Here is a 57,671-nt window from a genome sequence, read left to right as displayed (position 1 = left end):
CGCCGACGAGGTCCGTCGCGGCGTGTTCCCCGGCCCTGAGCACAGCTACTGAGCTTCGGCGCCTACGCTGGCGTCCATGCGTGACTTCTACCCGGAGATCGAGCCCTACGAGTCCGGTCACCTGGATGTCGGCGACGGCCAGCAGATCTACTGGGAGACCACGGGCAACCCGGAGGGAAAGCCCGTGGTCTTCGTGCACGGCGGTCCCGGCGGTGGGACCTCGCCGACCCAGCGACGCTTCTTCGATCCCGCGAAGTACCGGATCGTGCTGTTCGACCAGCGCGGTTGCGGACAGTCCCGCCCGCACATCGCCGACGGCGCGGATCTGAGCGTGAACACCACGCCCCACCTCATCGCCGACATGGAGAGGCTTCGTACCCATCTCGGCATCGACCGCTGGCAGGTCTTCGGCGGTTCCTGGGGGTCGACGCTGGGACTCGCCTACGCGCAGACGCATCCCGACCGGGTCACCGAACTCGTTCTGCGCGGCATCTTCCTGCTGCGCCGCAGCGAGATCGACTGGTACTACAACGGCGGCGCCGCGCACATCTTCCCCGACGTCTGGGAGACCTATCTCGAGCCGATCCCGGAGAACGAGCGCGACGGCGATCTGGTCGCCGCGTACCACCGTCTGCTGACCTCCGACGATGCCGCGGTCGCCCGGGCGGCGGCCCGCGCCTGGACCGGCTGGGAACAGGCCACCAGCTACCTCCTCCCCCGCTCCGAGGAGGAATCGGGCCAGAACCCCGATGACGCCCACCGCTTCGACCTCGCCTTCGCCTCGATCGAGAACCACTACTTCGTCAACCACGGCTTCCTCGACGACGGGCAGCTCCTCGACAACATCGACGTCATCGCGCACATCCCCGGCGTCATCGTCCAGGGTCGCTACGACGTCGTGTGCCCGATGCGCAGCGCCTGGGATCTCCACCGCGCCTGGCCGGCCGCCGACCTGCGCATCGTCGACGACGCGGGTCACGCGTCCTTCGAAGAAGGCATCCGCCATCACCTGCTGGAAGCGACCGACCGCTTCGCGGAATGATCGGCCGCCGCACCCGCGGCCACTAGACTCGACATCGTCGCAGGCGTCAGGAGGAACAGGTGGCCGCATCCGAGCAGGTCGAGGTGGAACTCAAGTTCGACGTGGACCCCGGCCATGTGGCCCCGGATCTACGGGCGCTACCCGGAGTGGTGTCGGCGACGGCACCCGAGACGTTCTCGCTCGATGCCACCTATTTCGACACCGAGAACCTCGACCTCGCCGGCAACAGGATCACCATGCGACGCCGCACCGGCGGCACCGATCAGGGCTGGCATCTCAAGCGCCCCACCGACATCCCCGGAACACGTCGCGAACTCCACGTGGGTTTCGACGAGGCGCCGGCCGACGGTGACGTCCCGGAGGCACTGGTGACCCCGGTCCTCGCACTGACCCGCTGCCGGCCCCTCACGCCCGTCGCGGTCATCTCGACAACGCGCACGGTGACGCGCCTGCTCGGCGTCGACGACGAGCCGCTCGCCGAACTCGCCGAGGATCTGGTGACCACCCAGTCCCTGCTGCCGGGCGGGCACTCCCAGCAGTGGGCCGAATGGGAGTTCGAACTCCTCTCCGGCGGCACCGGCAAGCTGCTGAAGGCCGCCGACAAGGTCCTGCGCGCCGGTGGCGGCCGCTCGTCGTCGAGCGCGTCGAAGCTGGCCCGCGCGATCGGTTCGACGCCGACCGTCCACAAACCCCGGTTGTCCAAGCGCCCCACTGCGCTCGAACTCGTGATCACCGACATCGCGATGCACCGAAACAGCCTGATCGCCTACGACCCGCTCGTCCGCGAGGACGCGGAGGACGCCGTCCACCAGATGCGGGTGTCGTGCCGTCGCCTGCGCAGCGTGTTGTCGGGATACCCTACGGTTCTCGACGCCGAACGCACCGCCCACATCGGTGCCGAACTCAAGCTGCTGGCCCGAATCCTCGGTGATGCACGGGATTCCGAGGTCCAGCTCGAACTCGACCAGTCCCTGCTGCGCGGCGAGAACGCCTCGCCCGAGCTGCTCGCCGCCCTTGCGGGTGCCGAGACCCGAACCCACGATCGCGCGATCCGGGCGGCGCACGCGGCGATGTCGTCGAAGCGCTACTTCACGCTCCTCGACTCCGTCGACGCCCTCCTCGCCTCTCCCCCGCCGGGACCCGACGCGGAACTCCCCGCAACCGACGTCGTCGACAAGGCGATCGCGAAGAGCCGCAAGCACATCCGCAAGGCCCAGGCCGAACTCGCCGGCCTCACCGAAGGCTCGGACGAGTGGCAGGAACAGCTGCACACGATCCGTAAACGCGCAAAGCGGTTGCGCTACAGCATCGATGCGACCGAGCCGCTGAACAAAAAGAAGTACCGCGCGATCGGCGCGGTCGCCAAGAAGATCCAGTCCGCCCTCGGCGACCACAACGACATCCGCATCAACCGCGCCCAGCTCGCCACGATCGTCGAGGACGGAAAGCTCAGCGCCGCCGACATGTTCATCGTCGGCCGTCTCGACGCGCGCCTCGAAGCCGCGTCCGACCGCGCCGTCGCCGAGTACCGCAAGGCCGCCAAGGACCTGTGACAACCGGCGACGTCGGGCGGGTATCGGGTGACCTCGATACGCGGCGTCCTCGCTTCGCTCGGTCGGCGCTACTCGGCCAGCAGTACGGACCCCACAGCTGGATGAACCGACCCCACCTGCTGCCGGTTGAGCCGGCCCCACCGGCAGGTTGAGCCGGTTCCAGCTGCCGGTTGAGCCGGTCACGAGCGCAGCGAGTAACCGTGTCGAAACCACCCGGTGACCCGGCCCCACTGCCGGTTGAGCCGGTCACGAGCGCAGCGAGTAACCGTGTCGAAACCACCCGGTGACCCGGCGTCGAAACGAAGTCGCAGCGCCCTACGCCGGCCGGAACCTGACCGTCCTCGTCACCTCGTCCGCGGTCACCAGCTCGACCTCGAGTCGGGTTCCCGGACGCAGATCACCTTCGCAACCCGCGACGACGGGCGGATCGGCGATGAAGATCTGGGCCGGCTTGCGCTCGGTGGCCGCCGACATCACCACCGCGTCGAAGCGTTCCCCGACGCGGCCGCCCAGGATGACCGCCTCGGCGAGGTCGATGGCCGCCCGGTCGGCCGTGGAGCCGAGGGTGTCGGCCGAGCGCAGGATCTTCGGGAGGGTCGGCAGGGCACGCGTCACCCAGTCGGGCACGTCGTCGCCGGTGGTGACGGCGAGGCACACCTCGGTGGCGAACCGGTCACCCAGCCGACGCAGGGGTGCGGTGACGTGGGCGTAGACGCCCGCGATCGCGCCGTGCCGCTTCTTGTCGTCCGGGATCGCGCGCGCCTCGTCGGTGCCGTCGAGTGCGAGATAGTTGGCGCCTCGCATGAGACCACTCGCGGCCGACTGGAGGGCCAAGGTGCTCGTCCGGTTGCCGGGCAGTCCGGCCAGGAACCAGCCCACCGCCAGCCCCTCGGGCCATTCGACGCCCAGCGCTCGGGCGGCAGCGCGCAGGTCCTCGACCGCGTCGGGGTCGGCCGGCGGCAACGTCCGCAACAATCCGACACCGGCCTCGGCCATGATCGAGCCGGCGCACATCCCGGCGAGCAGGGAGAGCTGCGAGTTCCACATGTCCGCCGGGGTGTGGGGCTGCAGGTCCAACCGCCATCCCGCGTCGGTACGTGACACCCGCTGGTCCGGCAGATCCAGTTCGACGGCGCCGCGGTCGAGCGCCACCTTCTGCCGGAGCTCGCCGAAAGCCGGCAACGCCGCGATCGACGGATGCAACCGTCCGGCCTCGGCATCCGCGCTGACACCGGCGTAGTCGAAGCGCGCCACGGATCGAATTCGCGATCGCCGAACCCGCACATCGATGACAGTGCCGTCCCCCGCCACCCGGATCGTCCACAGCACGCACGGCCGAACCTGTTCGGGCAGAAGCGATCCGATCCCCTCGGACAGTTCCCGCGGATGCAGTGGCACGGAGCCGTCCGGGAAGTACACGGTGGTCCCGCGGCGTCGGCTCTCCTGGTCGAGCGCGCCTTCGGGGATCACGAGTGCCGCGACGTCGGCGATGGCGTAGTCCACGACGAACCCGTCCCCGTCGGCGACGAGATGGACGGCCTGGTCGAGGTCCCGCGACGTCGGCGGGTCGATGGTGACGAACGGGACGCCGGTGTGGTCCTCGCGGGTGTCGGCGAACCGGTCGACGGCCTCCCGCGCCTCGGCGAGCGCATCGTCGCCGTATGACTCGTCCACCCCGAGTTGATCGCGGATTCCGGCGAAGTCGATGTCGGGGGCGAAGAGGAAGCGTGTCACGTGTCGAACCCTAGCGCGCGGATCCCCCGGTGAACCGAAACCGCGGGCCGAAGGCGAACGAGTCGGCGCGTAAGCCGGATCCTGTACCCGCGAGGTCTCTCGACCATCGCGGGCGGCGACCATCCATCTGGGCACACCGTCGCCGGGTACCTCGAGCGGCCCACCCGCGGGCTGGGGCGAGCAGCCCTCGTAACACCCGCGCACGCGCACCGTGAAGTGCGCGCTTCGGCCTTGCTCCGGGTGGGGTTTACCGAGCCGACGCGGTCACCCGCGCCGCTGGTGCGCTCTTACCGCACCGTTTCACCCTTACCGGCCTCGCGGCCGGCGGACTGTTCTCTGTGGCACTGTCCCGCGGGTCACCCCGGGTTGCCGTTAGCAACCACCCTGCTCTGTGGAGTCCGGACTTTCCTCGGTGCGCGGCGTGGCGGTCTTCCGCCCGTTCCGCTCACCGCGGCCGCCCGGCCGACTCGTTCGCGAACCCAGGATACGGCAGCCCCGGCACAGCTCTTCATCCGATGGCGCAGAGCGCCCCGTCAGTGCCAGTGCGCGGCGTCGTTGACGAGCCGGACCACGGAACCGCCGTCGGGGAAGAACTCCGCGATCGAGACCGACGCCAGGTCGAGGTGGAGCCGGAACAGCAACTCAGGTCCGACGCCCAGCGCCTCCCGCAGCATCAGCTTGATCGGGGTCACGTGCGAGACGAGCACGATCGTCTGTCCCGGATAACGCTGCAGCAGATCGTCTTTCGTTTCGGACACCCGCTCGGCGACCTGCGCGAAGCTCTCGCCACCCGGCGCGGGCACGGTGATGTCCGACAGCCACTTGCGGTGGATCTCGGGGTGCCGTTCGGCGGCCTCGACGAAGGTCAGGCCCTCCCATTCGCCGAAGTCGTTCTCGATGAGTCCGGGATGTTCGACGATATCGACCCCGGTCACCGCGGCGACCTCCTCCGCAGTGGCGCGGGCGCGGCGCAGCGGCGAGGTCACGATCGCCGAGATGTCCTTTTCACGCATGACCCGCTGGGCCGCCGCACGTGCCTGGCGCCGACCTTCCGGGGTCAGCTCGGGGTTGCCGCGCCCGGAGTACCGGCGTTCCACCGACAACGCGGTCTGGCCGTGCCGCAACAGGATGAATCTCGTCGGCGAACTCAGCTGCCCCTGCCAGGACGGCGATTTCCGGCCCGGCGTCGACACGCGCTCGGAACCCGCGCTCAAGGCGTCAGATCCCCGATTCGGCGGTGCGCACCAGGATCGCGCCGCATTCCTCACAGCGGATGACCTCGTCGGACAGTGCCGCGCTGATCGAGGCGATGGTGCCCCGGTCGAGTTCCATCCGGCAGGCGCCGCATCGACGTGCACGCAGGAGCCCCGCACCGATCCGACCGTTGGCACGCTGCTTGTCGTAGACGGCCAGCAGGTCGGAGTCGATCTCCGCGGCGAGCGAGTCCCGCTTCTCACGGACACGGGCCAGGTCCTCGTCGATGGTCGCGAGCGACTTGTCGCGGCGGGTCCGCGCGTCGGCGACCTTCTCCTCGAGGTGGGAGATCGTCGCAGCGGCGCGGCTGCGTTCGGCCTCGACGGCCTCCTGCTGCTCCATCAGCGTCAGCAGTTCGTCCTCGAGCACCGCGCGGCGGCGTCCGAGCCCGGCGAGTTCGTGCTGCAGTTCCGACAGCGCCTTGGGTGCCAACCCGCCGGCGGTCAGAAGCTTGGAGTCCTTGGCCTCACGGTTGGTCATCCCGGTCACCTCGGACTCGATGCGGCGATACTCGCGGCTCAGGTCCTCGGCGGAGATCTCCGCACGCACCAGATCGTCGCGGGCAGCATCGATTGCCTTGTCCTGCTCGGCGATCTCGGTGTCCTCGGGCAAGTTCTTGCGGCGATGCTCGAGTCGGTTGATCTCGGCATCGGAGTCCGCGAGATCGAGCAGCAGTCGCTGCACACCGGCGTCGACTTTCATTGCGGCCTCCTGTCTCTGAAGTCCCCCTACCGTACGCGGGTGGTCCCGGCGTTCCGGCGGCGGATGGGCTTTGGTCGGCGTTCCCCCGGGGTCAGCCGAAGCTGTGCAGCCCGAAGGGGTCGGTCGGTGTGTCGAACACCGTCACCGGCACGTGGAATTCCTTGCCGAGCAGTTCCGCGACCTGGGCGCACCACGGGAACTCGGTGGCCCAGTGGCCCGCGTCGACGAGGGCCGGCCCACCGTCGCGCAGACTCTCGTCGGCCGGATGGTGCCGCAGGTCGCCGGTCACGTAGACGTCGACGCCGAGCCCGCGGACACGACCGAGAAGTGAATCGCCCGCACCGCCGCACACCGCGACCGTGCGCACGAGCGCATCCGGATCGCCGGCCGCCCGGATGCCCGACGGGGCGCGCAGTGCCCGCGCGACTACCGCGGTGAAGTCGCGCAATGTCATCGGCTCGGTGAGCGAACCGACCCGACCCAGGCCCAGGTCGCTGCCGAGGTCGGCGAGCTCGAAGACGTCGAACGCCGGTTCCTCGTACGGGTGCGCGTTGCGCAGTGCCCGCAGCACGGATCCGCGGATGGATCGCGCGGCGACCATCTCCACCCGCGCCTCGTCGACGTGGGTTCTGGTGCCGATCTCGCCGATCGTCGGCGTCGCCTCCTCCTGCGCCTCGAACTGGCCCGTGCCCACGACCGTCCACGAGCAGTCGCGGTAGTCGCCGATCGCACCCGCGCCGGCGGCGAACATCGCCTCACTGACCTGTTCGACGTTGCCCTCGGGCACCATCACCACCCATTTGTCAAGGGGTGCAGCAGATCTGGGCTCGATGGGCACGGTGTCGACCACACCGAGCAGGTCGGCGAGTGCGTCGGACACGCCCGGCCGCGCCCGGTCGGCGTTGGTGTGGGCCGACAGCAACGCGATGCCGTGGCGGATCAGGCGGTGCACGATGCGGCCCTTGGGGGTGTCGGCGGCCACCGACGTGACCCCGCGCATCAGCAGCGGGTGATGCGCGATCACCAGGTCCGCCTTCTCGGCCACGGCCGCGTCGACCACGGCGTCCGTCACGTCGACGCACGCCAGCACCCGACGCACCGGTTCGGAGCGGTCGCCGCACACGAGCCCCACCGCATCCCAGGACTCGGCGAGCGCCGGCGGATACGCGCGTTCGACGACGTCGACCATGTCGCCGACGGTGATGCCCTCAGATGTCGACTCGGTTCCCATCCCTCATCTCCTCTCGTACCTGCTCGATCGCTGCGGTCAACGCACGGACCTGCTCGACCGGACGTACCGCGAGCCGCAGATGGTCGTCGCCGAGTCCGACGAAGTTGGCGCAACTGCGCACCGCGAACCCGTGATCGACGAGACGCCGTTTGACGTCCGTCGCCCGTGGCACCTCGACGAGGACGAACGGCGCGGCCGGTTCCGCCACGACGACGAGCCCGATCCGGGTCAGTTCGTCGACCATCTCGGCGCGTTCGGCCGCGACCCGGCGGGCCTGGTCCGAGCAGTAGCGATGCCCCTCGTCGCCGAGGCACGCGGTCAGCGCGGCCAGAGCCGGTGTGGACAGCGCCCACGGCCGACGTCCCGCACGCAGGCGCGCGACGACCTCCGGTGCGGCAAGCAGGTATCCGGCGCGTAACCCGGCCAGACCGAAAGTCTTTGTCACACTCCGGATCACGATGAGATCCGACCAGTCGGACGAGGCCAGCGACTGTGGTTCGAGGGTGCCGTCCACGCCGAGAGTGAGGTCGGCGAACGCCTCGTCGACGACGATGATGCGTCCCGGACGACGCAGCGCCCTGATCGCTTCCCGCGGGTGCAGCACCGACGTCGGGTTGGTGGGGTTACCCAGGATCACCAGGTCGGCGGTGTCGGGTACGTCCGCCCGGTCGAGCCGCCACGGCTCGTCGAGTGTCACCTGGGTGATGGGCACCGCGGCGGCACGCAGCGCGAGTTCCGGTTCGGTGAACGACGGCTGGATGAGGGCGGCATGGCGCACGCCCAGTCGCGGCAGCATCTCGAAGCCGTCGGCCGCGCCGGACAACAGCAACACCTCGTCGGGTGACCGCCCGTGGGCGGCGGCGATGGCGTCGACCGCGCGCCGCTCGTCGTCGTGGCCGGGGTACCGGGCCAGATCGCCGAGACCGCGCATGATGGCGTCGAGGACGAAAGGTGGTGGCGTGCCGCGGACATTGACCGCGAAGTCCACCAGCCCGGGCGCCGCGTCCTGATCGCCGTGCCGGTCCGGGTCGGACAGGTCGGATGTGGATGCCACGCCATACCCAGCTGTCATGCCTACTGACCTTACGTGCACGATGGACGCGTGTTGACGCCGCCAGATCCCCGCCATCCCGACACCGTGCTGCTCGTCGATCTCGACGGCACCATCACCGACAGCTTTGCGGGTATCGCCAACAGCTTCCGGCACGCCCTCGCCGCCGTCGGCGCGTCCGAGCCCGGTCCCGAGGTCGTCGCGGGCATCGTCGGGCCGCCGATGCTCGACACCCTCAACAGTCTGGGGCTCGCACCCGCGGTCGCCGACGAGGCGATGCGCGCCTACCGGGAGCGCTACACCGAGATCGGCTGGCGGGAGAACTCGGTGTACGACGGGATGGCCGACGTCCTGGCCGATCTCGCCGCGTCGGGGCGCACGATGGCGATCGCGACGTCGAAGAACCAGACCACCGCGCGCAAGATTCTCGAGCACTTCGGCCTGGCCGACCATTTCAAGTACATCGCCGGCGCCAGCGACGACGGTTCGCGCCGCCACAAGTCCGATGTCATCGCTCATGCGGTCACGGAGCTGGGACTTCCCGTGGATGCCGACACCGGTCACGTGACCGCACCGGTGGTGATGATCGGCGATCGCAGCCACGATGTGCACGGCGCAGCGGCGTTCGGCATCTCAGCGATCCTGGTCAGATGGGGTTATTCTCTGCACGGGGAGGAACAGGGCGCAGCCTGGACGGTTGATTCCACAGCCGAATTGCGCGACGTCCTGGGTATGTGACCGACGCCCTGGACCACCGAGCGCGTCGGCACGTCGAGCTGAGGTGGGCACCAGTGGCTGAAGAACTACACGTCTGTTTCGTGTGTACGGGCAACATCTGCCGGTCACCGATGGCGCAGAACATCTTCCGGACGGCTCTGGACGACGCCGGACTGGGCGGCAAGGTACGCGTCACCAGTTGCGGGACAACCGGTTTCCACGTCGGCGAACCGGCCGACAACCGCGCCCGCACCGAGTTGCTGGCCCACGGCTACTCCGACGCGCACGTGGCGGCGCTGCTCGGACCCGAACACTTCGACGCCGATCTCTTCCTGGCGATGGACGACGGCCACTTCCGGGAACTCGAACGCAAGCGGCTCGGTGACCGGACGCGACTGCTGCGATCGTTCGATCCGTCGGCACCCGCCGACGACCTCGCCCTCCTCGACCCCTATTACGGCGGCACCGAGGACTTCGTCGCCACCCGCGAGCAGATCGAGAGCGCCGTCCCCGGACTGATCGACTGGGTGCGCCTGCAGCTGGGCGTGGACTGACGCCACGCCCAGCGCGACCGGTCTCATCCGACCGGCGCCACCAGGTTGTGCACGAAGCGGATCTTCTCGAGCACCGGCGCCGGGAGCACGAACGGGTAGAGGTCCGGGTGACCCATCGACCGGTTGATCTGGTTGAGCGCCCACGTCAGCGGTAGCCACTCGCCGATGATCCGATCGAAGCCGACGTCGCCGGGCGGCACACTGTCCAGCGTCGTACCCGACGGTGCCATCGCGAATGCGGCGGCGGTGTCGAGGGTGTCGCGGATGTGCAGGTAGTGCGCGAAGGTCTCGGCGAAGTCCTCGGCCGGGTGCATCGTGGCGTAGGAGGAGACGAAGTTCTTCCGCCATCCTTCGGGCGCACCCTCCTTGTAGTGACGGTCCAGGGCGGCCTGATAGTCGTCGCCGGGGTTGCCGAACAGCTCCTCGAAGCCGGGCCGGCGGTCGTCGGTGATGAGCACGAGCTGGTAGTAGTGACCGATCTCATGCCGGAAGTGTCCGAGAACCGTGCGGTACGGCTCGTCCAGCTCGACGCGCATCTGTTCGCGGTGGACGTCGTCGCCCTCGGCGAGGTCGAGGGTGATGACCCCGTTGGCGTGACCGGTGATGACGTTCTGCCGAGCGCTGGACAGGAGGTCGAAGGCGAGTCCCGTGTCGGGATTCTCGTCACGGTCCTCGATCGGCAGTCCCAGTTCGGCGAGTTCGAGGACGAGCCGCCGTTTCGCGGTCTCGGCCTGGCCGAACGCGACGAGCGCGTCCGGATCGTCGTCACCCGGACGGGTGCGCGTCAGCCGGCAGGACTGGCACAGCTCCGGATTACCCGTCCACTTCACCAGCCAGTTGCACTGCGCCACCTTGATGTTCGCGCACCGTTCGATGAGGACACCGTCGACCTGGGCACGCCCCTTGTCGTCGAGCACTTGGATGGAGCGGGACTCGAGCCAGAACCCGAGCGCACTCTTGCAGTTCAGGCAGAGACTGTTTTCGAAGGAGAGACGCTGGCCGCAGTTCAAGCAGATGAAGTCTCGCATTTCGATCACGCTACCCGTGCTCGGTAACCTGGGAGCTGTGCACGTACTGCGAACAATCCTGCGTCCAGGGTGGATTGCCCTCGGAGTCGTGGTCGTGGCGTTCGCAGTGGCCTGCTTCACGCTCCTCGCTCCGTGGCAGCTCGGGAAGAACTCGGACACCGAACACCGCAACGACCTGATCCGTACCGCGACCTCGCTCGAGACCGTCCCGCTGGCCGAGGTGGCACCGTCGTCGACCCTCGACCCGTCGACCGAGTGGCGTCAGGTCGCGGTGACGGGCCGGTATCTCGAGGACCGGCAGGCACTGGTGCGGTTGCGCAACATCCAGGAACGTCCGGCGGTCCTGGTCCTCACCCCGTTCGCCGTGACCGGTTCGGATCGGGTGATCCTTATCAACCGCGGTTTCGTCCGCCCGGTGGAGGGCAGCGTTCCCGCCATCCCGTCGCCGCCCGTTGGTGAGCAAACCGTTCAGGGACGGATCCGCGCGGCAGAGAGTGTCAGCGCCGACCGCGGCTCACGTGCCGACAACGGCGTGCTGACCGTGCCGTCGATCAACCCCGGTCTGGTGGGGACCGCGACGTCGACGCCGATGGACGACTTCTATCTCCAGCTCTCCCCGGATCAGCCGGGCTCGCTGGGCGAGATCCCGCTCCCCCAGCTCGACACCGGCCCCTACCTCTCGTATGGGTTGCAGTGGCTCGCCTTCGGGATCATGGCGCCCCTCGGTGTCCTGTACTTCCTGATCGCCGAGATCCGTTCGCGCCGTCGGGCCGCCGCCGCCAACGCGGCTCCGGTGACGGAGGACACCGGCGCGGCCCCCGCCGCGGAGTCCGCGCCACGTCCGGAGCCGAGTACCGCCGCCTCGCGCGCCGAGCGACGCCGGCAGATGCGCGAGGAACTGCGCGCCGCGAGCGGCACCACGGTGGTCCACAGCGTCGGACGCATCGGCCACGGTCCGGTCGCCGAGGACACGGTCGGCGACGTCCGCGACGCGACCCCGGACCCCCGGAGTCAGGACGGCGACGTACGGGACAAGCTCAGCCGGCGCTACGGCGGCTGACCGCGACCCGGACCAGACAGCCCGCCACACACACGGCCAGCGTTGCACGCTGAACCCGACGTGACAGCTCGACAGCTGCTCGCAGATCGCCGGGTCGTGGCGCCGGCCCCTGTCCGAGAGTCGGCCGTTGTTCGACGCCGTGCGGGTACACCGTCCGGCCCCCGAGCTGCACCCCGAGGGCACCGGCGAAGGCCGCTTCGACGACCCCCGCGTTGGGACTCGGATGTGCACGGCTGTCCCGGCGCCAGGCTTCGGCAGCGCGTCGAGGCGCGCCGGAGACCAGGACGATCAGCGCACCCGCGAGGCGTGCGGGGAGGATGTTGACGACGTCGTCGAGTCGCGCGGCCGCCCAACCGAAGTCGCGATAGCGCTCGTTGCGGTACCCGACCATGGCGTCGAGAGTGTTGACCGCACGGTAGCCGAGGATTCCGGGAACGCCGGCGACCGCACCCCAGAACAGCGGTCCGACGGTCGCGTCGGAGGTGTTCTCGGCGATCGACTCCAGCGCCGCACGACAGATCCCGCTCTCGTCGAGTGACTCGGGGTCACGCCCGCAGAGGCTCGGGATGAGGGCTCGCGCGGCGTCGATGTCGTCCGATTCGAGGGCGTCGGCGACCGCATCACCCACCCGGCACAGCGAGGTCCCGCCCAGCGCGACCCAGGTCGACGCGGCGGTCAGCGCCACCACCGCCGGCGCCCGGCGCCCGGCCGATGCGACGACGCCCGCCCCCACGACGCCGCCGGCCGCCACCGCGACCAGGCCCGCGCCCGCCACACGCGAGTCGCGATACAGACGACGTTCGAGCACAGATGTCAGCCGACCGAAACCCGCGACCGGGTGTCCCCGAGACGGGTCACCCAGCGCTTCGTCGACCAGGAAGCCGACAACGAGTCCGGCTGCGGTCGACAACGAACGTCGTGCGGGTCGGTTTCGCTGCTCACGGGTCAGGGACACACAGGCGAGGGGCACCGCGCGATGGTAGCGGCCCCTCCCTCCTCCGTGATCCGGTCGTGCCAGACTCGACCCGTGGCCAGGTCATCTGCAGAACCGTCGCCGGGTCGGCACGTCATCGACACCGGTGTCGCCGAACTGGCACGTGACACCATCGCCGGCGGCTGGTTGCTGACCGTGAACGGGGCGCACAGCTCACACATCGATCCCGACGACCCGACCGTGCTCGACTTCGAGTACCTGCGCCAGATGGCCGCCGTGATCGCCGAACGCCACCCCACCTCGGATCGACTGCGCGTCCTGCACCTCGGCGGTGCCGCCTGCGCACTCGCCCGCTATCTCGACCACCTGTACCCCGATGCCCGGCAGGTGGCCGTCGAGGTCGACGGCGAACTCGCCCGCCTGGTGCGTGAGTGGTTCGACCTCCCCCGTGCCCCCCGGCTGCGGATCCGGGTCGGCGACGCGCGTGAGGTGGTGACCTCCCTGCAACCGGGCACGCGTGAGGTGATCGTGCGCGACGCTTTTGCCGGGGACCGCACGCCGGCCCATCTGACGACCCGCGAGTTCACCGCCGCCGTCCGCGATGTGCTCGTGCCGGGCGGGCTGTATCTCGCGAACTGCGGGGACAGCCGCGATCTGGCGGGCGCTCGCGCCGAGGCCGCAACCGTGGCGCCGGTCTTCGAGCACCTGCTGCTCATCGCCGACGCCGCGATGTTCAAGGGGCGCCGCACCGGAAACATCGTCATCGTCGGCAGCGACGCCCCGCTCGACGCGTCGGCGACACTGGTCCGCACCCTGCTCAGCGATCCGCTACCAGCACAGATCCTCTCGGGCGCCAAGGCGCGCGACTTCGCACGCGGTCCGGGACTGACGGACGCCGACGTCGCGTCGACCGGGGCGTGAGCGGTCGCCGGTCCCGCGTCCGGTCGATGTACGAACCCGCTCGACAGTCGTTAGGGTGGTTTCGACCGCCGGCTGAGGATCTGACGATCGAAGAACCGAGGATGACGTGACCGATCCATCGTCGAGAGCGGGCACCACGCTGGGCCCGTACCGCATCGACAGACTGCTGGGTCGCGGCGGCATGGGTGAGGTGTACGAGGCGTACGACACCGTCCGGGAACGTCGTGTCGCCCTGAAGCTGCTTCCGCCACATCTGGTCCACGACAACGACTTCCGCGAACGATTCGAACGCGAGTCGAAGACCGCGGCCAAACTGTCCGATCCGCACGTCATCCCGATCCACGACTGGGGCGAGAAGGACGGCGTCCTGTTCATCGACATGCGCCTCGTCGACGGTCAGGACCTGCGCAAGGTCCTCGACTCCGGTCCTCTGGCACCTACCCGGGCGGTCCACATCCTGGGTCAGGTCGCGGCGGCGCTCGACGCGGCGCATCGCGACGGTCTGGTCCATCGCGACATCAAACCCGACAACATCCTCGTCGACGCCGACGATTTCGCCTACCTCGTCGACTTCGGTATCGCGCAGGGCACCACCGACAGCCGGCTGACTCAGGTCGGGACCGCGCTGGGGACGCTGGCGTACATGGCGCCGGAACGGTTCGGCGACGACCCGGCGGGCCCGGCATCGGACAACTACTCCCTGGCCTGTGTGCTGTACGAATGCGTCACCGGCCAAACCCCGTTCCCGGCGAAGACCGACCAGGGACTGATGACCGCGCACATCACCAAGCCGCCACCGCAGACCGGCGGACCGCTCGACCCGGTGATCGCACGCGGCCTCGCCAAGGACCCCGCGCAACGCTACCCGTCCGCACGCGAACTCATCCGTGCGGCGTCGGACGCCATGTCGGGCGGCGCAGCCGCGTCGGCGGTTCGAGCGCAGACACCTCCGGCCGATCAGGCGCCGCCCACGGTCGTCCCGCAGCCGCTCCCGCCCCCGGGCATGACTCCGCCGACCTACGCGCCACGGCCACCGCAGCAGACGCCGGCGGCACAGCCGACCCCGGGCAGCCCGATGTCCGCCGACCCGACGATGGTCCGCGGCCCGAGTTCGGGTCCGACCGTATCCGGCCCGCCGCACGCCCCCGGTTCGGGCGGTGGATACGGTTCTCCCCCGGGACATTCCGGCCCGCAAGGGTTCTCGGAGCCCCAGCCGTACTCGGGACCTCAGTCGCATTCCGGCCCGCAGTCCTATTCCGGGCCACAGTCGTATCCCGGCCCTCAGTCATACTCAGGGCCACAGTCGTATTCTGGGCCCCAGTCGTATTCGGGGCCCCAGTCGTATTCGGGGCCCAACCAGTGGGGTATCCCCCCGACTCCGCCTCCACGCAAGTCGCACACCGGACGCAACCTGGCGGTCGCCATCGGCGTCGGTGTGGTGGTGATCGCTCTCGCGGTCACCGGCATCGTCGTCGCGCTGTCGGGCGGTGGCGAGGATCCGCCGGGCCCCGACACCTCGACCCAGGCCATGCCCGCGGGCACGGTCGCCTGTGACTATCCGACGCGGCCGGTGGTCGGCGGCATCACCCAGCCGCCGCCCGCGTCGACCCAGCCCAACACCGGCACCGTGGACGCGACGATCCCGATCGCCGCGCAGGGCACCATCAGCATGACCCTCAACCGGGCCGAGGCGCCGTGCAACGTCGGTGCCATGGTCTCGCTGATCAAGTCCGGCTTCTACGACGGCAGCAAGTGCCACCGTGCGTCGGCCAAATATCTGATCTGTGGGTCGTCGGGCGGCAAGGAGGGCACCAATCCCGGCTGGACCAGTCCTGATGAACTGCCCGAGGATCTGCCGTCGGCGGGCACGGATGACGACGGCGTCCCGCAGGTGACATATCCGCGCGGTACCGTCGGCATCCTCGATCTGCCCGACGACGAGGGCGCCACCGGGTCGACGACGTTCTTCATGCTCGCCGGCGACACCGATCTCCCGCTGACCTACTCGATCGTCGGCACCATGGACCCCGCCGGCCTTGCCGTATTGGACAGGATCGTCGCGGGCGGGTTCACGCCCGCCAAGCCCGGCGCGCAGTCAGGACCACCGAACCAGAATCTGCTCATCCAGAAGGCGACCGTCGGCGAGTAGCCGCGCTGCTCGCCGCTTGTGCGGCGGAGTCGGCAATAGGTATCGCCTGGCGAAACCTATTGCTGACTGAAACCCTCCTGAGCTCGCCACATCTCCGCTCCGGGTCAGATCACGTAGTTCATCCGGTTGAGGATCGCGTTGCCCAGTGCCTCATCGCCATCGATCTCCACCGCGCCCGGATCGGCGTCCCGCCGGCCACCGGCGCACCGGGCCAGGTTCGCCGCGTCGATCCGGAGCCGCACATCGGCGGAGGCGTCGCCGCCCTCGAACTCCTCGACCGCCGCCGCCCGGTCGCCGACGAAGATCCGGACCGTCCGAGCCGACAGGCCGGTGATGTCGAAGAGAACCTTGCTGCCCTTGGGCGCGTCGGCTCGCTTGCCGACGACGAACGGCAGTGACGCACCGATCTCGTCGAGCGCCCACGACGCGGGGACGGGGTCGGTGACGGCCGAACCGTCGGTGCCGTCGCGCAGGTCGATCTCGTGGACCCAGCAGTCGAAGATGCGGATTCGCATGAAGCGCCCGTAGGTGTCGGCTCCGGCCGGGGTCATCGAGGGAGCCTCGAACTGCTCCTGTGTCATCGCCTGCAGCGCCGCGGTACGAACCCCGACGATCTCCTCGAGCGCCGCGAGAACCTCGGCGCGCGACTTGGGGCGGTAGTGGTCGACCCACTTCTCGTTGAGTTCGCCGATCGGGTTGCGCACGTGGTCGAGCGCACTCACCGTGCGGGTGGCCTCGACGTCTCGGCCGTCGAGCATGCTCTCGGTGCCGATGATGTGCGCGACGATGTCGGCGTTGGTCCATCCGTGCAACACCGAAGCAGCCGACCACTGTTCATCGGTGAGTCCGCCGGCCACGTCGGCGATCGCGGCCCACTGGGCGATCAGACCCGCGGTGACCTCGTCGAGCGGCAGGATGGTCGTGGCCATGTCGTCCTCCTTGCGGTCGTGCGCCCGGCGGGAACACCGGACCGGCACAACCCTAGCCGGGCAGTCGCGCTCAGCGGCCACATTGACCACCGCGCCGAACCGTTCCGAAATCCACGCTCCGACAAACAAGGACAGAACCTGTCCGCATCCTGAGGCAGGATGTCTGCATGTTGGAAACCTCGGCCCGGTTACTCGCTCTGCTGTCGCTGCTGCAGACGCGGCGGGAATGGTCGGGGAAGGAACTCGCGGAACGCCTCGACATCACGACCCGCACCGTGCGTCGCGACATCGACAAGCTCCGCGAGCTCGGCTATCCGGTCGACGCGAATGTCGGTGCACGCGGCGGGTATCGCCTCGGCGCGGGTGCGGAGATGCCGCCCCTGCTCCTCGACGATCAGGAGGTGCTCGCCGTCGCCCTGGGGCTCGACGCGGTGACCACGGGAGCGGTCGCCGACATGGCCGAGGCGTCCGCCGGGGCACTCGCCAAACTGCGCCAGGTCATGCCCTCGCGCCTCCAGCACCGCCTCGACGCGCTGCGCATCGAGGCAGTTCCCAGGGAGGCGCCATCGAGCGCTGTCCCAGCCGATCGCCTCACCGAGATCGCGACGGCCTGTCATCGCCACGAGCGCCTGCGTTTCGACTACCGACGCAACGACGGCGAGGAGAGCCGACGCGAGGTCGAGCCATATCGTCTGGTGCGCAACGGGAATCGCTGGTACCTCGTGGGCTTCGACCTCGCTCGCGCCGACTGGCGTTCGTTCCGCGTCGATCGCATGGACCCGAAGATCCCCACCGGACCGCGATTCACACCGCGCGAGCCGCCCGAGGGCGGCGCGGCGGCCTTCGTCGCCCGCGGTCTCGGCGCACTCCAGCAACGGGCGACGGCCCGGGTACGCATCCACCTGCCGCTGGACGAGGTCGCACCGATGATCCACCAATCGTGGGGCACTCTGGAGTCGGGCGACGAACACACCTGCGAGGTGACCGTCTACAGCACTTCGCTGACGTCGATCGCGCGCTGGATGTACGCCTTCGGGGCCGACTTCACCGTCATCGAACCCGCCGAACTGCGCGTCGAACTCGGCGCCGTCGCGGACTATCACGACCAGGTCGCCGAACGCTATCGGCGCGCGATGACCGCCCGGCCCTAGCTGCGCTGACCTGCTCGTCCGCCCGGATCGCCGATTCTTCTCTACGGTCGAAGGCATGAGGCTACTCATCACGGGGGCGACCGGGTACGTGGGCTCCCGACTCGTATGCGCATTGCTCAGGCAGGGCCACGAGGTGGTGGTCACGTCCAGGGACACCCGCAAGCTCGACCGGTTCGGCTGGTCGTCGGACGTCACCAAGGTCGCCATGGACGTCGACGATCCGATCTCGGTGAAGAGGGCGATGTCCGACGCCGGCCACATCGACGCGATCTACTACCTGGTCCATGCCATCGGGACGGACGACTTCGCCAGCGGCGATCGGGACGCGGCACGCAACGTCGCCGAGGCGGCACGCGATGCCGACGTCGCCCGGATCATCTACCTGGGTGGCTTCGTGCCGGGGGGCGGCGACCTCTCGTCGCATCTGCAGAGCCGCGCCGACGTCGCCGAGGGGCTGGTCGTCGAAGGCGGCCCGGAACTCGTCTGGTTGCGTGCGGCGGTGATCATCGGCGCCGGGTCGACGTCGTTCGAGATCATCCGCTACATGGCCGACCGCCTCCCGGTGATCCCCGAGCCCGACTGGATCACCAACGAGATGGACCCGATCTCCATCCGCGACGCCATTCACTACCTCGTCGCGGCATGTGAATCATCGCTTCCGCCAGGCGAATACGATATATCCGGCCCCGACCACGCCCGCTATATCTCGATCCTGCACGAGTACATCTCCGCGGTCCGCTTCCCGCGGCTGCGGCTTCCGGTCTTCGGCGTCAGTACCCGCGTCGCGGGCCGGCTGGGTGGCATGTTCGTGCCGGTTCCGGCGTCGCTGACCGAGGAACTGGTGACGTCGCTCAACCATCCGATGACGGCGTCGGAGCATCGCATCCGCGAACTGGTGCCACCACCCGAGGGGGGTCTGACGCCGATGCGCGATGCCGTGCGGGCATCTGTGGAGTCCCCATATCCCCGTTCCGTCTGCGATCTGAACGACCTGCACCACCTGGCCGACACCGACCCGGCGTGGGCCGGCGGCGATTGGTTGCGTGTCAAACGCACTATCGGTGAGACGATCGGTGGCACGCTGCGGGTGTCGGCGAAGATCGCCGGAGCTTTTCTGTCGAGCCGTCCCTGAATGATTCGTGTCCGTAGACGACCGACCTAGGTGGTGATGAGTGCTGGTGACTGCACTGGCGCGCGACCTCTACAACTCGATAGCCACGGATCGGGATCCCGATCCGGGTTCCCACTACGTCCGACGCCGCTGGATCGTCGGCGTCTTCCTCGTCATCGGGGCCGTCATGCTCGGCGTCTCGATGCGCGTGGAGCCCGGCGACACCGCGTTCTACCCGCTGACGGCCGGAATGGCCGTGGTGTGGATCGCCGGGGCATTCACCTCCGGCAAACTGCGACTCGGTGCCTACAGCCCGACGGCGTCCCGGCCCCCTGATCGTCTCGGCGCCGTGGGACTGGGCGTCGTCGTCGGCCTCGCGGTCGGTGCCGCGTTCGTCGTCGGCGGTCTCATCGCCCGGATGATCCCCGGCGTCAGCGACCTGGCGAACCAGGTGCTCGCCTTCGCCGACTACGGCAGCCTCGCCGTCGTCACCGCGATCACCATGATCAACGGACTCGCCGAGGAGCTGTTCTTCCGCGGGGCGGTCTACTCGGCAGCCCGCCCCCACAACCCGGTGCTGGTGTCGACGGTCATCTACGTGCTCGTCACCATGGCGAGCGGCAATGTGATGCTCGGCTTCGCCGGTGCCGTCCTGGGCACCGTCTGCGCCATCCTCCGACGCAGCACCGCAGGTGTCCTCGCGCCCGCGATCACGCACGTCATCTGGGGCGCCGTCATGGTCCTCGCACTCCCGCCGGTCTTCGCCTGACGAGTCGACCCGCTGCGCGACCGGTGGACCTCGGCGTCGACGTGCAGACCTCGATCGACGTCTGCATGTCGAGGTGAGGTTCGCCGGTCGCGGCTCCGCAGTTTGGGCGTTCGGCGTCGACCCGCTAGATTCGTTCTCGCAAGTGCCGCCGCGGAGGCGGTGCACGCGCGTATAGCTCAGCGGTAGAGCTCTGGTCTTACACACCAGCGGTCAGGGGTTCGAATCCCTTTGCGCGCACCGAGATCTATAGCTCCAACCCGCGCTGAGCGCGGCTCGGAGCTATAGAACGGATCAGCCGATCGAGCCGAGAGCCTTGTCCCAGACGTCGTTCTCGCGCACCTCGCCCGGCCCGACCATGTCGGCGTAGACGATGACACCCTCGCGGTCGACGAGGAACGTGCCACGATTCGCGTAGCCGCGTTCCTCGTTGAACACGCCGTAGGCCTTCGCCACCTCACCGTGCGGCCAGAAGTCGGACAGCAGCGGGAACAAGAAGCCCTGCGCCGCCGACCACACCTTGTGCGTCGGCGAGGGTCCCACCGAGACCGTCACCGTGGTCACGTCGTCGTTCTCGAAACGCGGCTGCTGGTCGCGGATGTAGCCCAGCTCGCCCTGGCAGGTGCCGGTGAATGCGAGCGGGAAGAAGACCACGAGAACGTTGCGCTCGGCACGCAACGCGCTCAGGGACACGAGCTGGTTGTTCTGATCCCGCAGTTCGAAATCAGGTGCCCGATCACCGACGCTCAGCGGCGCGGTGGGCAGAGCATCGCTCATGCTTTCTTGCCCGAGCGTGCCTTGGGCTGGACGAGTCGGGCGGCCGACCAATCCCCCAGGCTGATCGCCGATGTCTGGGTGAGACCCGCAGTGGGGGCCGCCTCGGCGATCTCGCTCGGATCCACATATCCGGGTTTCCCGGTCTTGGGCGAGAACACCCACACGTATCCGTCTTCGGCCAGCGGTCCGATGGCGTCCATCAGCGCGTCGACGAGGTCTCCGTCGCCTTCACGCCACCAGAGGACCACGACGTCGACGACGTCGTCGGCATCCTCATCGACCATCTCGGCATCGATCGCGTCCTCGATGTCGGCCCGGAGCTCGTCGTCCGTGTCATCGTCCCAACCGACTTCCTGCACGACCAAGCCTGCCTTCAAGCCCAGTTTTTGGGCGTTGCTGCCCGTACCGTCTGTGGCGGCTACCACCGCGCGTGACCTCCTGAGGGTGATGGGACGTTGTTCTCGTCGCCGGTCTGTACGTCTCTTTTCGCCAACTCGCCTGTCAGCATAGGCAACAGCCTAGAGCCTCACATTGCAAGCCGACCGACGTCACTCGATTTCGGGCGTTTCTTTTCAGACGACGGTTGCACGATCGCACGAACCCCCGACACCGGGCGACGGCGCATCAGCGACCGGGACTCGTCGGAGCCGGGCCGGCGGGAACCGAGGTCCGGGGCGTGGCCGAGGAGGCCGCCGGGACGGGCGTGTATTCCCCGCAGACCTCGAGAAGGCGCGCCTTGTCGCGCGTCCACTGCCCCGACACCGGGTTGAGTTCGGTGCGCAGTTCCTTGCGGATCGCGTTCTCGAGACGCGTCGTCGCATCCAGGAACGTCCGCGCCGGCGACGCGATCTCCGGCGGTGAGGTGTCGGTGATCTTCGGCCGGATCTGGTCGGCACCCGCGATGAGGCCCGCCCGCGCCTTGTCGGCGAGGTCCCCGACCTCCGGATACGAATGCGTCGTGTTGAGCCGCTTGATGAAGGTGTTGTAGCCGCGCAGCATCACGACCATCGACGACATCGACTCCCGACAGAGTTCGACGCCCTCGGCACGTACCTGCGCAGCCGCCGAGGCCGACACCTCCGACCGGTAGACCGCCACCTCGCCGGGCGCCGGCACACCGGCACCTCCGACCGTGGACGTGCACGCCGACAGCATGATTCCCCCGAATGCCATGCCGATGGTCGCGCTCACCCGGACACCCCGATGTCCGCCGCGGCCGGGCCCGGCCTCCCCTGTGCCCAGCATCGCCATCCCCCTACTCATCGGTAACGCTGCAAGGACGCTACAGCACCTTCGCGATCGCGACAGCCTACACAGATCCAGCGGTGCCAAGCCCCCTCACATGGGGCACGATGAGGGGTGACACCGCACAACAAAAGGAGTTGCAGTGTCGTACGCCATGCAGTCGGACCACCACCCCGAGTCCGGCCTGTCAGAGGGAGTAGGCATCACCGTGACCGACCAGATGGACCAGGCGACGCAGGACACGATTCCCAGCGAGCACGCCGGCCAAGCCGACTCGAGCTCCAATGGACGTGCTGCCGGACGAAGCGGACACCGGGTCCGCGTCATCCGCGAAGGAGTCGCGTCCTATCTGCCCGACATCGACCCCGACGAGACCACCGAGTGGCTCGATTCGTTCGACGCCCTTCTCGACGCCGCGGGGCCCGGACGCGCCCGTTACCTGATGCTGCGGCTCCTCGAACGCGCCGGCGAGAAGCGGGTGTCGATCCCCGCGCTCACCTCCACCGACTACGTGAACACCATCCCCACCGAGGCAGAACCCTGGTTCCCCGGTGACGAGGAGGTCGAGCGCCGCTTCCGTCAGATGATCCGCTGGAACGCCGCGATCATGGTGCATCGCGCCCAGCGCCCGGGAGTCGGTGTGGGCGGCCACATCTCGACGTACGCGTCGTCGGCGTCGCTCTACGAGGTCGGCTTCAACCACTTCTTCCGCGGCAAGAACCACTCCGGCGGCGGCGACCACATCTTCATCCAGGGCCACGCCTCCCCCGGCATCTATGCACGCGCCTACCTCGAGGGCCGCATCGACGAGGCCCGCATGGACGGCTTCCGCCAGGAACACAGCCACGCGGGTGAGGGCGGCGGTCTGCCGTCGTATCCGCACCCGCGCCTGATGCCGGACTTCTGGGAGTTCCCGACCGTCTCGATGGGTCTCGGCCCGATGAACGCGATCTACCAGGCGCGCTTCAACCACTACCTGCACGACCGCGGCATCAAGGACACCTCCGACCAGCATGTGTGGGCGTTCCTCGGCGATGGCGAGATGGACGAGCCGGAATCGCGCGGCTTCGCCAGCTTCGCGGCCACCGAGGGTCTCGACAATCTGACCTTCGTCGTCAACTGCAATCTGCAGCGACTCGACGGCCCGGTGCGCGGCAACGGCAAGATCATCCAGGAGCTGGAGTCGTTCTTCCGCGGCGCCGGCTGGAACGTCATCAAGGTCATCTGGGGCCGCGAGTGGGATGCGTTGCTGCACGCCGACCGTGACGGCGCGCTGGTCAACCTGATGAACACCACGCCCGACGGCGACTACCAGACCTACAAGGCCAACGACGGCGCCTTCGTCCGCGAACACTTCTTCAACCGCGACCCGCGGACCAAGGAGCTCGTCAAGGACCTCTCCGACGCCGAGATCTGGAACCTCAAGCGCGGCGGCCACGACTACCGAAAGATCCACGCCGCCTACGCCTCGGCGATGACGCACAAGGGCCAGCCGACGGTCATCCTGGCCCACACGATCAAGGGCTACACGCTCGGCAAGCACTTCGAGGGACGCAATGCGACCCACCAGATGAAGAAGCTGACGCTCGACGACCTCAAGGCGTTCCGCGACAGCACGCGCATCCCGATCAGCGACGAGCAGCTCGAGAAGGATCCGTATCTGCCGCCGTACTACCATCCCGGCGAGGATTCTCCGGAGCTCCAGTACATGCTGGACCGCCGCAAGACCCTCGGCGGGTTCCTGCCGAGCCGTCGCACGAAGTCCAAGGTGCTCAAGGCCGACACCTCCTCGGCCCTCAAGGCCACCGCGAAGGGTTCGGGCAAGCAGCAGGTCGCGACCACCATGGCGCTGGTCCGTGTCTTCAAGGAACTGTTGCGCGACAAGGAAATCGGCAAGCGCATCGTGCCGATCATCCCCGACGAGGCCCGCACCTTCGGCATGGACTCGTGGTTCCCGACCCTGAAGATCTACAACCGTAACGGCCAGCTGTACACCTCGGTCGACGCCGAACTGATGCTCGCCTACAAGGAGAGCTCCGAGGGGCAGATCCTGCACGAAGGCATCAACGAGGCCGGTTCGACGGCCAGCTTCGCCGCGGTCGGCACGTCGTACGCCACCCACGACGAACCGATGATCCCGCTGTACATCTTCTATTCGATGTTCGGTTTCCAGCGCACCGGCGACAGCTTCTGGGCGGCCGGCGACCAGATGGCGCGCGGTTTCATCATCGGCGCCACCGCGGGCCGCACGACGCTCACCGGTGAGGGCCTGCAGCACGCCGACGGCCACTCGCCGTTGCTCGCCGCGACCAACCCGGCCGTGATCGCCTACGACCCCGCGTTCGCCTACGAACTCGGCCACATCGTGGACGACGGTCTCACGCGCATGTACGGCGAGGACCCGGAGAACGTCTTCTACTACATCACCGTCTACAACGAGCCGATCAGCCAGCCGGCGAAGCCGGAGGGCCTCGACGCCACGGGCATCGTCAAGGGCGGATATCTGTTCCAGAAGGCTCCCGAGAACAAGAAGTACCCGGCCAACATCCTGGTCTCCGGCGTCACGATGCCCGACGCGCTGCGTGCGTCCGAACTGCTCGCCGAGGAGTGGAACGTCGGCGCGAACGTCTACTCGGTGACATCGTGGAGTGAGCTGGCCCGCGACGGCATCCGCGCCGACCGGGAGGCACTGCGCGATCCCGGCACCGAGCCCGCGCCCGCCTACCTGACCGAACTGATGGCCGACGCGGCCGGACCGTTCGTCGGCGTCAGCGACTACATGCGCGGCGTCCAGGAGCAGGTCCGTGCGTACCTGCCCGGTACGTACCTGACGCTCGGCACCGACGGGTTCGGCTTCTCCGACACCCGCCCGGCCGCGCGGCGTTTCTTCAACGTCGACGCCGAGTCGATCGTGGTCGCGGTCCTCGTCGCGCTCGCCCGCGACGGCCACCTCGACATGTCGGTGGCCAAGCAGGCCGCGGACAAGTACAAGATCGACGACGTGGCCGCCGCTCCCGAGCAGACCAGCGATCCGGGCGTGGCCTGACCCGGAAACCGGGCCGCCGCCGTTCGAGGGGAACCGGCGATCCCGGCATGGCCTGAACAGGGACTAGATTGAGGTCGTGTCCGACGCGCGAGTGAATCAGCCCACAACACCGCCGGCTGACGTGTTCGGTGCGCGGGGTGCCCATGTGCCGGCCCCCGCCACCGTGCACGACGCGCTGCCCGACACGCTGCTCCGGCGGGTCAAGCAGTACAGCGGCCGCCTCGCCACCGAGGCGGTCCACTCGATGCAGGACCAGCTGCCCTATTTCGGCGACCTCGACGCCGCGCAGCGCGCGAGTGTGCAGCTGGTCGTGCAGACCGCGGTCGTGAACTTCGTCGAGTGGATCCAGGATCCCGAGGGCAACGTGAAGTTCACGGTCCAAGCGTTCCAGGTGGTACCGCAGGACCTCGCCCGCCGCATCACCCTGCTGCAGACCGTCGAGATGGTCCGCGTGGCGATGGAGTTCTTCGAGAAGTGGCTGCCGCTGCTCGCCCGGAACGACGCCCAGCTCCGTGCACTCACCGAGTCGGTCCTGCGCTACGGACGGGAGATCGGTTTCGCCGCAGCGGCGATCTACGCCTCGGCCGCCGAGTCGCGTGGCGCCTGGGACTCCCGACTCGAGGCCCTGGTCGTCGACGCGGTGGTTCGCGGCGACACCGGACCGCAGCTCCTCTCTCGGGCGGCCGCCCTGAATTGGGATTCGGACGCCCCGGCGACGGTGATCGTGGGCACTCCGCCGCCCGAACAGAACGTCTCGGTGCCACTGGCCATCCACAACACGGCACGGCAGTTCGACCGGTCGGCGCTGTCGGTGGTCCAGGGCTCGGTGCTGGTCGCGATCGTGAGCGGACCGGCACGGCCGACGGAGAAGTTCGTCTCGGCTCTCCTCACGCACTTCGCCGACGGCCCGGTGGTCATCGGGCCGACCATGCCGAACCTCGGCAGCGCCCACACCAGTGCCGCCGAGGCGATGGCCGCGATCGAGGCGGTGGTGGGCTGGCCGAGTGCACCGCGACCGGTCCACAGTCTCGAACTGTTACCCGAACGTGCACTCAAGGGTGACGAGTCAGCGGTGACCGCTCTGGTCGAATCGGTGGTCCGTCCGCTGTCGGCGGGAGGCTCCACTCTGACGACGACGCTCGAGGCCTATCTCGACTCCGGCGGATCGGTCGAATCCTGCGCGCGCGTTCTGTACATACATCCAAATACGGTCCGGTACCGGCTGAAGAAGATTGCGGAAATCACACGGCGCGACCCGACGAACCCCCGCGACGCGTATGTACTACGGATCGCGACGACCGTCGGTCGTTTGACACACTTACGGCACAAAACGGAGTCTTCTGCCCCATAGGCCACACGAGTAACATGTCCGATTCGCCATTTATGCTGATAGGAGCCTTAAGAACACGTTTCGGTAACGAATCTCAGCCTGATGACGAAGCAGGTGGCACTTCGGTGAAGTTTGTGGGAACCCTACAAAACCCTGCGACAAGGTTCATGCTTCTCTACACCCACATAGGGCGGGGAAAGGGTGTTCTCTGGTCACGTGCTTTCGTTGCTTGCTCCCGGCCAGGGTTCCCAGACACCCGGCATGCTCACGCCGTGGCTCGACCTGCCCGGTACCCGTGATCAGATCGCCACGTGGTCCAAGCTCACTCAACTGGACTTGGAACGACTCGGTACCACCGCCACCGCGGAAGAGATCACCGACACCGCGGTGACCCAGCCGCTGGTCGTGGTCGCCGCCCTGCTCGCCTTCGACGAGGCCCGCAAGAACGGCGAGCTGCCCGCGGACGCGGTCGTCGCCGGCCACTCGGTCGGCGAGCTCGCCGCCGCCGCCATCACCGGTGTGATCTCGGCCGACGAGGCCGTCACCCTCGCCGCGATCCGCGGTGCCGAGATGGCCAAGGCCTGCGCTCTCGTACCGACCACCATGGCCGCCGTTCTCGGTGGCGACGAAGCCGCCGTGCTCGCCCGCCTCGAGGAACTCGAACTCGTCCCGGCCAACCGCAACGCGGTCGGCCAGATCGTCGCGGCCGGAGCCGTCGACAAGATCGACGAGCTCATCGCGTCCCCGCCGGAGAAGGCCCGTATCCGCAAGCTCGCGGTCGCCGGCGCCTTCCACACCCACTTCATGGCTCCGGCGCAGGACGCCGTCGCCGCGGCGGCCGCGAAGATCACCCCGTCCGACCCGAATCGCACGTTGCTGTCGAACTCCGACGGGCAGCCTGTAACGAATGGCTCCGAAGCACTGACAAAACTGGTGGGCCAGGTGACCAGGCCGGTCCGCTGGGATCTCTGCTCGGCGTACCTGCGTGAGAACTCGGCCACCGCCGTCGTGGAACTGCCGCCGGCGGGCACGCTCGTGGGGATCGCCAAGCGCGAGCTGAAGGGCACCCCATCGCTGGCGCTCAAGGAGCCCGGCGACATCGCGAAGATCACTGAACTTGGATAGCGGTCGCGGTTAGTCCGCGACCCCCGGAAGATCGGCCCCGACGCCGATCTGTCCAAGCGCGCGGACTCTCTCGGGTCCGTCCTGCGCTCCGGAAACTCATCTACCCGATACACGGAAAGGGAACCACACAGTGGCTGCCACCCAGGAACAACTCATTGCCGGCATCGCCGAGATCATCGAGGAAGTCACCGGCATCGAGCCGTCCGAGGTGACCCTCGAGAAGTCGTTCGTCGACGACCTCGACATCGATTCGCTGTCCATGGTCGAGATCGCCGTCCAGACCGAGGACAAGTACGGCGTGAAGATCCCCGACGAGGACCTGGCCGGTCTGCGCACCGTCGGCGACGCCGTCTCGTACATCCAGAAGCTCGAGAGCGAGAACCCCGAGGCTGCGGCTGCCATCAAGGCTCAGGTCGAGGCAGACCAGAACTGATGAGCTCCCCCTCCCTCCGCGACTACTCGACGCTGGGTGGGAACTTCCCGAGCGTGGTCGTCACCTCCATGGTGGCGACCACCTCGCTCGGCGAAGATCTCGACTCGACGTGGAAAGCACTGCTGGCGGGTGAGTCGGGCATCCGCGTCCTGACCGACGACTTCATCACCAGGTACAACCTGCCGGTTCGTATCGGCGGTCGTCTGCTGAAGGATCCGACCGACGAGGTCACCCGAGTCGAGGCCCGCCGGATGGCCTATGTCGAGCGCATCGCCCACGTGCTGAGCAAGCGTCTCTGGACGCAGGCCGGCGAACCCGAGGTCGACCCCGACCGTCTCGCCGTGGTCGTCGGCACCGGTCAGGGTGGCGGCGACGCGATGGTCGACGCCGTCAAGGCCATGGAAAGCACGGGCAACTACCGCAAGGTGTCCCCGCTCGCCGTGTCGATGGCCATGCCCAACGGTCCGGCCGCCGTCGTCGGTCTGAACGTCGGCGCCCGCGCAGGCGTCATCACCCCGGTCTCGGCGTGCTCGTCGGGGGCCGAGGCGATCGCACACGCGTGGCGCCACATCGTCATGGGTGACGCCGACATGGTCGTCACCGGTGGCGTCGAGGGACGCATCGACGCGGTGCCGATCGCGGCATTCTCGATGATGCGTGCCATGAGCACCCGCAACGAGGACCCCGCAGCCGCCTCTCGTCCGTTCGACAAGGACCGCGACGGCTTCGTCTTCGGCGAAGGTGCCGCGATGCTCATCCTCGAACGCGAGGAGCACGCTCGGGCCCGCGGTGCGCACATCCACGCGCGTCTCCTCGGCTCCGGCATCACCTCCGACGGATTCCACCTGGTGGCCCCGGATCCCAGCGGTCAGGGCAATGCCCGCGCGATGACTCGCGCCCTGCAGACCGCCGGTCTCCAGAAGTCCGACATCACCCACATCAACGCGCATGCGACGTCGACCCCGATCGGCGACACCGCCGAGTCCGCGGGCATCATCGCCGCCATCGGTCAGCATGCCGCGGTGTACGCACCGAAGTCCGCTCTCGGACACTCGATCGGTGCCGTCGGTGCTCTCGAGTCGGTCCTCACCATCAAGAGCGTCGAGGAAGGCGTCATCCCGCCGACCCTCAACCTCGAGAACCAAGACCCGGAATGCGACATCGACGTCGTCCACGGTGAGCCGCGCTACGGACAGATCGACTACGCGATCAACAACTCGTTCGGTTTCGGTGGGCACAACGTGGCGCTCGCCTTCGGTCACTACTGAGTCCTCGGCCTCCTCGCCGATCTCGGCAGCGCCCGAGACGAACCACGCCCGACACCCCTGGAGGAGACTGCGATGACGACCTTGGCTCCCATGCCCGGCCGCGAAGAAGCCGCCGATCCCCGCGACCCCCTGTTGCGGCTGACGAACTTCTTCGACGAAGGCACCATGTCGTTGCTGCACCCTCGCGACAAGTCCGGTGTCCAGGCCGCGGTCGGCCTGGTCAACGGCGTTCGCACGGTCTCCTACTGCACCGATGGCACCGTCATGGGCGGTGCCATGGGTGTCGTCGGATGTGCTCACATCGTCAACGCCATCGACACCGCCATCTCCGAGCAGGCGCCGGTCATCGGTATCTGGCACTCGGGTGGCGCACGCCTCGCCGAGGGGGTCGAGGCGTTGCACGCGGTGGGTCAGGTCTTCGAGGCCATGGTCCGGGCCTCCGGGTACATCCCGCAGATCTCGGTGGTCGTCGGCTTCGCGGCCGGCGGCGCGGCGTACGGACCCGCCCTCACCGACATCGTGATCATGGCTCCGGCCGGTCGCGTCTTCGTCACCGGACCCGATGTCGTCCGCAGCGTCACCGGCGAGGACGTCGACATGGAGTCGCTCGGCGGTCCCACCACACACGGCAAGAAGTCCGGTGTCTGCCACATCGTGGCCGATTCCGAGCCCGACGCCCTGTGGCGCGCACGCCGTCTCGTCTCGACCTTCACCCAGCAGGGCCACTTCAACCGTGAGCTGGCCGCCGCCGGCGACACCGACCTCAAGGCCCTGCTGCCCGAATCCGCCCGTCGCGCCTATGACGTCCACCCGGTCGTCGAGAAGCTACTCGACACGGCGCTGGCCGCCGACGGCGAGACCGAGATCTCGAGTTTCGAAGAGTTGCAGGCGAAGTGGGCGCCGAACATCGTCGTCGGATTCGGTCGGCTGTCGGGCCGCAGCGTCGGCGTCATCGCCAACAACCCGCTGCGCATGGGTGGGTGTCTGAACTCGGAGAGCGCCGAGAAGGCCTCCCGGTTCGTCCGCCTCTGCGACGCCTTCGGTATCCCCCTCATCGTCCTCACCGATGTCCCCGGTTACCTGCCGGGTGTCGGCCAGGAATGGAACGGTGTCGTCCGCCGCGGCGCGAAGCTGCTCCACGCCTTCGCCGAGTGCTCGGTTCCCCGCGTCACGCTCGTGACCCGAAAGATCTACGGCGGCGCCTACATCGCGATGAACTCGCGTGCGCTCGGTGCCACCGCGGTGTTCGCCTGGCCCGGTTCCGAGGTCGCCGTCATGGGTGCCAAGGCCGCCGTGGGCATCCTGCACAAGAAGGCACTCGCCGCCGCACCCGACGATGAGCGTGACGCCCTCCACGATCGCCTGGCCGCCGAGCACGAGGCCATCGCCGGTGGCGTGGGACGGGCCCAGTCGATCGGCGTCGTGGACGAGATCATCGACCCGGCCCGCACGCGCAGCATCATCGCCGAGGCACTCGCGGCTGCACCCGCCCGACGCGGTCGGCACAAGAACATCCCGCTGTGACCGCCTGACGGACCCACACGTCGACAGACATACGAAGAACGCCACCGGTTCTCACCGGTGGCGTTTCTCGTGTGTCCCTGAGATCGCGGGATGTACTCACCGCGCTCCCTGGGAAGTTCACGCTCCCTGAGTAGCCCCAGAGCTTGCGGAGGGCGCTCCTCAGCCGACCCGCTGCTGCAGCCAGGTGACCTCGGCCCCGGCACCGCCCATGCGGTACTGCTCGAGGGCGTCGTCCCAGGCCGTGCCGAGGGCGGCTTCGAGTTCGCCGGCGAGTCCGGCACGGTCGGGCTGCGATTCGATCAGCGAGCGCAGTTGGTTCTCGCCGACGATGACGTCGCCGTTGGCGCTGGTCGATCCGCGCCAGAGCCCGAGACCCGGCACGTAGCTGTAGCGTTCGCCGTCGACACCCTCGCTCGGGTTCTCGGTGACCTCGAACCGCAGCGCCGACCACTCGCGCAGAGCGGTCACCAAACGTGCCGCTGTCCCGACCGGCCCCGCCCAGTCGACAGTCGCACGCTGCATACCCGGCTCGGCGTCCTGTGCCGACCATTTCAGGTTCGCGCGTGCATTCAGGGTCGACGACAGAGCCCACTCCACATGCGGGCACAGCGCCACCGGCGCCGAGTGGATGTAGACCACTCCCGTTGTCATGTCCGCAAACTGGTTCAGATTGCGCACCTTTTCACCTCCGTTGTCGACGAGGAACGTCTTCCCCAACACACCTCGCGACTCCGGATATCACACTCGTGGGATTTATTGTGCCTCAAGATGCACGTGTTGCGCTAGTTTCTCGTGCGAGAAAACTTCATTTCTGTGACGAAAGTTCACTGACGACTCGATCGTTGAACTCACTCCACAACGGCTTCGCCCACGGTCCGAACGACCGGTCGGTGAGGACGACGCAGGCGGCCTGCAGGTCGGGGTCGACCCAGAGAAAAGTCCCAGCCTGGCCGAAGTGCCCGAAAGTCCGCGGCGAGTTGCCCGCCCCGGTCCAGTGCGGAGACTTCTTCGACCGGATCTCGAAGCCCAGGCCCCAGTCGTTGGGACGATGCCTCCCGTATCCCGGCACGAACCCGTCGAGTCCCGGGAACTGCACCGATGTCGCATCGGCGAGCGTCTCGGGGGCGAGGATCTGCGGTGCGAGGAGCTCCTGCGCGAAACGGGCCAGATCTGCGGTGCTGGATCGTGCACCGTGGCCGGCCGGTCCGTGGAGCTCGGTCGATTCGAGTCCGAGAGGCGCGCTGACGGCGTCGGCGAGGTACTCCGGAAACGCGATGCCCGCCGCCTGTTCGACGGTCTCGGCCAGGATCTCGAACCCCGCACTCGAATAGATGCGCTTCTCCGCGACCCCCGCCTCGATGTCCCGCGAGTCGAAGGCGAGTCCCGATGCGTGGGCCAGGAGATGCGCGACAGTGGCACCGGGCGGACCGGCGGGGTCGTCGAGTTCGACGGCCCCCTCCTCGACGGCCACCAGAACCGCCTCCGCGACGAGGAGTTTGGTGACCGAGGCGAGCTCATAGTCGCGAGCGGGGTCGCCGAATTCCTCGGCGACCCCGTCACGGGTGATGATCGCCGCCGACACATTGTCGACGGGCCATTCCGTCAGAGATTCAAGGACCGACACATCGGGTCACGTTACCCGTGGACGCGTGCCGGCCGGTGGGCACAGGGCTCACCAATCCTCTTCGGTGTAGCGGATGACACCGCGAATGTTGCGGCCTTCCAGCATGTCCTGGTAGCCCTCGTTGATCTGGTCCAGGCGGTACTGGCGGGTGATCATGTCGGCGATGTTGAGCTTGCCGATCTTGTACATCGAGAGCAGCTGCGGGAGGTCGAGCTTGGGATTGGCGCCGCCGAAGATGGAGCCCTGCAGGTTCTTCTGCAGCAGCGTCAGCATGGCGAGGTTCAGGGTCACGTCGCTCTCGAGCATGTTGCCCATACCGGTCAGCACACAGGTGCCGCCCTTGCCGGTGATCCCCATCCACAGATCGACATCCTTGCCGTGGACCTCACCGACGGTGACGATCACCTTCTGGCACATACCGCCGTGGGTGGTCTCCGCGATGGCCATGGCGGCCTCTTCGACCGATGCGAATGCCGCGGTGGCCCCGAACTTCAACGCCTGCTCACGCTTCCACTCCACCGGATCGATGGCGAACACGTTGCGGGCACCCGAGATGACCGCCCCCTGCAGGGCTGCCGTACCGACGCCGCCGACGCCCACGATGGCCACGTCCTCGCCGGGGCGGACGTCACCGCTGCGGGTCGACGAGCCGTAGCCGGTGGGGACGCCGCAGCCGCACAGAGCGGCGACCTCGAACGGGATGTCCTTGTCGATCTTCACCGCCGACGCCTCGTGCACCACCATATAGGGCGCGAAGGTGCCAAGCAAGGTCATCGGGTAGACGTTCTCGCCGGCTGCCGTCTGGATGCGGAAGGTGTTGTCCGACACGGCTTCGCCCTGCAGCAGCATGGCGCCGAAGTCGCACAGGTTGGCCATGCCCGACTGGCACGACGGACACTTGCCACACGACGGGATGAACGACAGCACGACGTGGTCGCCGACCTCGAAATCGGTGACACCCTCGCCGACCTCGGCGACGACGCCGGCACCCTCGTGCCCACCCAGGATCGGGAAACCCGCCATGGGGATGCCACCGGTCACCAGATGGTGATCGGAGTGGCACATGCCTGCTGCTTCCATCTTGATCTTGATCTCGTGCGCCTTGGGGTCACCGATCTCGATCTCCTCGATCGCCCACGGCTTGTTGTTCTCGCGCAGCAGCGCACCTTTGGTCTTCACTGATCTCCTCCGTTCGACCCGGCAACGTCTCGCCCCGGGAGGTCTACCCGCGTCGTTGCCGACGCTTGTGACTGTAGTCACTCAACCACAAAATTGGAACGTGTCCTAGTCCGTGTTCCATCGACTCCCTACGCCGTTCGACGGACCGTCGAGACGCTGGAAACACGGCGACCTGGGCGCTTGGGAACACGCGCCCAGGTCGGAGTGTGTGCGCCGATCAGCGCGGGCCCGGACGGGCCGAAGAAACGATCGAAGCGGTCAGTTCGCCAGACCGGCGTCCTTGGACCCGTAGGTCTGACGCAGGGTCGGCTTGACGACCTTGCCACCGGCGTTGCGCGGCAGTTCCTCGACGATGACCAGGTCCTTGGGGTGCTTGAAGCGGGCCAGGTTCTCGTTCAGGTACGGCTCGAGGTCGGCGAGGGTCAGATCCTCGACGCCTGCGGCGGGGACGACGACCGCGACCGGCACCTCGCCCCACTTCTCGTGCGCGCGACCGATGATCGCCGCCTCGCTGATGCTCGGGTGACCGAACAGCACGTTTTCGACCTCGGCGCAGTAGATGTTCTCGCCACCCGAGATGATCATGTCCTTGGCGCGGTCGACGACGTAGAGGAACCCCTCCTCATCCTGACGCACGAGGTCGCCGGAGTGGAACCAGCCACCGGCGAAGGCGTCGGCGGTCCCCTGCTCGTTCTGCCAGTAGCCCTTCATCATGTTGGGTCCGCGGTAGACGATCTCGCCGACCTCACCCTGGGCGACGTCGTTGCCCTCCGGGTCGATGACGCGGGCGGTCACCGCGGGCACGACCTTGCCGATCGAGCCGATCTTGCGCAGGGCGTCCTTGCCTTCGAGTACGCAGGTGATCGGCGACATCTCGGTCTGACCGAAGACCGCGACGTTCAGCGCGTCCGGGAAGGTCTCGTTCATCGCGCGCAGCACGGTGTCCGAGGCCGGGGCCGCGCCCCAGCTGATCACGCGCAGCTTCAGGTCGCGCGGCTTGGCCTGCTGGGCGGCGCACACGGCCTGCCACTGAGCCGGCACCAGGAAGATCGAGGTGGTGCCCTCTCGCTCGATGGTGTCGAGCATGTCGTTCGGGTCGAACGCTCCGAGTGGGTGGATGACCGACAGTGCCCCCATGTAGAACAGCGGCGTCATGGCACCAAGCCCGGCGATGTGGAACATCGGCGCGACGCACGAGCCGATGTCGTCGGACCGGGTGTGCAGCGCCTGCATGCAGGTGGCTGCCTGCGCCTGCAGGTTGGTGTGGGTGAGCATGGCGCCCTTGGGCTTTCCGGTGGTGCCCGAGGTGTACATGATCAGCGCGACGGTCTCTTCGGGGACGTCGATCTCCGGCAGATCCGAGGAGTCCTCGGCGACGAGCGCCTCGTAATCGAGGTGGTTGTCCTTGTCGGATCCCCCCACGACGACGATGTGGTCGATCGCATTGGTCGAGGCCGCGACGGCATCGACGAGCGGGGCGAGCAGGGTTTCGGTGACGACGACCTTGGCGCCGCTGTCGTTGACCAGGAAGGCGATCTCGGCGGGGCTCATGCGGATGTTCACCGGCACCGGGATGGCGCCGATCAGGTTGGCACCCAACGTCGCTTCGACATACTCGGTGCGGTTGAGCAGGACGATGAGGATCCGGTCACCGAACCCGACGCCGCGACGGGTCAGCGCCGCGGCGAAGGCGCGGGTCCGTTCGTCGAGCTCCTTCCAGGTGGTGACCTTCCCGAGGAACTTCAGGGCCGGGCCGTCGGGGTTCATGAAGGCGTGGCGCTTGACCTGGTTGATCCAGTGGTTGCGGCGCGAGCGCAGCGGTTCGGTGGCGAGGTCGGTGACGGTGTCGACGGTCGCGGTCATACGATCGGTCTCCTTGTTGTCTTTCATCGTGTCGAGCGATGGGTGAAAACGTGTGTGGTGGTGAGTGTTCGGCGTGGGCCGAGGTTCACTTCTGGGCGCCCGCGAAGGCGGCGATGGCGGCCTGGAACTCCGGCGACTGCAGCAGTTCGGTCTGGCCTTCGAGTTCCCGCTCGATGGCCGCTTCGAAGCCGGACATCGTGTGTGCGTCGAGGGCCGACTTCGTCAGGCGCAGCGCGGAGCGGCTCTTGCCGGCCAGCTTCGCGGCGACCTTGTCGACAGCTTCGTCGAGTGCGGCGCGATCGTCGTAGACCCCGTTGATCAGGCCCGCGGCGAGAGCCTCCGGCGCGCGGAGCTTCTCACCGAGGAGGGCGAGCTCATTGGCGCGGACCCGGCCCACGGCCGAGGTGAACAGCATCGACGCGCCACCGTCGGGCATCAGACCGATGTTGATGAAGGCGAGCAGGAAGTACGACCGCTGGGTCGTGTAGATGAGGTCGGCGGCCAGAGCCAGCGAGGCGCCGATTCCCGCGGCCGGTCCGTCGACGGAGGCGATGACCGGGACCTGGACCGACCGCACCGCGCGCACGAGCTCGGAACCGGCGGAGATGATCCCGCGGGCCTGGTCGGGGTCGAGCCCCGACGACCCGTTGGCGGTCGACTGCGAGTTGATGGAGACGACATCGGCCCCGGCGCTGAAGCTTCCGCCCGCACCGTCGATCACGATGACCCGGACGTCGTCACTCGACGACCACTGCTCCATCGCAGCCCTGATGCCGAGGTTCGCCTCGGTGTCGAGAGCGTTCATCTTCCCCGGACGGAAATCGTCAGCCGCGCAACCCCGCGGTCGTCGACCGAGGTCACGATTGCGCTCTGGCTGGTCTCGTCGCTCACTGTTCTCCCCACTGGTGACCGGACAAATAGACACAGGTGATCCCATCTGTGCCATCGCCTAGATTTTTACCACAGTGCGACGCAGATCACGAGAATCTTGGTTAACTTATTCTCGCGTTCCAACGATTCTTCCTGGTGTTTTTGGTCGAGGCACCGGAATGTGTCTCGTGAACGTCGTATCCGGCTAGAGTGGGTCGCCATGACCGTGCGCCCGGGGACGCCGCCTTCCGAGACGTCCCAGACCGATGCTCCGGGCACCCGACGCCGCCGCCCCGCCGACCGGAGACGACTCATCGTCGACGCGTCGGCCAAGGCATTCAGTGACGGCGGCTATCACGCGGTCCGTCTCGAGGACATCGCCGACGCGGTCGGGATCTCCGCGCCCGCGCTGTACAGGCACTTCCCGAACAAGTACGCACTGTTCGCCGAGACGACCGCCGTACTCGCGCAGTCGCTGCGGTCCGCACTCGACGCGGTGGAGACCGGTGGCGACGACGAGCTGCGCTCCCTTCTCGTGGCGATCACGGCCGCCTCGTTCGAGAACCGTCGCAAGGGTGGCCTCTACCGGTGGGAGTCCCGGTATCTCGAGCCGGACGATCGCGCCATCGTCCGGGATGTCGTCGTCCATCAGCACCGGCGCGTCCGAGCGGCTGCGCGACGTCTTCGTCCCGGGCTCGGTGATGCTGACGCGAATCTGATCGCCGCCGCGATGACCAGCGTCGCCGCCAGTCCGACCACCCACCGCGCCTCGCTGCCCGCACGCGAGGTCACCAGCCTCATTCCCGACGCCGCGATGAGCCTCCTCGACGTCGACCTCCCCGATCCGGTGGAACCGGTGGCCTCCGGCGTTCACGGCCTCGCGCCGGCCGCGAAACGCGAGATCATCCTGACCGAGGCGATCAACCTCTTCGCGGCCCGCGGATTCCGCGACGTGACCATCGAAGACATCGCCCATGCCGCCGACCTACCGGCATCCGGCGTGTACCGCCACTTCCCGAGCAAGGTCGCCATCCTCGAGGCCGCGTTCTGGCGGGCGACCGATCGCGTCACCAGCGCCATCTCCGACGCCCTGGCCAACTCGACGACACCACGCGAGGCAATCGTCGGCATGGTTCACAGATACGTCCGGTTGACTTGCAGCACAACCGATCTGATCAGCGTCTACGAGACCGAGATCGGCCACGCCACCCCGGAGGCGCGGAACGCGCTCCGCAACCAGCAGCGCATCACCGTGGAAGAGTGGGCGACCTGGGTGAGCCGCGAACGCGAAAACCTCTCGATCACCCACGCCCGCTTCCTGGTGCACGCCGCGCTCAACGTCGTCACCGACCTGACGCGATTGAGACCACAACCCTCCCCTGAGCGCATCGAGGCGCCGTCGACGCGAATCCTGTTGGGAGAGAACGGCTGAGTCGAAGCCCCGCTCGTTGAGCCGACGCCGAGCGTCGTCCTGCCGGTTGAGCCGACACCGAGCGGAGCGAGGCGTCGCGTCGAAACCCCGTTCACCGCACCCCCCTGCCGGTTGAGCCGACACCGAGCGACGCGAGGCGTCGCGTCGAAACCAGCCCTACAGCACCGCGAAGTCGTCCATCAGCCAGCGACCGTCGTTCTGGACCAACGTCACCTTCACCCGCGACTGGTACGGGAATCCCTCGGGGAACTGTTTCGCGGTCTGCGGCGACTTGATGGTCTGGTCGAGGGTGACGAGCACGACGGCCTTCCCCTCGTCGAGGGACATGATGCCGGCGTTGTCGGCTTTCGCGGTCGACACCGCTTCTGCGTCGGTGGAGCCGCGACGGGCGTCCTGCGAGGACTCGATGTAGGTCTGGGTGAACGCGGGGGTCGAGATCTCCCGGATTCGACGGTCGAGGTCCGAATAGTCGGCCGAGTTGTAGGTCGTGATCTCGGTGGCGTACTTGCGGGCGGTGTCGAGGATCGTCGTGTCGATCGTGCTGACCGCGGTGTCGGCCCGGCGGTCGGCGTCGACGTAGGCGACGGCCAGGACCGCGGTCGACGCCGTGAGCACAACGGCGACGGCCGTCAACGCGACGACCGCCCACGTCTTCTTGCCGAGACCGGTCGCCCAGCCGGTCCAGCGATTGTTCTTGCCGGTGGCGGCTTTCCGGTCGAGCTTGCGGGGTGTGCGGTCCTCAGCGGACTCCCCCGTGGCCCGTGCTTCCGTGCTGTCCGGCTCGGTCTCGCCCTCGACGACGGCGTCGTCTGCTTCCCCACGACGCCCCGCCTTGCGTGCGGCCTTTGCCGCCCTGGCCTCCGCCTCGGCCCGGAACTTCTCCCGGTTCGTGCGGTTGGCCTGCAGGAACTGCTCGCCGTCGAGCGGGGTCACGCCATCTTCGACGTCGGTCGTCGCCGGGGTGGCGTCGGGGGCGTCGGAGGTCTGACGAGGCTTCGGCATGGGTTCAATGTAGCGATGCCGCGTCGGGCACTGTGTCCGGCGTCATATGACCGGCAGATCTCCGAGGCTGCCGAGGTCCAGTGACACCCACTGCTCGGGGTCGAGGTACAGCTTGGTCTGCGGGCCGTGCTCCTTCTCCGCCATCTCGATGTACGGTTCGACGGCCTGCGGCGGGAGGTACCGAGAGGCCAACTCGCGCAGGTCGTCTCGGGTTCCGGCGACCATGTCGACGGCGTTGCCGGACACCGATACGTACTTCAGCCGCGGCGACACCTCGTCGACCATGAGGGTGAACCGTCCCGCCGCCCGGATGAGATTCAGCTTCCGGGACTCGGTGCCGGTGAGCACCCACGGTCTTCCGCCGGGTGTGTAGTGGTACCAGATCGGCACCGTCAGCGGCGCCCTCCCCGGTTCGGCTTCCACAGACAGCGCCGCGACATGCGGTTCTGCCAGAAACGCTTCTCGTTCGCTCTTGCTGAGTGCCATGTCCCGACGGTAAACCCGACCTCTGACACCCGCGCCCGATTCGCTCGGTCCGACCCTACTTCCAGGGAGCGAGCACCTCGGCCGCCCGTTCGGCGAGCACCTTCTGGAACAGCGGGCCGAAGCTCACGCGTCCGACGCCGAGCGCGGCGAGTGCCGCCTTGTTGTTCTTGGTCGGGTGCCCGATGGCGTTGACCGGAAGCGGCAACTCGTCGGCAAGTCTCTTCTGCGTGGCGTCGTCGTGGAAGCCGACCGGGTAGAGCACGTCGGCTCCGGCCTCCGCGCAGAGCTTCATCCGGGCGATGGCACGGTCGACGCGGTCGGACTCGTCGCCGACCTGCTTGATGAACAGGTCGGTGCGGGCGTTGATGACGACGTGGACATCGGTGGCGTCCGACGCTGCGCGCAATGCGCCCACGAAGTCGGCGTGTTCCTGCGCCTCGCGGAGTCGGCCGCCTTCGCTGTGGACGGTGTCCTCGATGTTGAGGCCGACGGCCCCGGCGTCGATGAGTCCCTCGATCAGCGTCTTCGGGTCTTCGCCGTAGCCGGATTCGATGTCGACGGAGATCGGGACGTCGACTGCTGCGGTGATCTGTTTGATCCGAGTCGTCAGCTCGTCGAAGGCGATTCCCTCGTTGTCGGGTTTGCCGATCGAATCGGAGACCGGGTGACTGCCGACGGTGAGTGCGGTGAACCCGGCGGACACCGCCAGGTTCGCCGACCATGCGTCCCACACCGTCGGCAGGATCACCGGGTCGCCCGGTTTGTGGAGTTGGAGCAGAGTCGCGGCCTTGTCGGCTAGTTCCGTCATGACCCCTACAACTACCCCGCTCGCAGCAGACATTCCGGGGCTTGGCGAAAAACTACTTCCGCCAGAACAAATGGTGGGTGACTCCGCTGGGACTCGGGATCGCCTCGTGCTCGAAGCGATCCTCCAGGTCCTCCGGCGAATCCCACAGGCGCAGACCGTTCCCGTAGGTGACGGGCGCGACCGCGATGTGCAGCGTGTCGATGAGATCTGCGTCGAGGAACTCCCGCACGGTGCTGACGCCGCCACCGATCCGGACGTCTTTGCCGTCGGCTGCCGCTTTCGCCTTCTCGGCTGCCTCCGCCGGTGTGGCGTCGAGGAAGTGGAAAGTGGTCTCACCCAGGGTGAACGACGGTCGGAGGTGGTGAGTCAGGACGAAGACTGGGGTGTGGAACGGCGGTTCGTCGCCCCACCACCCCTGCCAGTCGTGGTCGGTCCACGGGCCGCGCTGATGACCGAACTTGTTGCGGCCCATGATCTCCGCGCCGATGTTGTGGGTGAAGTCCCGGGTGAAGTAGTCGTCGAGGCCCCGGGTCCCGCCGGGATCGGTGCGGTTGGGCCAGCTGGCAGTGGCCCCGGCCCACGACATCAGTTCCCAGGGCTCGACGGTGTCGCCGAAGGGCCTCTCGAAGGTCTGATTCTCACCTGCACCGATCCCGTCCTGCGAGACCGCGAAATTCTGCACTCTGAGTAGCTGCGGCATGGTTTGTCGTTTCCTGTTCGTCGTCCGGCATGAGGGATCTATGCAGGACAGACTCACCACCGCAGCGGAACTCATCGGTGGGACGGCAGGTCGGGCCAGCCCCGGCAAACCCACCCCTTTTCGACATTTCCACCCCGACGCGCGCGGCGGTGATTCTGCCGAAAAAGGGTGGTTTTGCGGGCCCACGAAGAAGCCCGCCACCTGCTGTCGCAAGTGGCGGGCTGTCGTTGTTGCTCCCCCAACTGGACTCGAACCAGTAACCGTTCGATTAACAGTCGAATGCTCTGCCAATTGAGCTATGGGGGATTGCTCGGCCCTCGTTCGGCGCCGCGGGCGCTTCACTTGAACCGAGGACAGACTCTAGCGCATGCCGCTGCCGGACGACAAAACGGCAGGTCAACGGCATACGACGTGGCGGCAGTTGTGTCCGGACATCGGACACAACTGCCGCAGATCCTACGACTTCAGTGACCGGCGACGACGTCGGCTTCGTCGACCTCCACCGGCGTCCGCGCACCGGGCAGGAACCAGTAGGCGAAGCACACCGCCCCGAAGAACAGGTAGCCCAGCGAGACCTCGGGCGCGGCCGCCCACGACACCTCCGGCGCGTGGATGAGGCCGATGAACGAGAGCACCGCCCCCACCGCCGCGGCGATGGCCGCGAAGTGGAACTTCTTCTCCAGGATGAACGTGACGATCGTGCCGAGGATCAGCCCGACGAGCACCGCTCCCTCGCCGAGCGTCTTGAGGCCCTCGTAGATCACGCCGGCACCGTTCATCGCCTCCATGCCCACCTCGTCGACCGTGGTCCCCGCCGCCGAGAGCGCGTTGTCGATGAGTCCGCGCCCCCACTCGGCCAGGTTCGGCAGCAGCGCCGCGACCACCGCGACCGCGTGCAGGCGCGGCACCGCCTGGAAGGCCTGTGCCCCGATCAGCAAGCCGATGAACAGCAGGATCGGCACGATCGCCGGCACCGGCAGCAGGTAGTTCAGCACCCCGAACAGACCGAGGAAACACAGCAGGCCGATCGCTGCTCCACTGGCCAGCGAGTAGCTCGCGCGACCACCGGCGTCCTTCCAGCCCGGATGACCGATGTACACGGCCGGCGGGAAGGGCGACCCGAACGCCGCACCGATGCACGCCCCGGCACCGTCGGCGAGCAGCACGCTGCGCAGATTGTAGTTGTCCCCCGCCGCCGCGGCGCTCTCCACATTGCTCATCGCCTCGGTGAAGTTGTAGACGCCCAGCGGTATCGCGGTGCCCAGCAGCGGCGCGAGATCGCCGAGACCGTTGAACAACAGGTCGAATCGTTGATCCGGAATGCCGACGGCGATGTCTTCCACCGCCGCGGTCAGGTCCGGTACCGACATGAACCCGCCTGCCCAACCGATCGCCGTACCGACGAGCAGCGCGGCGAGCCCGACGGGGACGTTGCCGGGCAGCTTCACATCGGTGAAGAAACCGATGAGGATGATCGCCAGCACCGGCAGACCGATCCACGCCGCCTCCCAGATCTGCCCTGCCGGACGCATCGAGATGAACGTGATCGAGATACCGGCCAGGGTGCCGAGCATCGCGGCGCGCGGCGTCAGTTTGCGCACATAGGGTCCGACGAACGCGCCGATCATGACGATGACACCGATCATGAACGCCCACGCCAGACCGGCCTGCCACGCCTGGATGGCGTCCTTGGTGTTCAGGTACACCGGCAACATCACGACGAACACCACGATGAACATGTGCGGGACACTCGGCCCGTACGGCAGGGCTGTCACATCGTCGCGTCCCTCCCGCGCGGCGAGGCGTCGGGCCAGGAACGTGTAGTACAGGTTGCCCAGGATCAGCGCGACGCCCAGCGCGGGCAGCACGGTGCCGAGGACGTTGTCCGGACTGAGACCGATCACGCCGATCATCAAGCCGGTCAACGTCAGCACGTTGACGAGGATGTTGAAACCGAGACCGAAGAAGGCGTTGGTGTCTCCGCGCGTCCACCACGCGACCTTCGGGGTTGCAGCCGGTGACGGCGGGTCGGTGGTCGGGGCTGGATCGGTGGTGGCGCTCATGAATTCCTCCGGACTGCTGGGGTTTGATGGGGAAAACGAGACGCCGATGTCTCGTCTGGGTAGGTTGGATCGTTCTCAGACGGCGGGTTCCACAGGCGCTCGCCCGTTCAGCAGCGGGATGATCGCCGTGCCGGGCGCGGTCCAGCCGAAGATGCCTCCCTGCGCCGCGATCATCTCCAGGCCGACGCGCTGGAAATCGGGGAAGTACGAACCGACACAATCGGATACGACGACGCACTCGAAACCTCGGTCGTTGGCCTCACGCGTGGTGGTGTGGACGCACACCTCGGTGGTCACGCCGGTCACCAGTAGTTGCGTGATCTCGTTGTCGGCCAGCACCTTCGACAGTTCGGTCGCATAGAACGCCCCCTTGCCGGGCTTGTCGATGACGACCTCGGTGTCGAGCGGGGCGAGTTCGTCGATGATGTCGTGCCCGTACTCACCGCGGATCAGGATGCGCCCGAACGCCCCCGGGTCGCCGATCCGCTTCGACGGTTGGCCGCGGTTGAGCTTGGCCGGCGGGCAATCCGACAGGTCTGGCAGATGCCCCTCCCGGGTGTGGATGACGAGCATCCCGACCGCCCGCGCGGCGTCGAGCAGAGCAGCGAGGGGTTCGACGACGCGCTGCAGTTGCGAGACGTCGTTGCCGAGGGTTTCGCCGAAACCGCCCGGCAACAGGAAGTCCCGCTGCATGTCGATGATGATCAGCGCGGTCTGGTCCAGGTCGAGTTCGATCGGACCGGGCAGCGCGTCGAGGATGACGGTCGTGGGCATCGAATGGCCTTCCGAGGTGGGTGTTCGCGGGTTTCAGGACGCGGGAAGCGTGGTCGAGGTGCGGACCTCACCGGCCGACGACGACCGGTCGCGCGGTTCGTCGAGCAGAGCGGCCGCCAACTGGAGCACGGTGTCGTCGGTGAGTGCGGCCCCGAGAAGCATCGCGCTGTGGGGCCGACCGTCGGATGTCACACCTTGCGGAACGGCGATCCCGGTGAGGTCGAGGAGATTTCCGAAATGCGTGTAATGACCGAGCATCGTGTTGGTCGCGATCGGTTGCGCCAGGACCTCCTCGACGGTGAACGTCCGCCCGATCGTCGGTACCACGAGGACATCGATTCCCTCCCACACCCGACCGACCTCGGACCGCAGCTCCTGCAATCGCTGCAATGCAGCGAAAGCGTCTACGGCCGTGTACTTCTCGCCGCTGCGGAGGATGTCGCGGACCACGGGATGGATCTCGTCGGGCTTCTCGGTGAGGAAGTCCCCGAAGACGACCAGTCGCTCCGCGACCCACGGTCCCGCGTACAGGAGTTCCCCGGCTGCCAGGAACGGCGACAAGGAGACGTCGACGATCTCGACGCCACCCGGTAAGGCCAGATGTGCCAGACGGTTTCGGAATGCGAGGTGCGCCTCGCGCATGGCGTCGTCGCCGAAGAACTCCAATTCCTCGACCGGCGGGAGGCCGACCGTGATCGTCGAGCCGTCGAATCCGGGTCCGCGGTCGCGGGACCACGGATCAGCGTCGTCGCGGCCCATCATCACGCTCATGACACGATCCATGTCGTCGACGGTCGCGGTCATCGCCGTGATGCAGTCGAGGGACTTGCAGGCCGGGACCAGCCCCACCGTGCTGATCAGACCGCGCGACGGTTTGTATCCGACGATGCCATTGAGTGCAGCAGGCACCCGCCCCGATCCGGCGGTGTCAGTGGCGACGGCGAAGGGGACGTCGCCGTGTGCCACCGCGAGGGCTGAGCCGGAACTCGAACCGCCGGAGATCATCTCGTTGCCGTAGACCCCGCGCGGCATCGTGGACGGGGTCCGCGTGCCGTTCAGGCCGGTGGCGAACTGGTCCAGATTGGTCTTCCCGATGAACAGCGCGCCGGCGTCGAGCAGGCGCTGTACGACAGGCGCGGTCGTGTCGGGGACGTACGCGTACCCGGGGCAGGAGAGAGTCGTCGGGACGCCGGCCACGTCGATGGAGTCCTTGACGCCGAACGGCACGCCGTAGAGCGGGAGGTCGCGTGCGTCGGGACGACTCTCGAGTTCCGCCGCCGCGGCGAGCACCTCGTCGCGCGGCACGGTCGACAGCCAGGTCCCGTCGTCACCCCGCGCCTCGATGGCGTCGAGGACCATGCGTGCGGTCCGCGTCGGGGATCCGCTCCCGTGTAGGTGCGAGTCGAGGATCTCGGCAACCGTGGGACCGGTGGTGGGCCCGCCCAAAAGAGTCATACCGTCGATTGTCGACAGAATCATGGCGCCTGCGGAACGGCTGTGTGTCGATTGTGTTAGCTGGTCAGCGCGGCTGTTCGTCCCCGGCTGTGGCCGAAACCAGGTCCAGGTAGTGGAGGTGGCCGTGATCGTGGAGGGCCGCGATCGCCGCCGCGGCGTCATTGCGTTCGAGTGCGTCGAGGATCGCCTGGTGCCGGTGGAACCCGTCGTCGGGGCCGTGGTGGTCGGCGGTCTCGGTTCGCAGGTTGACCGCCATCGGCAGCTGTAACTTCAGCAGGATCGGTTCGAGGGTGATGTCGAGCTGTCGATTCCCGGCCAGTCCGACGACGGCGGCATGGAATCGACGGTGCGCGTCATCGCGCGCGAGATCGTCTGTGGCACGGCGCATCGCATCGATCGCCGCACGAACAGGCGCGAGCTGCGATGCCGGATCGGTCAACGGCAGGGCGGCCTCGACGGCATACCGTTCGAGCACCTGGCGCAGCTCGAACAGCTGCAGGATGTCCCGGGGCGACCACTCCGCGACCCGGACCCCACGACGTGGCTGGTGTTCGACGAGCCCCTGCTGGGCGAGCAGCCGCAACGCCTCACGTACCGGTGCCCGGCTGATCCCGAGATCGGCACACAACGTCTCTTCGACGATCTTCGCACCCGGCGCGAGAGCACCACTCAAAATGGCGTCCCGGATACGGCGGCCGGCCACGTCGACAAGACTCTCCGGCAGCTCACCGCCACCGTGAGACGCCTCCCCGACCGTCATCCGCGCACCCTCCCGTCCGCCGTGTCCGATTTTGCGCTAGTGTAGCGCCGTCGACTGTCGACCGTTTTCCATGACAGTTGGCTGCAGCCACCGAAGCACAGTGCGGTAATCTCCTCCCGCGGGCCGGGTGCCCGTACGGGGAGTTAGCTCAGTTGGTTAGAGCCGTCGACTCATAATCGATTGGTCGCGGGTTCAAGTCCCGCACTCCCCACCATTCGGCGACGATCAGTCGTCGCCCGCGATCGCCTCCCGCAGCGCGGCCGTCACCGCGGAGGGGTTGTCGACGTTCATCAGGTGCCCGGCGTCCGGGATCACGCGGTAGGTCACGTCCGTCAGACCGTCGACGATCATGCGAGCGGCCTTCTCCGGGCAGAGTGTGTCGCCCTGCGCGGCGATCACATCGACGTGCTGACGGATCTCGGAAAGCCGTGGGGTCAGCGGCTGCTCGCGCACCCGGGCCATCGCGCGTGCAGCGTTGGCATAGCCGGCACCCTCCCCGATCGCCTCGAGTCTCCTGGCCGCGATCTCGTCGACACGATCATGGGCGGACACCAGCCCGGAGACGGTGTCGTCGCGCATCGCCGCCCGGAACTCGTCGCTCGAGGTGTCGGCGGCCTGACCGGCGCGATGCGTGTAGAACTCGGCCGCGGCTCGCCCCACCACCGACGACGTACCGAGCACGATCGCCCGGCTCACCAGATCCGGCCGCTCGGCAGCCGCCCAGAGGACGATCGTCCCACCGGCGGAGAAGCCGACGACGACGGCCGGCCCGGTCACGGCCTCGAGGAACCCGACGAGATCCCGGCCGAGCTGCTCCAGGGTCCCCTCGGCCTCCCCGACCGTCGTCGAGCCGTGGCCGCGCAGGTCGACGGCGAAGGTGTGCCGGTCGGCGAGGTCGCGCTGCGTGTGCGCCCAACTCCGACCGTCTTCACCCAGTCCGTGCACCAGAACGATTGGCGCCGAGATTGATTCGTCGCTCCCCTGTTCCGAGTAGTTCACTGTGAGATCGCCGATCGACACCATCGTCATGGATTCAGGCTCTCACACGCGCGACACCCGGCCCCGCTCACCTCTCGACCCGGCACCAGAACTCGGTCTCGCCCGGAATCCGCGTCAGCCGCACCTCGCCGCCACCGGGACGATCGAAGATCCGGACCCCGTCGCCCAGGAAGACCGGGACGTGGAAGACGAGGACCTCGTCGCGTCAGCCAGGACATGTCTCCGCCGGGACCTGCGATGAACCCGTCGAGGGACGCGGTCGCCGAATAGATGGTGGTCGCCATGGTGTTCTCCGTTCAGACGTGGTCGATGTACAGACCGCCTGAACCGTTCCGACTCATCGCGCCCGGCGGAAGGCCTTTGCCGAGAGCGACTCAGCCGACGTCGACGGTCGGGTCGAGGGCCTGCTCCAGCAGGCTACGGCGATAGGCCTCCAGGGCCACGAGGTCGCCGAAGACGGCGTTGTAACCGTCCGGGTCGTCGCTGGGTGCCATCCGACGCAGTCGTGACTTGATGTCGGCGATCTGCGAACCGACCCACACTTCCTGCAGTCGAGCGAGGACGCTCGTGATGTAGCGGGCGATGTTGTCCTCGTCGACGGGCATCGACTCGACGGCGAGCTCGGTGACCAGCGGGTCGATGACCGGGTCGTCGACGGCGTTGCGCACGGAGTCGACCCAGGCGGCCCCGCCCAGACCCGACGACGTGCCGCCGATGCTGATCATCGCCTGTCGCACAATGGCATACGCAGGCTCGTCGAAGCATTCGACGGGTAGCGAGTCGAAGACGGTCCCAGCAATCGCCGGGTACTGCAGCGCGGCCTTGAGGGCTTCACGCTGGGGCCACAGCCGCGGGTCGTTGGGCTGGGGGCGTGCGGACGTCGGTGCCGTCTCCGCTTCCGGCCGGTTGCGCGCGGGAGCACCGCGTCGACCGCCTCGCCCGGAATCGGCGCCGCCCTTGGCCTTCCGGATCTTTGCGCCTTCTTCGCGCACCCGACCGAGGACCTGGCTCACTTCTTCCCAGCCGACCCAGCCGGCGAGCTGGCGGGCGTATTCGTCGCGCAGCGCGACGTCCTTGATGCGGGCGACCACCGGGACCGTGTCACGCAGGGCGTGCACGCGACCCTCGGCGGTGTCGAGGTCGTGTTCGGTCAGCAGCGTCTTGATCGCGAACTCGAACATCGGCACCCGGCGGGCGATGAGGTCGCGCACCGCGGCGTCTCCCCTGGCCTGACGGAGCTCGCACGGGTCCATGCCCTCCGGTGCGATCGCCACGAAGGTCTGACCCGAGATGGACTGCTCTCCCTCGAAAGCCTTGAGCGCGGCGGCCTTTCCTGCGTCGTCGCCGTCGAAGGTGTAGATGACCTCACCGCGGAAGTACGAGTCGTCCATCATCAGGCGCCGGATCAGCGCGAGGTGAACCTCCCCGAAGGCGGTGCCACACGAGGCAACGGCGGTGGTGACGCCGGCGAGATGCATCGCCATGACATCGGTGTAACCCTCGACCACGACCACCTGATGCCCCTTGGCGATGCTCTTCTTCGCGTGGTCGAGACCGAACAAGACCTGAGACTTCTTGTACAGCATGGTCTCCGGCGTGTTCATGTACTTGCCGAGGTTGTCGTCGTCGAACAGCTTGCGAGCGCCGAAGCCGATGATGTCCCCGCCGAGATTGCGGATCGGCCAGAGCAGTCGCCGATGGAATCGGTCGATCGGTCCCTTGCGGCCCTGTTTGGAGAGACCGGCCGCCTCGAGTTCGCTGAACTCGAAGCCCTGCGACAACAACGCCTTGGTCATCGTGTCCCAGCCGGCGGGCGCATAGCCGCACCCGAACTGGATGGCGGCCGCGGCGTCGAAATCCCGCTCGGACAGATAGTCCCGCGCCGCCTGCGCCTCGGGGGTCTGCAGTGCGGCCTGGTAGAACTTCGCGGCGGCGGCGTTGGCGGCGACGAGCCGGGCACGCGTACCACGGTCCCGCTTGATCGCGGTGCCGCCGCCCTCGTAGTTGATCTGGTAGCCGAGCCGGTCGGCGAGCTGCTCCACGGCCTCGACGAAACTGATGTGCTCCTGCTTCTGCAGGAAGCTGTAGACGTCGCCGCCCTCCCCGCAGCCGAAACAATGGAAGTGGCCGTGGTTGGGACGAACGTGGAACGACGGCGACTTCTCGTCGTGGAACGGGCACAGACCCTTGAGGCTGTCGGCACCTGCTCGCCGCAGTGCGACGTAGTCGCCGACGATGTCCTCGATCCTCGTCTGCTCACGGATCGCCGTGATGTCACGATCGGGAATTCGGCCTGCCACGCGTCCAGTGTAGTGACCCCGGTCGATCGGTCCGGCCGGGCACTCGACACACGCCGTCCGCGAGAGGGATCAGGCGTCTCGGCAGGTCCCCGGCCCGAAAACCACCCCGGAGAAGGGCCCCTGGTTTCCGCCCCCGAGTTCCGCTCCGCGCCGAGAACCGCCCCTGATAGCCGCCCCGGGTTTCCGCCCCGGCCGGAAAAGCACCCCTCATATCCGCCCCGGGTATCCGCCCCGGCCGGAAAACCGCCCCTGGAAACAACCCCACAGCGCCGCGCCGCGACCCATATGTCGCCGCCGGAGCTGTGGAGGGCGCTTTCCCGGGGCGGTTATCGGTGCGGGGCGGAAACCGGGGGCGCTTTCCCGGGGCGGTTATCGGAGCGGGGCGGAAACCGGGGGCGCTTTCCCGGGGCGGTTATCGGAGCGGGGCGGAAACCGGGGGCGCTTTCCCGGGGCGGTTATCGGAGCGGGGCGGAAGCCCGGGGCGCTTCCCAGGGGCGGTTTTCAGCGCGGGGCGGAAACCAGGGGCGCTTTTCAGACGCCGCCCCGCCCACGGCCTCACCCCAGGTGCGCTTGAGCCCCGGAGTTCTGCTTGTCCGTGCGCTCCAGACGGCCCTCGGTCATCGACGCGATCTGATCGACGATGACCCGCATCCGGGCCGCGTCGTCGGCCGCGGCGTTCCACCGGGGCACGAAGATCGGGTCGAGTCCACCGGGAGCGGCTTCGACGAACCAGTTGGCGACGCGGTGAATCCGCTCGCGCTGCCGCTGCTGGGTCGCCTTGTGTCGTTCGTTGGAGAAGATGAACCGCAGCGCCATGGTCTTGAGCATGGGGACCTCGGCGGCGATGAGCGGGGGCACCTCGAGATCGGCGTCGTAGCGTGACACCGGCCGGTCCCCCACCATCGCGCGCGTACCGGTGATGGCGGCCGACGCGAATCGTCCGATGAGCTCACTGGTGAGACGTTTGAGGGCGACATACGAGTCGAGGGTGCCGTCGAAGACTCCGACCGCCCGCACGATGTCCATCTCGTGGAGTCGCCGGGCGGCGTCGACGAGTGCCTCCGGGTCCAGGCCGGGGAATTCCTTGGCGCCGATCTCCGCCATCTCCCGTCGGTCCTGCGGGTCGCCGAGGCTACGCAGGTCGATTCGGCCGCCGATGACGCCGTCCTCGAGATCGTGCACCGAATAGGCGACGTCGTCGGACCAGTCCATGATCTGGGCTTCGATGCACTTCCGGGTTCCGGGCGCGTTCCGGCGAACCCAGTCGAGCGTCGCGGCGTCGTCATCGTAGGCGCCGAACTTCCCGCCGGGGGTGCGTCGAGTCCACGGGTACTTCAACGTCGCGTCGAGCGAGGCACGCGTCAGGTTGAGCCCTGCGCTGTGGCCCTCGGCGTCGAGCAGCTTCGGCTCGAGCCGGGTGAGGATGCGCAGGTTCTGCGCGTTGCCCTCGAAGCCGCCGTGGTCGGCGGCCACCTCGTCGAGCGCGCGCTCGCCGTTGTGCCCGTAGGGCGGGTGCCCGATGTCGTGGGCGAGGCCCGCGAGTTCGACGAGGTCGGGTTCGGCGCCCAGCCCGATGGCGATACCGCGACCGATCTGCCCGACCTCGAGCGAATGGGTCAGGCGGGTACGCGGGGTGTCGCCCTCGCGGGGCCCGACGACCTGTGTCTTGTCGGCGAGGCGACGCAATGCGGCGGAATGCAGCACGCGAGCGCGGTCGCGGGCGAAGGCGCTGCGGTGATCCGTCCGGGTGCCCGGCAGGCTCGCGACCTTGGCACCTTCGGGGACAAAACGTTCGACGGCCTCGTCGCCGTAGGTGGCCATGTCCGGAAGGACATGGCCGGCGGCGCCGGAACCGGATTGACTGCTAGTCAAGCACCCAGCCCCGGCCGACCGCGAAATCGGTGACCCGCTGGCGGATGGCCACGATCTGGCGTGCGGTCAGGTCGTCGTCGGCGTCGAGGAGAAGCTCGGTCAGCTCCTCGGTGAACGCGCCGGCGTCGAGCGAGCCACCGCCACCGCGCGGACGCCGACCGTGATCGTCACGACGATGCCCGCGGTCACCACGATCGCCGCGGTCGCCACGTCCGTGGTGATCGTCGCGGCGATGCGCACGTGCACCCGCCGAATCGTCGGCCGGAGCCTCTTCGGTCACGGCGACGTTGATCGCCTTGGAACCGCGGTCGGTCTCCTCGATGTCGAAGGTCACCTTGGCACCCGGTTTCAGCGAGTCCTCGTCGATGTCGATGTCGTTGATGTGAAGGAACACATCGGCACCGCCCGATTCCGGCGCCAGAAACCCGAATCCCCGATTCGCGTCGTAATGGACGACTTTCCCGCTGACAGACACGACTCCACTCACTCTCTCGTCGCGCGCATGACGGGCCCCATGCCCTCCTCCGCGCGACAACTCGCCCTCAATTGTGACAGACAACCGCAGGTCAGGCGGAATCGTGCCCGTCCCGCCACACCGGGGGTACCAGGTGTGGCGGGCGGTGGTCAGGCGCCGAGCAGCTTGCCGCCGAGGTATTCGGCGACCTTGTCGAGGGCGACACGCTCCTGGCTCATGGTGTCGCGCTCACGCACGGTCACGGCCTGATCGTCGAGGGTGTCGAAGTCGACGGTCACGCAGAACGGCGTACCGATCTCGTCCTGGCGGCGGTAACGCTTGCCGATGCCCTGCGCGTCGTCGAACTCGACGTTCCAGTGCTTGCGCAGTTCTGCGGCGAGGTCGCGTGCCTTCGGCGACAGTTTCTCGTTGCGCGACAACGGCAGCACCGCGACCTTGATCGGGGCGAGACGACGGTCGAGGCGCAGCACGGTACGGGTGTCGGTGCCGCCCTTGGCATTCGGCACCTCTTCCTCGGTGTACGCGTCGCACAGGAACGCCATCAGCGAACGGGTCAGGCCGGCTGCGGGCTCGATGACGTACGGGGTGTAGCGCTCGCCGGTGGCCTGGTCGAAGAACGACAGGTCCTCGCCGGAGTGCTTGCTGTGGGTGGTGAGGTCGTAGTCGGTGCGGTTGGCGACGCCCTCGAGCTCACCCCAGGGGTTGCCGGCGAACCCGAACTTGTACTCGACGTCGACGGTCCGCTTGGAGTAGTGCGACAGCTTCTCCTTGGGGTGGTCGTAGAGTCGCAGGTTCTCCGGATCGATGCCCAGGTTGACGTACCAGTTGAAACGCTGATCGATCCAGTACTGGTGCCACTCTTCGTCCTCGCCCGGCTTGACGAAGAACTCCATCTCCATCTGCTCGAATTCGCGGGTGCGGAAGATGAAGTTGCCCGGTGTGATCTCGTTGCGGAAGCTCTTGCCGATCTGCGCGATGCCGAACGGCGGCTTCTTGCGCGCGGTGGTCATCACGTTCTTGAAGTTCACGAAGATGCCCTGCGCGGTCTCCGGACGGAGGTAATGCAGACCCTCTTCGTCGTCGACGGGGCCGAGGAAGGTCTTCATCAGCCCGCTGAACGCCTTGGGCTCGGTCCAGTTGCCGGGCTGGCCGGTCTCCGGGTCGTTGATGTCGGCGAGGCCGTTCTCCGGCGGGTGCCCGTGCTTGGCCTCGTAGGCCTCGATCAGGTGATCGGCGCGGTAGCGCTTGTGGGTGTGCAGCGACTCGACGAGCGGATCGGTGAACACCTCGACGTGGCCCGAGGCCTCCCAGACCTGACGCGGCAGGATGACCGACGAGTCGAGACCGACGACGTCCTCACGGCTGATGACCATGTTCCGCCACCACTGCCGCTTGATGTTGTCCTTGAGCTCGACGCCGAGCGGGCCGTAATCCCAGGCCGACTTGGTGCCGCCGTAGATCTCACCGCACTGGTAGACCAGACCCCGGCGCTTGGCGAGGTTGACGACGGATTCCACTTTGGACTGGGCGGCCACGGTTAACTGCTCTCCACGGGTTGAGGTTCTCGGCTTCGAACTGTTCTGCGCATGCGCGTGCGACCGGGTGGGGTCGGGCGCGCACGGCAACCCCTACAGACTACCGAGCGGGCCCTCCGTTCGACTAAACCAGTCGCCCCAGCAGGCCGATCGCGGCCCGGCCGATGCCGTCTCCCCGGAACTGTCACAGTGGCAGGGTGATCACTCGAGCACGACTGTTGCCCGTCGTCGCCGCGACCGCGGCCGCGGTGGCCTTTCTCGCCGGTTGCGGCGGAGACCAACGCGAGGGTCCGGCACGCAGCGTGTCCTCGGCTCCGGTGTCGACGCCGGCGGTCGGCCCGCCGGTCGTCGAGGTCACTCCGGATGGGCTGGCCGACGCGGTCACCCTCGACCGTGTCATGGGCCATGTCCGGGCGTTCCAGCAGACCGCGGACAACCACGGCGGAACCCGGGCGTCGGGCACACCCGGACATGCCGCGTCGGTGGATTACGTCGCCGGGCTCCTGCGTACCGCCGGGTTCGAGGTCACCACACCCGAGTTCGGCTACCAGCGATTCGACGCCGGGCCCGTGGAACTGACGGCCGACGGGGACAAGATCGATGCGCACGTTCTCGAGTACTCGGCAGGCACCGGCGGCAAGTCCGTGACCGGAAAACCGGTGGAGGTCGGCGCACTGGGATGCGCACCCGGCGACTATCCGCCGGCCGTGCGCGACTCCGTCGCGGTGGTCACCCGAGGTCAGTGCACCTTCGCCGACAAGGCGCGCACCGCCGAGACGGCCGGCGCGGTCGGGGTCGTGGTGGTGAACAACGAGCCGAAGCCGATGCTCGGCTCGACCCTCGGACCCGACGACCGGCCGGGGATCCCGGTGGTCGGGATCAGCTCCGACGACGGGCAGCGCGTGCGGTCGTCATCAGAGGTGAGCCTGTCGGTCGATGCCGAGACGACCCCCGTCACCACCCGCAATGTCGTCGCCGAGACGCGCACCGGGGCCACCGACGACGTCGTGATGGCGGGCGCCCACCTCGACAGCGTCGTCGAGGGACCCGGCATGAACGACAACGGGAGCGGCAGCGCGGCAGTTCTCGAGACCGCGTTGCGACTCGGGTCGTCGCCGCGCGTTCCCCACCGGGTGCGTTTCGCCTTCTGGGGTGGCGAGGAGGACGGGCTGGTCGGCTCCACGGAATACGTTCGTGGACTCGACGCCGCCGAGCGACGCGCCATCGCGCTCTACCTGAACTTCGACATGCTCGCCTCACCGAACGGCGGGTACTTCACCTACGACGGCGACGACTCCGAACACCAGGGTGCCGGCGCCGGGCCCGGCGGCTCCGACGGCATCGAACGCGTCTTCGCGAAGTTCTACGCCGATCGCGGAATCCCGTTGGGCCCGAACGACTTCGACGGTCGATCCGACTACGGACCGTTCATCGCGGCCGGCATACCGTCCGGTGGCGTGGCGACCGGCGCCGAGCGGAAGAAGAGCAAGGAACAGGCCGAGATGTGGGGCGGTACGGCCGGCGAGCCCTTCGATCCGAACTATCACAGCCCGCGCGACACCGTGGACAACGTCAACACCGAATCACTGGCCGTCAACGCCGCCGCCGTCGCCCATGCGGTCGCCACTTACGCGCTCGCGACGAACGGCCCCGACGGCGTTCCGGCGGTCGGCGTGCGGCAGCGAGCCGAGGGCTGAGTCCGCCCTCGCTGTTTGAAAACGATTTCCGTTAGAATGGCGGCAGTGCTGTGACGCGAGCAGTCCGGGAGGAGTGACATGTCGACCGAACCGATCGAAGGGTCCGGGCAGTTCGGCGCGTCCGGGCCGGTCGCGGACTCCGACGCCACCGCCCGTGAGGCCGCTGCCGATCTCCTGCGAGCCCTCGCCTCCCCCACCCGCGTCGCGATCGTCCTGTCCCTGCGCGAACGTGTCCAGTGCGTGCACGAACTCGTCGGACACCTCGGTCTGAGCCAACCGCTCGTCAGCCAGCACCTCCGCGTACTCAAGGACGCCGGCGTCGTCCGCGGCCACCGCAACGGCCGCGAGATCACCTACGAACTGCTCGACGACCACGTCGCCCACATCGTCGTCGACGCACTGGTCCACGCGAACGAGACCAACCGCGGCCCGTCGGTGGTGAACGAGTGACCGGCGTCGAGGCCACCGGCCCGCAGCCGGTCACCGGAATCCGCTCCACGCGTCAGCGCGCGGCCATCGCCGACGCGCTGGCCGGCACCGACGACTTCTGCTCGGCCCAGGAACTCCACGAGATCCTCAAGGGCCGGGGCGAATCCATCGGCCTGACCACCGTCTACCGCAACCTGCAAGCACTGAGCCAGGCCGGTCAGATCGATGTTCTGTGGGACGGTTCCGGCGAGACCCGCTATCGCCACTGCTCGTCCGGACATCACCATCACCTGGTGTGCCGCAACTGCGGCACCACGGTCGAGGTACAGGCCGATCCGGTCGAGAAGTGGGCGGCCACGATCGCCGCCGAACACGGCTTCACCGACATCAACCACACGGTCGAGGTCTTCGGCCTCTGCGCCGATTGCCAAGGGTGCCAGGACAACTGACCCAGCGGCCTGCCGTCGAGTCGTGGTTGCCCTCGTGCCCGATCGCCGGGCAAGGGCGCAATGAGATCGCGGAGCGACGAGCGCGACCAGCTACGTGGCCACCAGCCGCTCGGCGGCGTCGACACCCGCTGCCAGCACGATGTGCAGCACCGTCAGCAACGGCAGGTCGTCGAGCCGACCGGCGGGAAATGTGTAGTACTGCAACACATCTGTGGTGACACCGGTCGGATCGGAACGACGCAGACTGCCGAAGCTCAGCTGCGCGCCGAAGGTCTCCACATCGTCACGCAGGGTCGGGGTGTTCGGCAGGTCCATGGCGACCATCTGGGTCACGGCGAGCACGTCGAGGCCGTCCGCGAGCGTAAGCACGCGAAGCGACGCTCGAGTCGGGCCAACCTGCACCACAACGGATTCCGCATCAGGGCGGTCGGTGGGGCCGAACTCTGCCACGATGACGGCGGCACGCTCGAGCAGCGCGGCGGCATCGGTCACGACGGCTTCACCCCACCGAAGCGCCGGTCACGGGAGGCGTACTCCAGGCAGGCATCCCACAGGTCCCGACGGTCGAAGTCGGGAAAGAGTTTCTCCTGGTAGACCATCTCCGCATACGCCGACTGCCACAGCAGGAAGTTCGAGATGCGCTGTTCACCCGAGGGACGCAGAAACAGGTCGACGTCGGGCATGTCGGGCTCGTCGAGGTAGCGGGCGAAGGTCGACTCGGAGATGCGTTCGGGGTCGATCTCTCCGCGCGCAGCGCGCCGGGCGATCTCGCGGGCGGCGTCGGCGATCTCGGCGCGGCCACCATAGTTGACGCACATCGTCAGCGTCATCACGGTGTTGTCCTTCGTGAGCTCCTCGGCGATCTCGAGTTCACGGATGACGCTGCGCCACAGGCGGGGTCGGCGGCCGGCCCAGCGGACGCGGACACCCATCTCGTGCATCTCGTCGCGCCGGCGACGGATGACGTCGCGGTTGAAGCCCATGAGGAAGCGGACTTCGTCGGGGCTGCGTGACCAGTTCTCGGTCGAGAAGGCGTACGCAGACAGCCAGCCGACGCCCAACTCGATGCAACCGCACACGGTGTCCATCAGGACTGCTTCGCCGCGCTTGTGTCCTTCGGTGCGCGGCAGTCCGCGGTCAGTGGCCCAGCGGCCGTTGCCGTCCATGACCAGAGCGACGTGCCTGGGCACGAATTGGGCGGGGATGGCCGGGGGTCGCGCTCCACTGGGATGGGGATCGGGGGGGCGAACCTCCGTGCGTGGGCTCGTCGGCTTGCGACCCTTCGACGAACTACCCGGCCGCAACGCCATCGTCGACTCTCCTCACCCCGTTGTCCCGCATCCCGCCGACCGCACCTGGTTCGACACCCGTTTCCATCAGCCTATGAGGCGCGGTGCGTTCGATGAGCGGCAGGGTTCGCAGCTGACGTTCGAGATGCCACTGCAGATGCGCGGCCGTGAGGCCGCTGGCCTGGCGGCGCAGCGAGTTCGAGGACTCCTCCACGTGGTCCCACTGACCGCGGAACAGTGCTTCCATGAGATCGAGAACGCCGGGCGACGGCGTGGCCGAGCCCGGCGGACGGCAATGCAGGCACACTGCCCCACCGGCGGCGACATGGAAGGCGCGGTGCGGGCCGGGGGTGGCGCAGCGCGCGCACTCCTCCAACGCTGGCATCCAACCGGCGCTGTACATGGCGCGCAGCAGGTACGCGTCGAGGATCAGTTCCCGCGGCCGGCGGTCGTCGGCCAGCGCCTCCAGCGCACCCACCGTCAGGCGGTGCAACTGGCGGGTGGGGGCGCGCTCCTCGCCGGCGAGCCGTTCTGCGGTCTCGAGGACCGCGCAGGCCGTCGTGTAGCGGCCGTAATCCGCGACGATCGCGTCGGCGAAGGCGTGCAGACTGTGCACCTGCGTCACGACGTCGAGGCTGCGGCCCGGATACAGATGTACGTCGATGTGCGCGAAGGGTTCGAGACGGGCACCGAACTTCGACCGTGTCCGACGCACCCCCTTGGCGACCGCACGCACGAGCCCGTGCTCCGCGGTCAGCAGGGTGATGATGCGGTCGGCCTCGCCCAGCTTGTGCTGACGGAGCACGACGGCCTCATCCCGGTAGAACCTCACCCGCCGATTGTCCCACTGTGTACCGACACCACCGGGTACCGACACTGGCAAGGTCCTTTCGATACGCCCCTCCGCAAGCTCCGGGGCTACTCAAGGAGCAGCAGACAGCCCTCACACGCCCCGGGGCCGCAGCAGACCAGCCC

At 67.9% G+C, this 57,671-nt stretch carries 53 protein-coding genes, 3 tRNA genes, 1 other RNA gene and 1 pseudogene (1 of these 58 running past the window's edge); 24 read left to right on the top strand and 34 right to left on the bottom strand.

The features are described 5' to 3' along the window. The 3 genes in view from panB to GOAMI_RS03100 are tightly spaced (at most 59 nt apart) and all read left to right on the top strand, a layout consistent with a single transcriptional unit that may run on beyond the window. Positions 1-52, top strand: partial view of a 3-methyl-2-oxobutanoate hydroxymethyltransferase gene (panB, locus tag GOAMI_RS03110; RefSeq protein ID WP_006434930.1) — the 3' end only. 803 nt of this gene lie to the left of the window's left edge; 52 of the gene's 855 nt are visible here — the last part of the coding sequence; its start codon lies beyond the left edge, outside the window; the stop codon is at positions 50-52. A 24-nt stretch (positions 53-76) separates the two neighbouring features. After that, complete coding sequence (gene pip, locus GOAMI_RS03105) at positions 77-1,042, top strand: prolyl aminopeptidase (RefSeq protein ID WP_006434929.1); 966 nt, start codon at positions 77-79, stop codon at positions 1,040-1,042. A gap of 59 nt (positions 1,043-1,101) precedes the next feature. Next, the gene (locus GOAMI_RS03100) at positions 1,102-2,595 is read left to right on the top strand and encodes a CYTH and CHAD domain-containing protein (RefSeq protein WP_006434928.1); all 1,494 of its coding nucleotides are present in this window, start codon (positions 1,102-1,104) and stop codon (positions 2,593-2,595) included. Between the two features lie 315 nt (positions 2,596-2,910). Here the strand turns inward: GOAMI_RS03100 and GOAMI_RS03095 are convergent, their stop codons facing one another. The 6 genes from GOAMI_RS03095 to cobC form a co-directional block, all read right to left on the bottom strand. Continuing rightward, positions 2,911-4,329, bottom strand: coding sequence for an RNB domain-containing ribonuclease (locus tag GOAMI_RS03095; protein ID WP_006434927.1), 1,419 nt, complete (start codon positions 4,327-4,329; stop codon positions 2,911-2,913). Positions 4,330-4,383: 54 nt separating this feature from the next. After that, positions 4,384-4,799, bottom strand: an RNA gene (rnpB, locus tag GOAMI_RS22295) — RNase P RNA component class A. A gap of 63 nt (positions 4,800-4,862) precedes the next feature. Next, positions 4,863-5,543, bottom strand: a complete 681-nt coding sequence (locus GOAMI_RS03090) for a histidine phosphatase family protein (RefSeq protein ID WP_006434926.1) — start codon at positions 5,541-5,543, stop codon at positions 4,863-4,865. Positions 5,544-5,547: 4 nt separating this feature from the next. Then, entirely contained in the window at positions 5,548-6,285 is a 738-nt protein-coding gene (locus GOAMI_RS03085) for a zinc ribbon domain-containing protein (protein WP_006434925.1), read from the bottom strand. A 91-nt stretch (positions 6,286-6,376) separates the two neighbouring features. Beyond that, the gene (locus tag GOAMI_RS03080; RefSeq protein WP_006434924.1) at positions 6,377-7,516 is read right to left on the bottom strand and encodes a Nif3-like dinuclear metal center hexameric protein; all 1,140 of its coding nucleotides are present in this window, start codon (positions 7,514-7,516) and stop codon (positions 6,377-6,379) included. Beyond that, positions 7,494-8,588 (bottom strand): Rv2231c family histidinol phosphate aminotransferase CobC, encoded by a 1,095-nt coding sequence (gene cobC, locus GOAMI_RS03075; RefSeq protein ID WP_006434923.1) that lies wholly within the window; start codon positions 8,586-8,588, stop codon positions 7,494-7,496. The genes GOAMI_RS03080 and cobC overlap by 23 nt, the downstream gene beginning before the upstream one ends. A 30-nt stretch (positions 8,589-8,618) precedes the next feature. Here cobC and GOAMI_RS03070 point away from each other — a divergent pair, with 30 nt between their 5' ends. Both GOAMI_RS03070 and GOAMI_RS03065 read left to right on the top strand, forming a co-directional pair. Continuing rightward, the gene (locus tag GOAMI_RS03070) at positions 8,619-9,305 is read left to right on the top strand and encodes an HAD-IA family hydrolase (RefSeq protein WP_174324702.1); all 687 of its coding nucleotides are present in this window, start codon (positions 8,619-8,621) and stop codon (positions 9,303-9,305) included. A 53-nt stretch (positions 9,306-9,358) separates the two neighbouring features. Beyond that, entirely contained in the window at positions 9,359-9,838 is a 480-nt protein-coding gene (locus GOAMI_RS03065; RefSeq protein WP_006434921.1) for a low molecular weight protein-tyrosine-phosphatase, read from the top strand. A 23-nt stretch (positions 9,839-9,861) separates the two neighbouring features. On the opposite strand, the gene GOAMI_RS03060 is transcribed toward GOAMI_RS03065, so the two are convergent. Further along, positions 9,862-10,866 carry a zinc-binding metallopeptidase family protein gene (locus tag GOAMI_RS03060; RefSeq protein ID WP_006434920.1) on the bottom strand — a complete coding sequence of 335 codons (1,005 nt, stop codon included), beginning with the start codon at positions 10,864-10,866 and terminating at the stop codon, positions 9,862-9,864. A 37-nt stretch (positions 10,867-10,903) separates the two neighbouring features. Here GOAMI_RS03060 and GOAMI_RS03055 point away from each other — a divergent pair, with 37 nt between their 5' ends. Further along, positions 10,904-11,926, top strand: a complete 1,023-nt coding sequence (locus GOAMI_RS03055; RefSeq protein WP_006434919.1) for an SURF1 family cytochrome oxidase biogenesis protein — start codon at positions 10,904-10,906, stop codon at positions 11,924-11,926. On the opposite strand, the gene GOAMI_RS03050 is transcribed toward GOAMI_RS03055, so the two are convergent. Next, on the bottom strand, positions 11,904-12,881 hold the full coding sequence (locus tag GOAMI_RS03050) for a cobalamin biosynthesis protein (protein ID WP_024500432.1): 978 nt from the start codon (positions 12,879-12,881) through the stop codon (positions 11,904-11,906). The two genes, GOAMI_RS03055 and GOAMI_RS03050, sit on opposite strands and share 23 nt — an antisense overlap. Positions 12,882-12,953: 72 nt before the next feature. Here GOAMI_RS03050 and GOAMI_RS03045 point away from each other — a divergent pair, with 72 nt between their 5' ends. Further along, positions 12,954-13,781, top strand: coding sequence for a spermidine synthase (locus tag GOAMI_RS03045; protein WP_006434917.1), 828 nt, complete (start codon positions 12,954-12,956; stop codon positions 13,779-13,781). A 106-nt stretch (positions 13,782-13,887) separates the two neighbouring features. Then, positions 13,888-15,930, top strand: coding sequence for a protein kinase domain-containing protein (locus GOAMI_RS03040; RefSeq protein ID WP_006434916.1), 2,043 nt, complete (start codon positions 13,888-13,890; stop codon positions 15,928-15,930). 104 nt (positions 15,931-16,034) lie between these two features. Here the strand turns inward: GOAMI_RS03040 and GOAMI_RS03035 are convergent, their stop codons facing one another. Continuing rightward, positions 16,035-16,859, bottom strand: coding sequence for a maleylpyruvate isomerase family mycothiol-dependent enzyme (locus GOAMI_RS03035; RefSeq protein WP_006434915.1), 825 nt, complete (start codon positions 16,857-16,859; stop codon positions 16,035-16,037). A gap of 167 nt (positions 16,860-17,026) precedes the next feature. On the opposite strand from GOAMI_RS03035, the gene GOAMI_RS03030 reads away from it, so the two are divergent. From GOAMI_RS03030 to GOAMI_RS03015, 4 genes are all read left to right on the top strand, one after another. Next, entirely contained in the window at positions 17,027-18,010 is a 984-nt protein-coding gene (locus GOAMI_RS03030; RefSeq protein WP_006434913.1) for a helix-turn-helix transcriptional regulator, read from the top strand. A gap of 55 nt (positions 18,011-18,065) precedes the next feature. Next, on the top strand, positions 18,066-19,142 hold the full coding sequence (locus GOAMI_RS03025; RefSeq protein ID WP_006434912.1) for an NAD(P)H-binding protein: 1,077 nt from the start codon (positions 18,066-18,068) through the stop codon (positions 19,140-19,142). Between the two features lie 40 nt (positions 19,143-19,182). Beyond that, entirely contained in the window at positions 19,183-19,890 is a 708-nt protein-coding gene (locus GOAMI_RS03020; protein WP_006434911.1) for a CPBP family intramembrane glutamic endopeptidase, read from the top strand. A gap of 165 nt (positions 19,891-20,055) precedes the next feature. Beyond that, a tRNA-Val gene (locus GOAMI_RS03015) sits at positions 20,056-20,127 on the top strand. Positions 20,128-20,181: 54 nt separating this feature from the next. On the opposite strand, the gene GOAMI_RS03010 is transcribed toward GOAMI_RS03015, so the two are convergent. The 3 genes from GOAMI_RS03010 to GOAMI_RS03000 all read right to left on the bottom strand — a co-directional run bounded on the left by GOAMI_RS03010 (position 20,182) and on the right by GOAMI_RS03000 (position 21,909). Continuing rightward, positions 20,182-20,664, bottom strand: a complete 483-nt coding sequence (locus GOAMI_RS03010; protein ID WP_006434910.1) for a peroxiredoxin — start codon at positions 20,662-20,664, stop codon at positions 20,182-20,184. Then, positions 20,661-21,089, bottom strand: a complete 429-nt coding sequence (locus GOAMI_RS03005; protein WP_006434909.1) for a DUF3052 domain-containing protein — start codon at positions 21,087-21,089, stop codon at positions 20,661-20,663. Before GOAMI_RS03005 ends, GOAMI_RS03010 begins: the two co-directional genes overlap by 4 nt. A gap of 199 nt (positions 21,090-21,288) precedes the next feature. Next, positions 21,289-21,909 (bottom strand): Rv2240c family protein, encoded by a 621-nt coding sequence (locus tag GOAMI_RS03000; RefSeq protein WP_040004537.1) that lies wholly within the window; start codon positions 21,907-21,909, stop codon positions 21,289-21,291. 142 nt (positions 21,910-22,051) lie between these two features. Between GOAMI_RS03000 and aceE the strand changes: the two genes are divergently transcribed. The 6 genes from aceE to GOAMI_RS02970 all read left to right on the top strand — a co-directional run bounded on the left by aceE (position 22,052) and on the right by GOAMI_RS02970 (position 30,635). Next, a complete protein-coding gene (aceE, locus tag GOAMI_RS02995; RefSeq protein ID WP_024500436.1) occupies positions 22,052-24,955 on the top strand; it encodes a pyruvate dehydrogenase (acetyl-transferring), homodimeric type in 2,904 nt (967 codons plus the stop codon). A gap of 76 nt (positions 24,956-25,031) precedes the next feature. Further along, entirely contained in the window at positions 25,032-26,306 is a 1,275-nt protein-coding gene (locus tag GOAMI_RS02990; RefSeq protein WP_006434906.1) for a PucR family transcriptional regulator, read from the top strand. Positions 26,307-26,501: 195 nt separating this feature from the next. Beyond that, positions 26,502-27,410, top strand: coding sequence for an ACP S-malonyltransferase (locus tag GOAMI_RS02985; protein WP_006434905.1), 909 nt, complete (start codon positions 26,502-26,504; stop codon positions 27,408-27,410). Positions 27,411-27,540: 130 nt separating this feature from the next. Further along, entirely contained in the window at positions 27,541-27,843 is a 303-nt protein-coding gene (gene acpM, locus GOAMI_RS02980) for a meromycolate extension acyl carrier protein AcpM (protein WP_006434904.1), read from the top strand. Further along, positions 27,843-29,111 (top strand): KasA/KasB family beta-ketoacyl-ACP synthase, encoded by a 1,269-nt coding sequence (locus GOAMI_RS02975; RefSeq protein WP_006434903.1) that lies wholly within the window; start codon positions 27,843-27,845, stop codon positions 29,109-29,111. Before acpM ends, GOAMI_RS02975 begins: the two co-directional genes overlap by 1 nt. A 72-nt stretch (positions 29,112-29,183) precedes the next feature. Next, the gene (locus GOAMI_RS02970) at positions 29,184-30,635 is read left to right on the top strand and encodes an acyl-CoA carboxylase subunit beta (RefSeq protein WP_006434902.1); all 1,452 of its coding nucleotides are present in this window, start codon (positions 29,184-29,186) and stop codon (positions 30,633-30,635) included. 159 nt (positions 30,636-30,794) lie between these two features. Here GOAMI_RS02970 and GOAMI_RS02965 read toward each other — a convergent pair whose 3' ends face one another. From GOAMI_RS02965 to GOAMI_RS02945, 5 genes and pseudogenes are all read right to left on the bottom strand, one after another. Further along, on the bottom strand, positions 30,795-31,313 hold the full coding sequence (locus GOAMI_RS02965; protein WP_006434901.1) for a DUF3145 domain-containing protein: 519 nt from the start codon (positions 31,311-31,313) through the stop codon (positions 30,795-30,797). A 127-nt stretch (positions 31,314-31,440) separates the two neighbouring features. Further along, positions 31,441-32,259, bottom strand: coding sequence for a serine hydrolase domain-containing protein (locus GOAMI_RS02960; protein ID WP_006434900.1), 819 nt, complete (start codon positions 32,257-32,259; stop codon positions 31,441-31,443). A 48-nt stretch (positions 32,260-32,307) separates the two neighbouring features. Continuing rightward, positions 32,308-33,438: an NDMA-dependent alcohol dehydrogenase gene (locus GOAMI_RS02955; protein ID WP_006434899.1), complete on the bottom strand. Its 1,131-nt coding sequence runs from the start codon at positions 33,436-33,438 to the stop codon at positions 32,308-32,310. Between the two features lie 258 nt (positions 33,439-33,696). After that, positions 33,697-35,301: a fatty-acid--CoA ligase FadD5 gene (gene fadD5, locus GOAMI_RS02950; protein ID WP_006434898.1), complete on the bottom strand. Its 1,605-nt coding sequence runs from the start codon at positions 35,299-35,301 to the stop codon at positions 33,697-33,699. A gap of 85 nt (positions 35,302-35,386) precedes the next feature. Then, positions 35,387-36,192, bottom strand: a pseudogene (locus GOAMI_RS02945) (enoyl-CoA hydratase-related protein). A gap of 199 nt (positions 36,193-36,391) precedes the next feature. On the opposite strand from GOAMI_RS02945, the gene GOAMI_RS02940 reads away from it, so the two are divergent. Continuing rightward, positions 36,392-37,603, top strand: coding sequence for a TetR/AcrR family transcriptional regulator (locus GOAMI_RS02940; protein ID WP_006434896.1), 1,212 nt, complete (start codon positions 36,392-36,394; stop codon positions 37,601-37,603). A gap of 156 nt (positions 37,604-37,759) precedes the next feature. Here GOAMI_RS02940 and GOAMI_RS02935 read toward each other — a convergent pair whose 3' ends face one another. From GOAMI_RS02935 to GOAMI_RS02895, 9 genes are all read right to left on the bottom strand, one after another. After that, positions 37,760-38,605, bottom strand: coding sequence for a hypothetical protein (locus GOAMI_RS02935; RefSeq protein ID WP_006434895.1), 846 nt, complete (start codon positions 38,603-38,605; stop codon positions 37,760-37,762). A gap of 42 nt (positions 38,606-38,647) precedes the next feature. Next, a complete protein-coding gene (locus tag GOAMI_RS02930) occupies positions 38,648-39,091 on the bottom strand; it encodes a pyridoxamine 5'-phosphate oxidase family protein (protein WP_006434894.1) in 444 nt (147 codons plus the stop codon). Between the two features lie 55 nt (positions 39,092-39,146). After that, a complete protein-coding gene (locus GOAMI_RS02925; RefSeq protein WP_006434893.1) occupies positions 39,147-39,899 on the bottom strand; it encodes an isocitrate lyase/PEP mutase family protein in 753 nt (250 codons plus the stop codon). 52 nt (positions 39,900-39,951) lie between these two features. Continuing rightward, entirely contained in the window at positions 39,952-40,599 is a 648-nt protein-coding gene (locus tag GOAMI_RS02920; RefSeq protein ID WP_006434892.1) for a dihydrofolate reductase family protein, read from the bottom strand. Between the two features lie 233 nt (positions 40,600-40,832). Next, positions 40,833-40,905: transfer RNA gene (locus GOAMI_RS02915), tRNA-Asn, on the bottom strand. A 158-nt stretch (positions 40,906-41,063) separates the two neighbouring features. Continuing rightward, positions 41,064-42,662: a SulP family inorganic anion transporter gene (locus GOAMI_RS02910; protein ID WP_006434891.1), complete on the bottom strand. Its 1,599-nt coding sequence runs from the start codon at positions 42,660-42,662 to the stop codon at positions 41,064-41,066. 75 nt (positions 42,663-42,737) lie between these two features. Further along, positions 42,738-43,436 carry a cysteine hydrolase family protein gene (locus tag GOAMI_RS02905; protein WP_006434890.1) on the bottom strand — a complete coding sequence of 233 codons (699 nt, stop codon included), beginning with the start codon at positions 43,434-43,436 and terminating at the stop codon, positions 42,738-42,740. Between the two features lie 33 nt (positions 43,437-43,469). Beyond that, positions 43,470-44,891 carry an allophanate hydrolase gene (locus tag GOAMI_RS02900; protein ID WP_006434889.1) on the bottom strand — a complete coding sequence of 474 codons (1,422 nt, stop codon included), beginning with the start codon at positions 44,889-44,891 and terminating at the stop codon, positions 43,470-43,472. Between the two features lie 64 nt (positions 44,892-44,955). Then, positions 44,956-45,651, bottom strand: a complete 696-nt coding sequence (locus GOAMI_RS02895) for a GntR family transcriptional regulator (RefSeq protein ID WP_006434888.1) — start codon at positions 45,649-45,651, stop codon at positions 44,956-44,958. A 137-nt stretch (positions 45,652-45,788) separates the two neighbouring features. Between GOAMI_RS02895 and GOAMI_RS02890 the strand changes: the two genes are divergently transcribed. Then, positions 45,789-45,865 (top strand) — tRNA-Ile (locus GOAMI_RS02890). A gap of 11 nt (positions 45,866-45,876) precedes the next feature. Here GOAMI_RS02890 and GOAMI_RS02885 read toward each other — a convergent pair. Then, positions 45,877-46,680, bottom strand: a complete 804-nt coding sequence (locus GOAMI_RS02885; RefSeq protein WP_006434887.1) for an alpha/beta fold hydrolase — start codon at positions 46,678-46,680, stop codon at positions 45,877-45,879. On the opposite strand from GOAMI_RS02885, the gene GOAMI_RS23265 reads away from it, so the two are divergent. Then, positions 46,679-46,891, top strand: coding sequence for a hypothetical protein (locus GOAMI_RS23265; RefSeq protein WP_174324701.1), 213 nt, complete (start codon positions 46,679-46,681; stop codon positions 46,889-46,891). The two genes, GOAMI_RS02885 and GOAMI_RS23265, sit on opposite strands and share 2 nt — an antisense overlap. 133 nt (positions 46,892-47,024) lie before the next feature. Here the strand turns inward: GOAMI_RS23265 and dnaG are convergent, their stop codons facing one another. From dnaG to GOAMI_RS02860, 4 genes are all read right to left on the bottom strand, one after another. Further along, positions 47,025-48,950 carry a DNA primase gene (gene dnaG / locus GOAMI_RS02875; protein WP_006434886.1) on the bottom strand — a complete coding sequence of 642 codons (1,926 nt, stop codon included), beginning with the start codon at positions 48,948-48,950 and terminating at the stop codon, positions 47,025-47,027. A 555-nt stretch (positions 48,951-49,505) separates the two neighbouring features. Then, a complete protein-coding gene (locus GOAMI_RS02870; RefSeq protein ID WP_051995357.1) occupies positions 49,506-50,771 on the bottom strand; it encodes a deoxyguanosinetriphosphate triphosphohydrolase in 1,266 nt (421 codons plus the stop codon). Between the two features lie 43 nt (positions 50,772-50,814). After that, positions 50,815-51,297, bottom strand: coding sequence for a cold-shock protein (locus tag GOAMI_RS02865; RefSeq protein WP_006434884.1), 483 nt, complete (start codon positions 51,295-51,297; stop codon positions 50,815-50,817). A gap of 149 nt (positions 51,298-51,446) precedes the next feature. Further along, on the bottom strand, positions 51,447-52,832 hold the full coding sequence (locus GOAMI_RS02860; protein ID WP_006434883.1) for a glycine--tRNA ligase: 1,386 nt from the start codon (positions 52,830-52,832) through the stop codon (positions 51,447-51,449). Between the two features lie 218 nt (positions 52,833-53,050). On the opposite strand from GOAMI_RS02860, the gene GOAMI_RS02855 reads away from it, so the two are divergent. The 3 genes from GOAMI_RS02855 to GOAMI_RS02845 all read left to right on the top strand — a co-directional run bounded on the left by GOAMI_RS02855 (position 53,051) and on the right by GOAMI_RS02845 (position 55,407). Next, positions 53,051-54,529, top strand: coding sequence for a M28 family peptidase (locus tag GOAMI_RS02855; protein WP_006434882.1), 1,479 nt, complete (start codon positions 53,051-53,053; stop codon positions 54,527-54,529). A 78-nt stretch (positions 54,530-54,607) separates the two neighbouring features. Then, positions 54,608-54,979: an ArsR/SmtB family transcription factor gene (locus GOAMI_RS02850; protein WP_006434881.1), complete on the top strand. Its 372-nt coding sequence runs from the start codon at positions 54,608-54,610 to the stop codon at positions 54,977-54,979. Further along, a complete protein-coding gene (locus tag GOAMI_RS02845) occupies positions 54,976-55,407 on the top strand; it encodes a Fur family transcriptional regulator (protein ID WP_006434880.1) in 432 nt (143 codons plus the stop codon). Before GOAMI_RS02850 ends, GOAMI_RS02845 begins: the two co-directional genes overlap by 4 nt. 90 nt (positions 55,408-55,497) lie before the next feature. Here the strand turns inward: GOAMI_RS02845 and GOAMI_RS02840 are convergent, their stop codons facing one another. Genes GOAMI_RS02840 through recO form a run of 3 tightly spaced genes read right to left on the bottom strand, consistent with a single transcriptional unit; the run spans position 55,498 to position 57,528 of the window. After that, complete coding sequence (locus GOAMI_RS02840) at positions 55,498-55,899, bottom strand: hypothetical protein (protein WP_006434879.1); 402 nt, start codon at positions 55,897-55,899, stop codon at positions 55,498-55,500. Further along, a complete protein-coding gene (locus GOAMI_RS02835) occupies positions 55,896-56,717 on the bottom strand; it encodes an isoprenyl transferase (protein ID WP_006434878.1) in 822 nt (273 codons plus the stop codon). The genes GOAMI_RS02840 and GOAMI_RS02835 overlap by 4 nt, the downstream gene beginning before the upstream one ends. Then, positions 56,698-57,528 (bottom strand): DNA repair protein RecO, encoded by an 831-nt coding sequence (gene recO / locus GOAMI_RS02830; RefSeq protein WP_006434877.1) that lies wholly within the window; start codon positions 57,526-57,528, stop codon positions 56,698-56,700. Before recO ends, GOAMI_RS02835 begins: the two co-directional genes overlap by 20 nt. Positions 57,529-57,671: the final 143 nt, after the last annotated feature.

Origin of the sequence: Gordonia amicalis NBRC 100051 = JCM 11271 (genome assembly GCF_000332995.1) — a bacterium.
Taxonomy (GTDB): domain Bacteria; phylum Actinomycetota; class Actinomycetes; order Mycobacteriales; family Mycobacteriaceae; genus Gordonia; species Gordonia amicalis.
This window is presented reverse-complemented; position numbering and strand designations above follow the sequence as displayed.

Coding starts and splice junctions, on each gene's coding strand:
- pip (WP_006434929.1), top strand. CDS start 77: ATGCGTGACTTCTACCCGGAGATCGAGCCCTACGAGTCCGGTCACCTG.
- GOAMI_RS03085 (WP_006434925.1), bottom strand. CDS start 6,285: ATGAAAGTCGACGCCGGTGTGCAGCGACTGCTGCTCGATCTCGCGGAC.
- GOAMI_RS03080 (WP_006434924.1), bottom strand. CDS start 7,516: ATGGGAACCGAGTCGACATCTGAGGGCATCACCGTCGGCGACATGGTC.
- cobC (WP_006434923.1), bottom strand. CDS start 8,588: ATGACAGCTGGGTATGGCGTGGCATCCACATCCGACCTGTCCGACCCG.
- GOAMI_RS03060 (WP_006434920.1), bottom strand. CDS start 10,866: ATGCGAGACTTCATCTGCTTGAACTGCGGCCAGCGTCTCTCCTTCGAA.
- GOAMI_RS03035 (WP_006434915.1), bottom strand. CDS start 16,859: ATGGCCACGACCATCCTGCCGCTCGACGAGGTCACCGCGGGTCTGATC.
- GOAMI_RS03030 (WP_006434913.1), top strand. CDS start 17,027: ATGTTGGAAACCTCGGCCCGGTTACTCGCTCTGCTGTCGCTGCTGCAG.
- GOAMI_RS03025 (WP_006434912.1), top strand. CDS start 18,066: ATGAGGCTACTCATCACGGGGGCGACCGGGTACGTGGGCTCCCGACTC.
- GOAMI_RS03010 (WP_006434910.1), bottom strand. CDS start 20,664: ATGAGCGATGCTCTGCCCACCGCGCCGCTGAGCGTCGGTGATCGGGCA.
- GOAMI_RS03000 (WP_040004537.1), bottom strand. CDS start 21,909: ATGCTGGGCACAGGGGAGGCCGGGCCCGGCCGCGGCGGACATCGGGGT.
- GOAMI_RS02975 (WP_006434903.1), top strand. CDS start 27,843: ATGAGCTCCCCCTCCCTCCGCGACTACTCGACGCTGGGTGGGAACTTC.
- GOAMI_RS02970 (WP_006434902.1), top strand. CDS start 29,184: ATGACGACCTTGGCTCCCATGCCCGGCCGCGAAGAAGCCGCCGATCCC.
- fadD5 (WP_006434898.1), bottom strand. CDS start 35,301: ATGACCGCGACCGTCGACACCGTCACCGACCTCGCCACCGAACCGCTG.
- GOAMI_RS02940 (WP_006434896.1), top strand. CDS start 36,392: ATGACCGTGCGCCCGGGGACGCCGCCTTCCGAGACGTCCCAGACCGAT.
- GOAMI_RS02935 (WP_006434895.1), bottom strand. CDS start 38,605: ATGCCGAAGCCTCGTCAGACCTCCGACGCCCCCGACGCCACCCCGGCG.
- GOAMI_RS02930 (WP_006434894.1), bottom strand. CDS start 39,091: ATGGCACTCAGCAAGAGCGAACGAGAAGCGTTTCTGGCAGAACCGCAT.
- GOAMI_RS02925 (WP_006434893.1), bottom strand. CDS start 39,899: ATGACGGAACTAGCCGACAAGGCCGCGACTCTGCTCCAACTCCACAAA.
- GOAMI_RS02920 (WP_006434892.1), bottom strand. CDS start 40,599: ATGCCGCAGCTACTCAGAGTGCAGAATTTCGCGGTCTCGCAGGACGGG.
- GOAMI_RS02910 (WP_006434891.1), bottom strand. CDS start 42,662: ATGAGCGCCACCACCGATCCAGCCCCGACCACCGACCCGCCGTCACCG.
- GOAMI_RS02905 (WP_006434890.1), bottom strand. CDS start 43,436: ATGCCCACGACCGTCATCCTCGACGCGCTGCCCGGTCCGATCGAACTC.
- GOAMI_RS02900 (WP_006434889.1), bottom strand. CDS start 44,891: ATGACTCTTTTGGGCGGGCCCACCACCGGTCCCACGGTTGCCGAGATC.
- GOAMI_RS02895 (WP_006434888.1), bottom strand. CDS start 45,651: ATGACGGTCGGGGAGGCGTCTCACGGTGGCGGTGAGCTGCCGGAGAGT.
- GOAMI_RS23265 (WP_174324701.1), top strand. CDS start 46,679: ATGGATTCAGGCTCTCACACGCGCGACACCCGGCCCCGCTCACCTCTC.
- GOAMI_RS02885 (WP_006434887.1), bottom strand. CDS start 46,680: ATGACGATGGTGTCGATCGGCGATCTCACAGTGAACTACTCGGAACAG.
- GOAMI_RS02870 (WP_051995357.1), bottom strand. CDS start 50,771: ATGGCCACCTACGGCGACGAGGCCGTCGAACGTTTTGTCCCCGAAGGT.
- GOAMI_RS02850 (WP_006434881.1), top strand. CDS start 54,608: ATGTCGACCGAACCGATCGAAGGGTCCGGGCAGTTCGGCGCGTCCGGG.
- GOAMI_RS02835 (WP_006434878.1), bottom strand. CDS start 56,717: ATGGCGTTGCGGCCGGGTAGTTCGTCGAAGGGTCGCAAGCCGACGAGC.